Raw genomic sequence first — 54,817 nt, forward strand, 5'->3', positions numbered from 1 at the left:
CGTTGATCGAGTACGAGGCCGCGATGAAGTCCACGTCTCCGCGCTGGAGCAGCGTCTCCCGGTCGGCGCTCTTGGCCTCCTTCCACACGATGTCGCCCGGTTCGTGGCCGAGCTCCTTGGCGATGTACGTCGCCACGTCGACGTCGAAGCCCGTATAGGTGCCGTCCGGCGTCTTGAGACCGATGCCGGGCTGGTCGTACTTGATTCCGACGGTGATCTCGTCCTCACCGTGGTCACGGGACACGTCTGCGGACGCTCCGGACGCGAGTCCCGCCGACGTGAAGGAGAGGACGACGGCCGCTGCGACGGCCACGGTGGTCCTGCCGGTCCTGTGGACGTTCATGTGAATCACCCCTGGGGGCTGCTGGTCGGGCGACGGCCGCGGCTCAGTGGTGGAGGATCTTGGACAGGAAGTCCTTGGCCCGGTCGCTGCGCGGATTGTTGAAGAACTCGTCCGGGGTCGTCTCCTCGACGATCTTTCCGTCGGACATGAACACGACCCGGTTGGCGGCGGAGCGGGCGAAGCCCATCTCGTGGGTGACGACCACCATCGTCATGCCGTCCCGGGCGAGTTGCTGCATGACCTCCAGGACCTCGTTGATCATCTCGGGGTCGAGCGCGGAGGTCGGCTCGTCGAAGAGCATCACCTTCGGATCCATGGCGAGGGCGCGGGCGATGGCCACGCGCTGCTGCTGTCCGCCGGAGAGCTGCGCCGGGTACTTGTCCGCCTGGGAGGCGACCCCGACCCGGTCGAGCAGCGCGCGGGCCCGCTGCTCTGCGGCCTTCCGGTTCTTCTTGCGGACCTTGATCTGGCCCAGGGTGACGTTGTCGAGCACCGTCTTGTGGGCGAAGAGGTTGAAGGACTGGAAGACCATGCCGACATCGGCCCGCAGGGCCGCCAGTTCCCGGCCCTCGGCCGGGAGGGGGCGTCCGTCGATGACGATCTCGCCCGAGTCGACGGTCTCCAGCCGGTTGATCGCCCGGCAGAGCGTCGACTTTCCCCCGCCGGACGGACCGATGACGACGACCACCTCGCCTCGGTGGATGGTCAGGTCGATGGACTGGAGGACGTGCAGGGCGCCGAAGTGTTTGTCCACCGCGCGCAGCACGACGAGCTCGTCGCCGCCTTCCGGGCCGGGCATGGCACCCTCCAAAGGGTCACGCCCCCGCTTGCCGCTCCCTCCTCACGTTCATGCTCCGCCCTCCGCCGGGCCCGCGCACGCCGGGGCCCGCGCACGCCGGGGTGGGCGGGCACGGGCCGCAGGCAGGAGGGAGGAGGACGGAGATCAGCCGGCGGTCTCCCGTGCGGCGAGCTCGATGAGGTCGCAGACCTCGGTCGGCCGGGAGGCGAGCGAGGCGTGGCTCGCGTCGAGCTCGATGATCTTGCGCGGGTTCATGCGCTGGGCCATGCGGCGCTCGTTGTCCGGGTGGATCATGCGGTCCTCGGTGGAGACCTGGTAGTACGTCGGCTTGGCCCGCCAGGCCGGGGCGGTGACGTTGTCGCCGAAGGTGGAGCCGAGCGGCGCCTTCTGCGTGACGGCCATGACCAGGGCGTCTTCCCGGCTCACGTCCTGCGCGAAGCTGTCGTGGAACTTGTCCGGCTTGACCCAGAGGTAGCCGTCCGAGTCGGGGGCGATGTTCTCGAAGGCGGCCGGCGGGTTCTCCTGGCTGATCTGTCCGGGGCTCTCCCCGGCGTCCGGGGCGAAGGCGGCGATGTAGACGAGGGCGGTCACGTTCGGCAGGTCGCCCGCCTCGGTGATGACGGCTCCGCCGTACGAGTGGCCCACGAGCACGACGGGACCGTCGACCTGCTTGACCATCTTCCGGGTGCGTTCGGCGTCGTCCGCGAGCGAGGTGAGCGGGTTCTCGACGGCGTGGATCTTGTCGTATCCGCGCTTGTCCAGTTCGAGAATGACGTTCGCCCAGTGGGCTGCGCCGCCCCAGAATCCGTGGACGAGGACGATCGCGGGCTTGTCCGCCATGGGTTTCCGTACCGATCTGTGCGAGGGATGGATCCCGCCCCTGCTCCCACCCCGTCTCCCCGCGGCCACGCTACGTGCGCGGCGGTGGCTCCGCACGTCCGGTCGGGCGCGCCCCGGACCGGCCTGGCGGACACTGGGGGTGGGAGCCGAGTGTCCGAGGAGGGTCCGCCATGACCAGTGCCGCGCCCAAGGTCAGCACGTTGCCGCCCGAGCACCGGGAACGGCTGATGGCCTTCGCCGAGGACGTGTACTTCGATTCCGGTCACCGGCTGTTCGAGGAGCAGCAGCACTGCGACCGGTTCTGGATCGTGAAGACGGGAGCGGTGACGCTCGACGCCAAGGTGCCGGGCCGGGGGTCGCCGGTGATCGAGACCCTGCGCCACGGCGAGCTGGTCGGCCTCTCCTGGATGTTCCCTCCGTATCTGTGCCAGTCGGGGGCCGAGGCGATGACGCCGGTGCGGGCTTACGAGTTCGACGCCCCGGCCGTCCGGTCGATGTGCCGGTCGGACGCGGAGTTCGGCGCCTCGGTCATGTTCTGGGTGGGGGCCATCCTGGCCCATCGCCTGAACGTGACCCGGGTCCGGCTCCTGGACCTGTACGCCCCGCACGGGAGCGGCATCTTCGCGTGAGCCCCGCCGCGTGGGCCCCGCCCTCGCGTGAGCCCCGCCCTTCGCCGGACGGCGTGGGCGGGGCCACGATCGGATCGGGTCAGTTCACGAAGACGGACGGGCTGCCGGCCTGGGTGACGTCCTGGACGGGTCCGTACTTCGCCGTGAAGTAGCCGTTGGCCGGACAGGTGCCGGGGCCGCTGGCCTTGGTGAACAGCTGGTCGGTGAAGGTGAGCGAGTTGTCGGTGTTGGAGGGTGTGGCCGTGAGGCTGCCGGCCCGGTAGACGCAGGTCATCAGGCCGAGAATGCTGTTGATCTTCAGGGTGGTCTGGATCGGGCCCGCGGCGCCCGCCGTGACGGTCAGCGCGCCGCCGGAGACGACGGCCGTGCTGAACGGCAGGTTGTTGACGGTGATGCTCTGGACGCCGGTCGCCCCGACGATGTTGGTGGTGCAGCTGCTGAGCGTGTGGGCCGTGACGGTCTCGGTGGCGGTGCCGGGCGCGGCGGGGTTGCCGGTGACGGTGGCGGTGAACGCGGAGGTGTTGCAGGTGATGCCCGTGCTGCCGCCCAGCGTGGTGGCGATGCGGGCCTTGGTGCCGGCGGGCAGCGAGGCGGACAGGACGTCGCCGACCGCGACGGCGGTGCCCGCGGCGGAGCCGGTGGTGAGGACGTTGCCTGCGGCGGCTCCGAGCGCGCCGGCCTGGGTGGTCGCGGCGAGCGTGGCCGAGACGGCGAGGCCGACGGCGGCGAGGAGGGCGTGCTTGCGCATGGGGATGGTCCTTCCGTACGGAGGTGGAGTGGGGATGGCGGTGCGTACGGAGCGACGTGCGAGCGCTGCCGGAACGGTCCGGCGCCACGGATGACGTCCGGCAGCGGTGTTGTGGGGAGAGCGGTACTGAGAGGGGTGCTGGACCGGTGCGGGGAGCGTGATACTCGGTGCGGTGTGCGGTGAGGACGCGTCCCGTCCCTCGGGGAGCGGCTCCACCGAACACCTGAGAACACCCGATGACACTCGGCGCACCGAGAGGAAAACCCACGAGGGTTGTAATCCCGCCGAGTATGAGACGTCAACAAGCCCGGAAGGATGTGGCCGATGACGAGTGCCCGCGAGGCCGAGGAGGGGCTCGTCCTGCCGGGGGCCCGCTCGGGCCGTGAACCGGGGCGCTCCCTGCGCCCCGGGCCGCGCCGGCTGAGCCCCGAGCAGGTGGCGTCCCGGCAGCGCGAGCGACTGCTCGACGGGGTGGCCCGGACGGTCGCGGAGAACGGCTACGCCGGAGCGCGCATCAGCGACATCTGCCGGGAGGCCGGGGTGACCCGACCGGTCTTCTACGAGCTGTTCTCCGGAAAGGAGGACGCCGTCGTCGCCGCCTACCGGGGCGGTACGCAGCAGGTGGTGCGGGCCATGGGGCGGGCGTACGAGGAGGCGGGCGGCGCGGCGGACTGGCCGGCCTCGGTGCGGGCCGGGCTGCGGGTGCTCCTGACCCTGCTCACCGAGAACCCCGCCTTCGCCACGATGGTGGTCGAGATCGAGTCGGTGGGGCCCGCCGGGCGCGGGGCCCGTGCGGAACTTCTGGCCAGTTTTCGCCGGTTCTTCGCGGACGCTCCGGCGGGGCCGCCGTGGGTGGCGCGGGCCGAGCTGGTGGACATCGTGGTGGGCGCCGTCCACGCGGCCGTACATCGCGCGGTCGACGAGGGGCGGTTCACCGATCTCCCCCCGCTGCTCGACACGCTGGTGCACGTCGTGGTGACCCCGTTCACTCCCGAATGATCGATCGTCGGAAGGTCAACAGGCGCCACATGCACGGTAGTTGACCCCGGGTAACCGCAAGGCTTACTGTCCGGTAGGTTCCCTGCGGCACGTCTGCCTCCGCACCACGCGAGGAAGACCCGGGCAGCTCGGGGAACCGTCCGCGCCAGGACACCGCCGCGCAGGTCAGTTTCCTCACCCACGTCAGGAGCGCCTCATGGCCACGCCCGAAAACCCTCAGGACAACGCCCCCGCCCCGTTACCCGACGACCGGCCCGACAGACGCGGCCGGGTCCGGTTCCGCCGCGCGGCCCTCATGGGCGGACCCGCCCTGGCCGCCGCGGCCACGCTCGTGGTGCTCACCGCGCAGGGAGCCCTCGCCGCCCAGTTCGCCATCTCGGGCATGCCGTTCACGGTGACCGCCGACAGCCTGGAGGGCCGGGGCTTCGGGCAGTTCGGCGGCCTCGACAACATGCCCGAGGGCAGCCCGAACGCCGGCGACACCGGCGGCCAGGTCCTGGTGATCGTCACCGCGATCCGCGAGGCCGAACTCACCAACCTCTGCCAGAGCGTGGAGCTCGGCGGCACCTTCCTGCACATCACGGCCGGCGCCAAGGGCACCCCGGTCAAGGCCTCGGGGCTCACCACCGACTCCACGGAGATCTCCGGCAAGGTCGCCGACTTCGACAACATCGAGATCGGCGGCGACGCGAGCACCTTCGAGAAGCCACCGGTCAAGGGGCCGCTGGGCGTGTTCGGCCAGCAGGCCGACACCGTCAGGATCAAGGACCTCCGGCAGACCAACTACGCCACGACCGCCGTCCGGTTCACCCTGCCCGACCTGAAGATGCGCTTCAGCTCGAAGGGCTGCTGAGCGTGGGGTCCGGCCGCCCCCGCCGGCCCTGGCGGGCCTTCCGGCTCTGGCGGTACCGCCGCCCGTTCGGCGCCGGTCTCACGCTCGCCCTGGGCGGGGTCGAGATCCTGGTGACCCAGCGGGCGAGCATCACCGTGATCCTCACGGCGGGGGCGGACAGCCTGGTGGGTTACGTCCTGCCCGTCATCATGGTGATCTGCGGACTGCTCGTCGTCCTCAACCCGCGCCAGCGGCTCTTCTACTCGGTCGTGGGCGTCCTGGCGTCCCTGGGGAGCTGGGTGACGTCCAACCTGGGCGGATTCGTCATCGGCATGCTGCTGGGGCTCGTCGGCAGCTCGCTCGCCTTCGGCTGGCTGCCCGACCGTCCCCGGCGCCGACCCTGGCGCCGGAGCCGGCGCCGGGAGCCGGAAGCGACCGGGAGCGGGACGGCGGCGACCGCCGGAGCGGCGGCCGGACCCGCGCCGGAGCCACGGCCCGGCACCTGACCCGTCCGGTGGAGGAGCGGCTCCGTCGCCCCTCCACCGGCCGACGGTACGGTGGTGGGGCACCCCCGACCCACCCTGAGGGACGGGCCGGCGACGAGCGGAGAGGCACGCATGACCGACCCGATGACGGCCCGCGAGGCGATCGCGCTCGCCACCGACGACTTCACCGAACTCTCCTTCTCCGAAGGACCCTTGGAAGGGGACGGACCGATCGGCTGGCCGGGCTACTCCGCCGCGCACGGCCGCGCCGCGGACCGCTCCGGCGAGACCGAGTCGGTGATCTGCGGTACGGGCACGATCGGCGGCGTGCCGGTGGTGCTGCTGTCCTTCGAGTTCCGCTTCCTCGGCGGATCCATCGGCGAGCGGACCGGCGCGCGGGCCGTCGCCGCGCACCGGCTCGCCCGCGCCCGCCGGCTGCCCGTGGTCGTGCTTCCCGCCACCGGCGGGAGCCGGATGCACGAGGGCATGCGCGCCCTTCTCCAACTCCAGGTGATCGCCCGCGAGTCGGCGATCACCCGGGCCGCCGGCCTGCCGCAGATCGCCGTCCTGCGGGACCCGACGACCGGTGGTGGCTGGGCCACCCTCGGGGCCGGCTCCGATGTCGTCCTCGCCCTGCCTGGCGCGCAGGTCGGCTTCGCGGGCTCGCGGGTGCGCCCGGCGGACGCAGACCCCGGCGCGTACACGGCGGAGGCCCAGCTCGCCCACGGTCACATCGACGCCGTCGTCCCGCCCGGGGAGCTGCGCCCCGTGCTCGGCCGCTGGCTGACGCTCCTCACGCGCCCCGCCGAGGGCCCGGTCCCGCCCCCGTACGCCCTGGGAACCCGCTCCGGCTCCACCTCCCCCGCCGAGTCCGGCCGGGAGGCCGTGGCCCGCGCCCGGCACCCCGACCGGCCCCGAGCGCCCGCCTACCTCGACGCCCACTTCACGTACCGCGCCGAGATCTCCGGCGACCGCTGCGGAGGCACGGACCCCGGCATGCTCTGCGGCTTCGGGCAGGGTCCCGACGGCCGTACCGTCGCCTACGCCGCCCAGTGCGGCACCGCCACCCGGCCCGCCGGCTTCCGTACCGCGACCCGGCTCGTCCGCCTCGCCGACCGCCTCGGGATCCCGGTCCTCACCCTCGTCGACACGCCCGGCGCCGCCAACGACCCCCAGGCCGAGCGGGACGGGGCGGGCCCCGCCATCGCCGCCCTCTTCGAGGCCGTCGCCACGGCCCGGGTCCCGCTCACCTCCCTGCTCGTCGGGGAAGGCGGATCGGGCGGCGCGCTCGCCCTCGCCGCTCCCGACAACACCTGGGCGACCCCGGACAGCTACTTCTCCGTCATCGCACCGGAACTCGCGGCGGCCATCCTCAAGCGGACTCCCGAGGAGGCGGACACCACCGCCGACCTGCTCCGGCTGCGCCCGCGGGACCTCCTCGCCCTGGGCGCCGTCCGGGGCATCGTCGACGGACCCGCTCGGGCCTGAGTCGCTGTGCTTTAATCGGATCGTGGCGCGTGGCGTCGGCCAAAGAGCAGTGGGCCGGCCGGCAGTCGGGCGACCACCCGACCCAGTGCGCTCGCGCGCGGCATTCCCGCGCGAGGCACTCGTCCGTTCCGCCACCGTGACCGGCCGCCTCCGACGCGCGCTCTCACGGCACACCCAGGGCTCTCACGCCCTTCACGGAGATCGCCTCATCATGCCCACATCCTTCAACCAGTCCGTCATCGACGAGTTCCGCGCGAACAGCGGCAAGGTCGGCGGCTACTTCGAGGGCGGCGACCTGCTGCTCCTCACCACCACCGGCGCGCATTCCGGCGTTCAGCGCACCGTGCCCCTCGGGTACGTCCGCCACGGCGATCTGCTGATGGTCGTCGGATCGAATCTCGGGTCCGACCGGCACCCCGACTGGTTCCACAACCTGATGGCCCACCCGCAGGTCCGGGTGGAGCTCGGCGCCGAGGAGTTCGAGGCGCTCGCCGTCCCGGCCGAAGGCGCGCGCCGGGACCGGCTGTTCGCACACGTGGTGAGCAAGGAGCCCGGCTACGGCGAGTACCAGCGCAGCACCGCGCGCGTGCTGCCGGTCGTGGTCCTGGAGCCCGATACGACCTCGGCGGACGAGGGCCCCTCCGAGGTCGCGAACCTCGCCGACAAGCTGATGGAGGTCCACGTCTGGCTCCGCGGCCAGTTGGGACGCGTACGGGAGGAGGTCGAGACGCACTTCGCCGCGCGGGCGGCGCACCGGGGCCCGGGCGAGCCGCCGGCGCCGGGGCTCGGGCTCCAGATCCGGCAGCGGTGCCTCGCGTTCTGCCAGTCGCTGGAGTTCCACCACACGAGCGAGGACGCCCATCTGTTCCCCGGCATCGAGGCCCATCACCCGCACCTCGCCGACGTCTTCGAGCGGCTCCGCGCCGAACACCGCACCGTCGCCCGCCTCCAGCGGGAGCTGAGCGGGCATCTCACCGACATCGCCGGCGCGGACCCCGAAGCGTTCCGCGGCGAACTGGAGCGGATGTCGACGGAGCTCACGGCTCACCTCGCCTTCGAGGAGGAGACGCTGCTGCCACTCCTCAAGGAGATCCCCTTCCCGCCCGCCGGCCCCGCCACCTGATCCGACCCGCACGTCGGCGGATCGGTCTTTCCCGAGTCTTGTCCGGACTCTTGCCGTCCGCTGTACGGGTGTTGGACCGCCCGCCGCGAGAGTGACACCACCCGAACCGGTCCGCGTTCGGGTGACGTCCTCTCGCAGCAGGAGCCCCGATGACACGCAAGTCCCGTATCCGCGCCGCCCTCGCCGCCTCGCTCGCCGTGGCGACGCTCGGCACCTTCGCCGCCGGGGTCGGCGTGGCCGGGGAGAACGACGACAAGCAGCGCGGCCGGGGCGGTGAGCGGGAGATCGCCGGCTCTTCGACCAGTGGAACGCGGCGCTCCTGACCGGTGACCCGAAGAAGGTCGCCGCCCGGTACGCCGAGGACGCCGTGCTGCTGCCGACCGCCTCCCCCCGGATCCGTACCAACCACGAGGAGATCACCGACTACTTCGCGCACTTCCTCCAGAAGAAGCCGCGGGGCGAGAAGCTGCGCTCCGTGATACACGTCCTCGACCGGAACTCGGCGCTCGACGCCGGGCTCTACCGCTTCCACCTCACCGACCCGCGAACGGGCGTCACCAAGGCGGTCGACGCCCGCTACACCTACCAGTACGAGAAGCGCGACGGCCGGTGGCTGATCGTCAACCACCACTCCTCGGTGGTCCCGGCCGAGAGCTGATCCGCCGCGGCCCCTCGGCCGCCGTCCGCAGCCCGATCCGTACGCACAGGCCGCCGCCGGGCGCGTCCCGAAGCGCGACCCGGCCGCCGTCGTCCGTCACGAGTTGCTTGACGATGGCCAGGCCCAGGCCTGAGCCCGTGCGGCCGGTCAGGCCCTGGCCGCGCCAGAACCGGTCGAAGGCGCGGGCCTGTTCGGCGGCGGACATACCGGGGCCCTGGTCGAGGACCTCGAGGACCTCGAGGACCGCCTCCTCCGGACCGCAGGCCTCCACCCGGACGGTGATCGTCCCCCGGTCGGGGGAGACCTCCAGGGCGTTGGAGAGGATGTTGTCGAGGACCTGGTCCAGGTTGCCGGGCCCGGCGAGCACCCGGGGCCCCTCCTCGGCCGTCCCGGTGAAGGCGATCGTCACCCCACGCTCGTCGGCGGCCGGCCGCCACACGTTCAGCCGGTCCTCGACGAGTTCGCGCAGGGCGAGCGGCTCGGGAGCGGCCACCTTGGCCTCGGCCCTGGCAAGCACCAGCAGACCACTGACGAGCCGGCTCATCCGGACGACCTCGGCGGTCGCCTGGTCGACGTCCTCCCGGACGAAGTCGTCGTCGACGCCGTCGGCGATGTTGTCGAGCGCGAGCCGCAGCGCGGTCAGCGGGGTACGCAGCTGGTGCGAGGCGTCCGCGACGAAGATGCGCTGCGAGGCGACCAGGGTGTCGAGGCGTTCGGCGCCCTGGTTGAGCGTCCGCGTCTCCCTCGGTCCCGTGACGGGTGAGCGGGCCGTCAGATCACTGTCCCCGAACCGGCTGGCCATGTCGTTGAGTTGGCGCAGCGGTTTGGTCAGCAGCCGGGCCACGACGGCGCCGAGGCCGGCCGCGACCGCGAGCACGCCGATCGCGAGGATCGCCCGGAAGCCCCAGATCCGCCAGAGCCGGTCCGTCAGGTCGGCGGTCGCGTAACGGATGCGCACGGCGCCCACGATCCGCTCCTCCTCCCCCGCAGGACCCCGCGCCGCGTGCCGGCCCTCGTACACGGGCACGGTGAGCACCAGCTCCGGCCCCCAGACGAGCCGGGAGCCCCAGTCGACGGTGGTCACCCCGCGCCGCAGGGCGTCGCCGATCGCCCGGTCGCCGGCCGGGCTCGCGGGCAGCGGCAGCGGAGGCACCGCGCTCCTGCCGTCGGCGGCCACCACCTCCACCGTCCCCGGTGTCTCGTCCGCGTACGCCCCCGCCATCCGGGCGAGGGCCTGCCGGGCGGGCTCGTCCCCGTCGCCGAGCAGCAGCGCCATCGTGGTCGCCTCGCGCCGTACGGACTCCTCGGTTTCGCCCCGGAGTTGGGCGGTGAGCGTGAAGGCGACCGGCACGGTGAAGGCGGCGAGCGCGACGGCGACGAGCGCGACATAGCTGACGATCAGCCGTTTGATCACGCGCCGTCCTCCGGGGCGCCGCGGGGCCGTCACCCGTCCCGTCCGGCGCGACGACCAGCCGGAATCCCACCCCGCGCACCGCCTCGATGGCGACGGCCCCGGCCAATTTCCGGCGCAGTCCCGCCACATGGACGTCCAGCGTCTTGGTCGGCCCGAACCAGTTGGCGTCCCAGACGGCCTCCATGATCTGCTCGCGGGACATCAGCGCGCCCGGTTCCTCCGCGAGGAAGGCCAGCAGGTCGTACTCCTTCGGCGTCAGCGCCACCTCGGCGCCGTCCAGCCGCACCCGGCCGGCCTTGCGGTCGAGGCTCAGCCGCGCGCCGTAACTCTGCGGCCCGGACGGCCGGTTCTCGGGCCGCGCCCGTCGCAGCACGGCCCGGATCCGGGCGATCACCTCGCGCACCCCGAAGGGCTTGGACACGTAGTCGTCGGCCCCGATCTCCAGGCCGCCGACCCGGTCCGTCTCGTCGCTGCGCGCGCTGATCACGATGATCGGCACGTCGCCCCGCAGCCGCAGGGCCCGGCAGACGTCGAGACCGTCGGTGTCGGGCAGGCCGAGATCGAGGAGGACGAGGTCGTACGGGGTGGTGACGGCGAGCCCGGCGGCTCCCGTGGTCACCCACTCCACCTCGAACCCGTAGCGCAGCAACCCGCGCCGCAGGGACTCCGCGATCGGCTCGTCGTCTTCCACCAGCAGTACACGCACAGGAGAAACCCTAGTGCTCCAGCAGTAAATCGTGATCTTCACGTTCGAGCGGCTTGCCGGAGGTAGTGGCTGGTCTGGGATCGGGCCTGGTGGCGGCGTCGCCAGTCGGACCAGCCAAGCCGGTGGACCGGGCCACAGGCCCTCTTGGGCACCTTCCTGGCCAGCGTGTCCGCACAGAACTTCCCGGCGCCTGTGGTGACTTCGTGCGTGCAGCCCACCGCGAGGACGTAGCCGGTCCACTCCGCGATGGTCCAGCAGTTCTTGCGCGGCAGGTCCGACAGCAGCCTGAGCACCAACCGCCCGACCCGACGCCGGGGTTCGACCCGTGCGAACCGGCCCGCGATCCGGCCATCAGGCCCTCGAACGCCTCCTGCCAGCGGGCAGGGTCTACGCTGTGACCTGCGGTCACCGCATGATCTTCAGTCTTCACACGCCGATGATCAACAGTGGTCGCACCCGTCTCCACAGCGCGTCAGGGTCGCGCAGCGTCGGCCTGCCGTCATGTGTCTGGAGGACTTGTGCAACGTGGCGAAGTCTGGTGGGTCCAGTTCGACGAGCGGAGGCTGGTCGTTCTGCTGTCGGGAGACGACACGTCCGGGATCCGGGTGATGCAGGTCGTCGCTCCGGCGGGCGTCGACATCAGCGGTCTGGGCATCGAAGTGACGGTCGGCGCCGGCGAAGGACTGCCGTTCGAAGGCGTGCTGCGGCTCGCATTCCCGCGTCCAGGCCTCACCCCGTGCACGTGGCTGACCACTGTGTCCCGGGACGACCTGATAGAGCGGGCGGCCGTCCTGTCCTCCGTGAAGCTCAGCGAGATCGACGACGCCCTCCGACTCGCTGAACAAGCGCAGGAGCGGACCCCGGCCACGACCGCGAAGCTCAGCGAGATAAGGGATGCCCTCCGTCTCGGTGAACTCGGGTAGACGAAGAAGGAGCCGACGCCCGCGACGGCGTGGGCGATCTCGGGCGAGATGATCGACGCTGGCCACCTGCCCCCTCGGCGCCCCTCACCACCGAGATCACGATCTACGGCTGGAGTACTAGTTCGAGTTCCGCATGTCGGTTCACCACCGGAGGACCGCGAAGGAAGCGGCCCGCGCTCAGTAGTAGCGGCTCATGATCTCGTCGGCCCACGCGGGCTGGGTGGTCGGCCCTTGGGGGCCGAACTCGGCCATGTACGGCTTGATGTCGAGTACGGGCGTGCCGTCGACGGCGTCCAGGCCCCGCACATGGAGGTCCAGGCCGTCGGTGCGGATCAGCCGGCAGCGCGAGACGCCGAGGCGGTTGGGGCGGTTCTTGCCGCGCTGGGCGAAGATCCCGACCAGCGGCCACTCCGTGTTGCCGCGCGGGTGGCGGGCCCCGGTCTGGACCGCGTCGGGCCGCACCCGGTCGAAGTGGTAGACGACCTCCAGGTGCGAGAAGGCGTCGAGACCGGCCAGCGCCTCGGGGCCGAAGGCCTCCGCGTCCAGTCGGACCACCGACTCGACGTCGCCCCACTCGTCGTCGCGCACCTCGTCCCGCCCGCCGACGACGTGCCCCACCGGGTGGACGACGACCGTCGCCGACGTGCTCTGCTCCTGTGCCATGCGCTTCCTCGCTCCTCGCCGGGGGACGGCCCTCGTCCGTACGTGATCACGACCGTACTCCCCTCGGCGACGGGCTGTTGCGGGACCTTCAGATCCCCCGCTCGTACCCCGGACCGGGGCCCTGCTGCGGATGCCAGACCGCGTCGAGACCCCAGAGTCCGAGCGCGACGACCGCCACGCAGACGAGCGCCGCCGCCCAGGGGCGCAGGTACCGGGTGGCCGCCGCCCAGGTCAGGGGCGGGAGGGCGAAGCCGCCGAGGAGGATCAGCGGCAGTTCGACGAGGATCACGGTCCAGTCGGTGTCCTGCCCCTCGAAACCGCCGTCGTAGCTGTACTCGGCCCGGGGCACCGCGTAGGCGGCAGCCGCCAGGACCCCGGCGAGGGCGAGCACGCAGCCGGCGCTGCTCAGCAGCAGCTCGTCGTCCTCGTCGCTCTCGTCGCTCTCGTCGTGCTCGGCGTGTTCGCCCCGCTCGTCGCTCTCGTCGGACGCTTCGCCCTCGGCCTTCTCCGGCCGGTCCCCACCGCTCATGTCGGGTACGGACGCCGGCCGCCACCGCGCGGTTCCCCCCGACCGTCACCTCCCCGGCCTCGGCGCGCGGCGGCGCAGGTCCTCCGCCGCGCGCGCCGTGTCCCGGGCGGCTTCACGGTGGCCCCGCTTCCGCAGGTACCAGGCGAGCCAGGCCAGGGATTCGGCGAGAGCGGCGACGTCGTTGCTCGGGTGGACCCGGTCCAGGCACCTGAGCAGCCGGACGGCCTCTGCCGTGGGGCGCACGACCTCGTCGGACCGATCGACGCGGGCCAGCCGCAGCGCGAGGTTGGACAGGGCGTGGACGAGGCCGGCGAAGTGCGTCTCCGGGTCGCGCCGGTGCAGGCGCCGCTGGAGGTCGACCGCCTGTTCCGTGACGGCGAGCGCCTCCTCGTGCCGGTCGCTGTCGGTGAGCCGGATGCCGAGGTTGTTCATCGCCCGGGCCAGCTCGCCCTCGTACGCCTCCGGGTCCGTGTGGGCGAGCTGCCGGTAGAGCGCCACGGCCTCCGTGGCGGGCGCGACGGCGTCGCGGTGGCGGCCGAGGACCGCGAGCCGGCTCCCCAGGCTGTCCGCGGCCTCGGCGAGGAGGGGACGGACGGCGTCCGGTGCGGCGAAGAGGTGGCGCCGGCAGAGGTGGACGGCCTCGTCCGCGGCCTCCAGCGCCTCCGCGCGGCGGCCGGCCCAGGCCCGTACGAGACCGAGGTTGTGCAGCGTCCGGGCCAGGGCGACGACGCTTCCGATGCCGCCGTCGGCGGCTGCCGCGCGGCCGAGGGCGACGGCCTCGGCGAGGCTGTCCGCCGCGAGGTCCACGCGGCCGGAATCCGCCAGGGCCAGACCGCGCGCGTTCAGCCGGTCGATCTCGCCGAGCGGATCGACTCCCTCGGCTCCTTCCCGCCGGATCCCGCCCTCCCGGGTGACCCGGTAGCCATGGCCCGCGAGAAGGTGGTCGAGGAACTCGACGGCCCTGGGCTCGCGTGCGGTGAGCTCGGCGCGGAGCGCCGCCACTTCCTCGAAGTAGGGCTGGGCCTCCCGGGTGCGCCCGAGGCCGGTGAGCGTGCGGGCGGCCGCGAAGGCGACCGCCGCGTGCTCCGCGAGCTCCCCCGTGGCCCGCGCCCCATCCACGCTTCCCAGGCCCACGGCCCCGCTCTCGCGGTACGTGCCGACCGCCGCCCGCAGCGCGTCGAGGGCCTCGGTCTGACGGCCCATCTCCCCCAGTTTGATGCCGAGGTCCCCGAGGGCGGAGGCGAGCTCCTTGCGGCCCGCTCCGCTCGCCGGGTCGACGAGTGAGCGCCGTATCTCCACGGCTTCGGTGATCCGGTCGAGGGCCTCGTGGTGGCGTCCCGTCTCGGCGAGCTGGTTGCCGAGGTTCACCAGGGCGGCGGCCAGTTCGGCACGCGCCCCTTCGATGCGCCGCTCCACGATCCGGCGCCAGAGCCCGACGGCTTCGAGCGCGACCGCGCGCGCCTCCTCGCGCCGTCCCACGACGCCGAGGCTGAGGCCCTGCCGGTGCGAGGCGACGGCGAGGCCGACGAGAGCAGCATCCGTCCCGTCGCCGGCCAGCCCGCGGTAGACCCTGGCCGCCTCGCCCAGGACGCCGATCGACTCCTCGTGGCGGTCCGGGTCACCGGCGAGCAGGGACCCCAACGCCAGGAGGGCGTAGGCGAGTTCGGGAAGCCGGCCAGCGGGATCGGTGGCCGCCGCACGCCGTAGCGCGGCGACGGTCCGCTCCGCCTCGGCCGTCGCGTCCGTCCCCGCACCGGTCTCCGGTGCCTCCCCGTCCCCGTACGGCATGACGCTCCCCCTTGTCCGGAAGGATGGGAGAGCAACGATCCCCGACGCCCGTGAATTCCTGATGAACCGAGCGGCGGCCAGGGCGGGTTACCCGCCCGACCGGGCCGGCGGATCAACAGTCGGCCGGTCAGCTAGCCAGCCCGTCAGCCCGTCAGCCCGTCAGCCCGTCAGGACGATCGCCGTGATCACCAGTCCGCCCCGGGCGATCCAGCGCCCGGTGAAGTGCTCGCGCGGAGCTCCCCCGACCACCGGCCCGGGTACGAGCAGCCGGGCGTCGAAGGTACCCGTGTCGCCTTCCCCGTCCTCCGGGGTGAACTCGAGCACCGCCTCGTCGAAGTCCAACTCCCGCCCGGTCAGCGGGTACCAGGTCTTGAAGACGCTCTCCTTGGCACTGAAGAGGAGCTTGCCCCAGGAGACCCCCGGCTTCCGGGCCTCCAGGGCGGCCAGGTGACGGCGTTCCTCGGGCAGTGACACCACCCCGAGGACGCCGTCCGGCAGGGGCCCGGCCGGCTCGGCGTCTATGCCGAGCGACACGACGTCCGCCGCCCTGGCCACCGCGGCGGCCCGGTAGCCCTCGCAGTGGGTCATGCTTCCCGTGATGCCCGCCGGCCACCGCGGCTCCCCGCGCGGGCCCGGCGTCAGGGGGCCCTCGGGCACCCCGAACCGGGCCAGCGCACGCCGCGCGCAGAGCCGGACGGTGGCGAACTCCTGCTGCCGCCGCTCGACCGAGTTGGCGACGAGCGCCGTCTCCTCGGGGAAGAGCGTGACCGGTTCGGAGTCGTCGAGACGCCACGCCGTGGCGACCGATCCGGGCACGAGCTCGCCGATCATGGTGTTCCCTCCGCGTACGGGGTGATCACGGGGTGGTGCCGGGACCGGACCGTCAGGCCGGGTTCTTCACGTCCGCGACGTAGGTCGCGCCGCCGAGGCAGTCGCGGATGTCGTACCGGGGCGCGGCCGACCCGGTCCACCGGAGGAAGCCGGTGGCGCCGGTCGCGGACGTCATGTCGATGAATCGGCATCCGTCGTAGAGGAGCTTACCGGCGGTGGTGGCGGCGGAGCCGGTGGCGACCTGGTGCGAGCCCATGAGCGCGCAGTCGGTGTAGCGGACCGTCGGGCCGCGGTCGCCGTTGGCGTTGAACGCGTACGTGTGCGTCACGGCGTCCGGCGCCCAGGACTTGAAGCTCAGCGCGGTGTCGTCGCAGGACACGAAGCTGATGCTGCCCTTGTACCAGCGGGAGTCGATGACCTTGTGGCCGAGGCCGCGCAGCTCGAACCGGATGCCCTGGGCGTACAGGCGCATCGTGGAGTCGGCCCGGGTCGGCGCGTCCGAACCGAGCTGGAAGAACGTGCCGTTGGAAGCGGCGTCCGTGAGGATGTACGAGCCGCCGATGAAGTTCATCGAGCCGCCGCGGTTGTTCTTCACGAACACGCCGGACTGGTACTCGACCTTGCAGTCGCGGAACCAGTAGTTGAGGAACTGGTCCTGCTGGGTCGCGGCCGGGGTCATCCCCATGACGAGGAACGCGTCGGAGTAGGAGCCGCCGACCTGGCAACGGTCCCAGCCCATCTCGCTGTTCAGGTTGGAGGTGGTGGCCGGGCCGTCGAGGCCGATGCCGCGCTTCCAGGCGCCGCGCCACTCCACGTCGGTGTACCAGGTGTCCTGGACGCCGTAGGCGGCCGAGGAGTAGGCGTAGCAGAAGCTCGACGTGGCGTTCTCGCTGGTGAAGGTCAGCCCGGAGATCCGGATGTTCTTGTAGCGCTGGTAGTTGGTCCACAGCGTGGTGTCGTTCGCGGTCGGCGCGTACACGATGCGGGACAGCCGCTTGCCGTAGCCGGTGATCGAGATGCCGTCGACGATGCCTCCGCCGCCCTCGCCGTTCACGTTGGGCAGGAGCGAGTCGGGCTGGGTCAGCAGGTAGGTGCCCGGCGGGATGACCAGCACCTTCTTCGGGACGGCTCCCGAGATCGGGTCGGGCTGGAAGGAGGCGAGCACCTCGGCGGCGGCGGCGCGGAAGGCGGCGTCGCTCGCGGTGGCGCCCGTCGGGTCGGCGCCCTTGCTGATGACGTCGACGCTGTACGGGTCGTCGCCCCCGCCGGCGGCGTACGCCGGGCTGCCGCCCAGCGCCATGACGCCCGCCGCGCCCGCGCCGGCCGTGGCCATCCCGCGTATCAGCGACCGTCGGTCCATGTTCCCGGTCATTCGTTGCCCCCCATATTCATGATCATGAAACAGACGGGACATACGATCACGACTCCGGCGCGGAATCAAGAGCGTTCCGATGCGCAGGACCCGTCGGGGCGGGGCGTGTTGGGCGCCCCGCCGCCGAAACCCGGGCGCCGCGCCGGATGTCAGGCGCCGCGCCGGATCCGGGCGGCCTGGCGGGCCTCGGCCTGCTTGCGGGCCTCGGCGGAGCGGCGGGACTCGTTCTTGGCGCGGCCGGACTTCCCGGGGACGGTGCCGATGCCCCGGAAGGCCGCGCCGCGCGGGGAGCGCTCCGGGGTGACGGGCGCGTTGCCTCCGATGGCGACGCCGGAGGGGGTCTTGGCGCCGGTGATCCGGCTCAGTTCGGCCTCGCCCGAGCGGACCTGGGTGATCTTCGGCCGGATGCCCGCGTCGGCCATGAGGCGTGCGACGTCCTTGCGCTGGTCCTGCGTGACCAGGGTGACGACGCTGCCGGACTCGCCGGCCCGCGCGGTGCGTCCGCCGCGGTGCAGGTAGTCCTTGTGGTCGGCGGGCGGGTCGACGTTGACGACGAGGTCGAGGTCCTCGATGTGGATGCCGCGGGCCGCGACGTTCGTCGCCACGAGGACGGTGATGACGCCGGTCCTGAACCGCTCCAGGGTGTGGATCCGCTGCGGCTGCGACTTGCCGCCGTGGAGCGCCGCCGCGCGGACGCCGCTGCCGAGGAGGTGGCGGGTGAACCGGTCGACGGCGGCCTTGGTGTCGAGGAACATCAGCACGCGCCCGTCGCGGGCGGCGATCTCGGTGGCGGTGGCGTACTTGTCGGGTCCGTGGACCTGGAGGACGTGGTGTTCCATCTCCGTGACGGCGCCGGCCGAGGGGTCGACGGAGTGGACCACCGGGTCGCTGAGGTAGGTGCGGACCAGCAGGTCGACGTTGTGGTCGAGCGTGGCCGAGAAGAGCAGGTGCTGTCCGCCGGGGCGCATCTGGTCGAGCAGCTCGGTGACCTGGGGCATGAAGCCCAGGTCGGCCATCTGGTCGGCCTCGTCGAGGACGGTGATCCTTACCTGGTCGAGGTGGCAGTCGCGGCGCTCGACGAGGTCCATGAGGCGGCCCGGGGTCGCGACGAGGAGCTCGACGCCCTCCCGGAGCGCGACGACCTGCCGGTTGATCGACACACCGCCGAAGACGGTGGCGGTCCGCAGCTTCAGGGCCTTCGCGTACGGCTCGAGCGCGTCGCCGACCTGCTGGGCGAGCTCGCGGGTGGGGACGAGGACCAGGGCCAGGGGCCTCTTGGCGTCGGCGCGCCGGCCGGCGAGACGGCTGAGGAGCGCGAGGCCGAAGGCGAGCGTCTTGCCGGATCCGGTGCGCGCGCGGCCGAGGACGTCGCGGCCCGCGAGGGCGTTCGGCAGGGTCGCGGACTGGATCGGGAACGGCGTGGTGACGCCGAGGTCGGTCAGCGTCCGCAGCACCTCGGCGGGGAGCTCCATGGCGCCGAAGGTGTCCGCGGGGGGCAGGGCCGGGGTGACGGTGGCCGGCAGCGCGAACTCCCCCTTGGAGGGGGCGGGGCGGCGGGTGTCGTTCGTGCGGTCCTGGCGGTTCATGAGTGCCTTCCTCGATGCGTCGATGCGGTGATGCGGCGCGTATCAAGGAATCCACGGCGTGAATGTGCCGGAGGAATTGCAGGAACGGGCCGAGAACAGTACCTGTACGGATCCGGGCACATCCGTGCGATGCGGTACCACGTCACGGCATCCGGTGTGGGAATGCCGGGGACCCGGCGGGCGGCGGCCTGCGGCCCGCGGGCTTCAGGCCCGGTAAAACGCGACAACCGGTGCCCCCCACCCTGGGGGTGGGGGGCACCGGCTACGTCAAGCGCGTCAAGCTTAGGCGGGGGTGATGTTCTCCGCCTGCGGGCCCTTCTGGCCCTGCGTGACGTCGAAGTTCACCTTCTGGCCCTCCTGCAGCTCACGGAAGCCGGAGGACGCGATGTTCGAGTAGTGGGCGAAGACGTCGGGGCCGCCACCCTCCTGCTCGATGAAGCCGAAGCCCTTTTCCGAGTTGAACCACTTAACGGTGCCGGTAGCCATGCGATATCTCCTTCGAGGCATTACCCGGAATTCACACTGCGTGAATCCCGGCGTCGCCGCGATGATTGCCCCGTCCGGAAAAAGCACCGAAAACACAAAAAGTGCTCTGGCGGGGGTGAACCCACCTAAGCACTTGAAGTCTATGGGAACCACAACTGCAACTGATAACTACTGTATCACGGAATGGGCCGGAGAGCTCTTTGACACCGAACTTCTTCGGTTTTCGCGTCGGCCCGGCCCTCCGGAAGCCCGTCACAGAGCCTCTGTGGCCCCCTCCCGCGCCGTCTCGCGCGCCTCGCGCAGCGCCGTGTGGACCGACCAGACCACCGACACCAGCGGCACGGCGACCACCGCGCCCACGATGCCGGCCGCGATCGAGCCCGCGATGACCGAGATGGCCACCACCAAGGGGTGGAGCCGTACGGCCCAGCTCATGACGAGCGGGTGCAGCACGTGCCCCTCGATCTGGCCCATCACCACGATCAGGGCGACCACGATCGCCGCCACCACGGGGCCCTGCGAGGCGAGCGCCACCACGGCGGCGACGGCGAGGGCGACGGGCGAGCCGATCAGGGGGACGAAGGCGGCGACGAACTCCAGGAGGGCGAGCGGGACGGCCAGCGGGACGCCGAGGAGCCAGAGCGCGAGGCCGACCAGGACCGCGTTCGTGGCGGCCACCAGCACGATCCCGTGCGTGTAGCCGGTGAAGGTCCGCCAGGCCGCGCGCCCCGCGATCCCCACCCGGCCCTGCACCGAGCTCGGCAGCTGCCCCTGGAACCAGGCCCACTGCCGGTCGCCCGCGTGGATGAAGAACACCGCGGAGAACACGGCCAGGGCCAGTGTCGTGAAGACGGCCACCACATGGCCGGCGCCGCTGACCGCCTCGCTCACCAGGGCGGACCGGTGGCTGGACAGGAACTGCCCGATCCTCGCCTGGAGGTCGGTGAGGGCCTCCGGGTGCAGCCTGAACGGCGGCCGCACCAGCCAGTCCTCGATCCGGTCGACACCGTCCCTGAACTCGCGCACGAGCGTCGTCCGCTCCCCCGCGACGGCCTCGCCGACCAGCGTGAGCACCCCGAGGACGAGCGCGATGCCGCCGAGCAGGGTGAGGGCGACGGCCAGGGGCCGGGGCAGGCCCTTGGCGACGACGTCGGCGACCGGGCGCAGCAGCGCGGTGATCACCAGGCCGAGGAAGACGGCGACGCCGATCTCGTGGAAACGGCCGAGGACGGCGAACAGGCTGTAGACGAGCAGGCCGACGATCAGCAGCCGCCACGCGTACGCGGCGGCCGTGCGGAGGAAAGGGGTCACCGGCGGTGCTGTGCCTGGCTGCATGGCGACGAGGTACCACCGGGGGCGCTCCGGGCCACGCCGCCGGCCCGACATTCGCCCGGTCAGCCGGGGCGGGCACACCTCACCGTCCGCCGCGGCGGCCGACACGCCGGTCTTCCTCGCGGGCGTCCTGAAGAACCGCCCGCTCCCGCGCGCGAACGCGCCCCCGTCCGGGGCGGCGGGGCATGCTCCCGGGTCTCGTGTTCGAGTGATCGTCCGCTGCTAGTGTCCGGTACGGGGCGGGTGTCCCGCGCCGCGTGAGGAGGAGCCCATGAACGCCGCGGACGACGGACGGCAGCAGCTGGACGCGGCGAGCGTCCTCAACGCGAAGACGACGCTCCTCCAGCTCCTGGCCAGGGCCGGGGTCTGGTCCGGGGACGCCGAGGAGCTGATCGGGCTCGTGGAGGCCGGTGCCCTCGCCCTCGCCCACACCGAGATCGGCGAGAGCGGCCGGGCCGCGCCGGAAGGGAACGGCGAGCGCTACGAGGCCGGCTGGCGCGACGCCGCCCGTGCTGCCGCCGACGAGCTCGCGGACATCGCCGAACGCACCCTGCGCCACGCCCTCGCCCCCGATCCGACGGTGTCCTCGCCGGACGACCGTTCTCCCGTCGGCCGGGCGGAGATGGAGCGGGCGAAGGTCGCGATCACGCCGCTCTACCTCTCGTACACCGCCGTCTCCGACCTCGACCCCGACGCGACCGAGCAGGTGCTCACCGCCGTCCTCGGCACGATGAGCCCCCGGCAGCGCGCCGGGTACCCGGGACGGCTGACGGAGTTCGCCACGACCCATCACGCGCGTCTGGAGCGGCTGTACACGGAGTACGGTCCCGGCAGCGCCATCGCGATCCACGGGCGTTACTCGCTCGTGCACTCCCCCACCAGCGTCGCCGTGCTGGAACGGCTCGCCGCCGCGCCGGCGGCACTCCACGAGGAGTGGGACGCCGCCGAGCTGCCGCCGGCGTGGCTGGACGGCCTGATCACCGCGTGGGGCCCGACGGCCCCCTGATCCGCGGGCCGGGGCCTCGGTCCGACGGCGAAGACCGTGACCGGGGCGGCGCAGGCCACCGCCGCCACGGCCGAGCGGTGCGGGTCCGTCCATGCGAGGAGCCGGAGATCGTCGTCGCCGGCCTTCAGCAAGGCTTCCGCGCGGACCCACAGGCGGAGCAGGGCCGTGCCCGGGTCCGGGGCCTCGGCGGCCTCGCGGACGGCGGCCTCGGGAAGGACCCGTCCCATGACGGACACGGGGCCCGGTCTGCGGGTGGCGGGTTCCACGTCGACGCCCACGGCACCGGGTCCGACGGCCGCCGCGGCGAGGCCGTCGGCGTGGCTCAGACTGACGCCCACGCCGGGGTGGTCGGGGAGGTACGGGCGGCCGTGGCCGGGGCGGCCGCACTCGGCGCAGTACTGGGCGGGGGCCGACTCCTCCGGTGACCTTCCGGTGAACCGGGCGACGCAGAGCCGCAGCAGCAGCCGTGCGGCCAGGACGTCGTCCCGGCGGCTCGGCACGCGTATCGCCGCGAGCCGACGCAGCTCCCAGGGTGCGAGCAGCCCCTCGTGCAGCCGGGGGTGGGCCAGGACTTCGCCGGTGGTCGCGACGGCCGCCAGTGCCGTACGGCCGTCGCCGGTCATGGTCGAGCCGGTCAGCCGGTGGTGGCGGGACCGGGGGCCGCGGCCGCTCCGGAGGGGGTCAGGAAGCGTCGTTCCACGCGGCTGAGCGTGCGGAAGTCGTCGATGGTGACTTCCTGGAGGTCGATGGTGTCGCCGGAGATCTCCTCCAGGAGGTCGATGAACTCCAGGAAGTCCATCGAGTCGATGAGCCGGGCCTCGATGAGGTCCTCGTCGACGTCGATGGGGCCGTCGAGGCCGGGGTTCTTCTCGTGGAGCCACTCGGCGATGCGTTCCATGGTGCGGGTCACTCCTTGTTGCTGTGCGGGTTCGGTGGGGTGTCAGGACCGGGCGGCGCGGAGGCGGACGAGGGCCTGCTCGGGGGTGCCGTGGGCGAGGATCATCGCGTGCACCCAGCGTTCGACGCCGAAGGCGACGCAGGCGCTGTACGCCGGTCCCTCGGCGCCGGCCCGGATGTCCAGCCGCTCGCCGAAGAAGTTGCGGTGCCGGTTCACGGAGGCGATGGCCGTGCCGTCGGGAGCGCTGAACTCGTGCTTGACGGGGTCGAGCGCCATGAGACGGGCCCGGGAGCCGCCCCGGTCGTAGAAGGGGTCGTCGGCCGTGGCCCGGGTCAGTTCGAGACCCAGGAGTCCGGCCAGTTCCCGGACGAACTCGGCCCCCTTCTCCAGGTGTTCGACCGCTCCTTGCTTGGTGCCGAGGTACAGGACCTCGCGCATGTGGAAGCCCCACAGGCGCCGCAGGCCGTCGTAGTGGGTCTCGTTGCGGAAGCAGCGGCCGGTCGCGGAGAGCCGCAGCCCGTCCTCGCCGACGTCCCGGCCCTCCAGGGAGAGCAGCAGGCCGTAGCAGGTGGCCGAGGGGAGCAGGTGCCCGGTGGGCCGCAGCGGCAGCTCCCCCGGATCCTCGCCGGCCGCCAGGCCGTCGAGCGCCTCGGGGGTGAACCGCCCGGCCGAGACGCCGAGATGGGGGAAGTTGCGGAAGTAGTCCAGCCGGGCGAGGCCCTCGACGGACAGCAGGGGCGGTCCGACCACTTCGGGGGCGGAGAGGCGGGCGGCCAGGCCGGTCAGCAGGGCGTCGAGGCCGTGCAGCAGGGCGGTGTGGACCGGGTCGAGCGTGAGCAGACCCGGACCGGGGTTCTTCAGGCCGCCGTCCGGCAGGGCCGTGCTGCTGGTTGTACTCATGGAATCCGCTCCCTCTCAGCGTGTGCGAACAGTCGGGGGCGTAGGCGGGTGGGCAGGGCGACGATCCACGGCGTGAGTGCGGTGCTGGCCGGATCGGTTCGGTCGGTCCGGTCCGAACGTCCGGGAACGCGGTCGCCGTCGACCGGGCGCGGCGGTGCGCCCGGCCGTGCCCCACCGGGGACCACGGCCTGCGAAGGGGCCCCTGTGATCGGAGCCGCGCCATGGACCCTAGGACAGCTCTCCGCACATTGTCTAGACCACAGCTGGCGGGTCGGCGCGGGTCGCCGAGTGTTCGTTTCGATCTTCCGGACAAGTCAACTGTGCATATCCGGCCGACGCTTGACAGGAGCTATGGTCTAAACCAATGCTGCTGCGTAATCGGCAGCGACCGTCCTCGGCCCTGACCCGTCCTGGAGGGACCACATGACGACCCCCGCTCCCCACGGCCGCTCACGCCGCCCCCGTCTGCACAGAGCGGCGTCGGACCTTCCGTACTTCAGCGCGGACGGCGAGTCCTATCTCGCCCAGACCACCTTGCGGGAGCTGAAGAAGTCCCGCCCCCTGCGGGTGCTGTCCGAGGAGGACTTCGCCCATTGGCAGACGTACGGGTACGTCATCGTCCGGGAGGCCGTCCCGGCGGAGGACGCCCGGCGACTCCTCGACTTCACCTGGGAGTTCCAGGGCCTCGACCCGGACCGGCCGGAGAGCTGGTACGAGGACCGGCCGTTCCGCTCCGAGCTGGACCAGCAGCTGCACGTGTACGGATTCGTCGAGGCGTACCACCACCAACTGCTGTGGAACAGCCGCCAGTCGCAGCGCGTCTACGACGCCTTCGTCGACGTGTGGGACTGCGAGGAGCTGTGGGTCACGCTGGACCGGCTCAACCTCAATCCGCCCAACGTCGGGAACCGTGACCGCGCTCTGATCGAGCCCACGGACCGGGGCTTCGACATCGAGCTGCACTGGGACATCGACACCACGCTCGGCGTCCCGCCGCAGCGGGTGCAGGGGATCATCGCGCTCAACGACACCCGGCCCGAGACGGGCGGATTCCAGTGCGACCCGGAGCTGTTCCGGCGGTTCGAGGAGTGGAGGGTCGCCCAGCCTGCCGGCCGGGACCCGCTGCGTCCCGCCGTGGACCGGACCGAGTTCCCCGTCGAACGGCCCGATCTCCACCCCGGTGACCTGCTGATCTGGAACGGCCTCCTCGCCCATGGCGTGGCACGCAACGCCTCCGAGAACGGCGTGCGGGCGGTCCAGTACCTGTCGATGATGCCGGCGCTCGAGGAGCACGAGAGGCTGCGACGCTCCCGCGTCGAGTCCTGGCGGCACCTGCGCACCCCCCGCTGGAACCGCACCCTCGTCGGCGATCCGGTGCTGCACGAGTCCAAGCGCTACCCCACGGCCGAACTGACCGAGCTCGGCAGCCGGCTCCTCGGGCTCACCTCGTGGCACGAGACCGTCGACGCCGGCGCGGCCGCGGCCGGCGGTCGGAGCGGGGACGGAGAACCGGCGTGCGCCGTGCCTGCCTGACCCTGCCCACCAACCGGGCCTGCTCCGAGACCATCAGGGCGGTCGCCGAGGAGGCCGCCTACGGCGCCCGCCGGTTCGGCGTCGAGGTGCATCTCCTGGTCCTTGACTCCTCGGAGGCCCCGGTGCTCGCCGGGCACCGGGAGGCCGTGGCCGGCCTGCCGCCGGTTCCGGGCGTGGTCGTCCACCACCTCGACGAGACCGAGCAGCGGACCTTCCTCCGGGAGGTGATCGCCCGGTCGGGCGTCGCCGCGCCCGAGCGGGTGCTCGATCTGCTGCTGCCGTCCCGCGTGTCCTACGGCGCCTGCACCGACCGTGCCTTCCTGATCGCGGAGGCCCTGGGCTGCGCTTCGGTGCACCGCCGGGACTCCGACAGCCGCTACCAGTACCGTTCCGGACAGCCGGACGACGGCGAACCGGTCTTCCCGATCCACCACGAGCTGACGTCCCTGGGCCGGCTGCCCGCCGACGTCGCCGGGCTCGTGTCGCGGAGCAGGCTCGACCCGGCGTGCGCGGACCGGCCGGTGGCCATGGTCGGCGGCTCCTTCGTCGGTGAGATGTCCGTGGACGTCGAGGAGATCCGCCGGCTCGATCCCGCCGTCTACGAGGACGTCATCGGCCTTTCGGTCCCCGACGGCTATCCGGAGATCTGGCGCAGGAACCTCATCGCCGAGTCGTTCCGCGGCGCCGGGACCACCCCCTTCACCCGCGACCTCTCGACGCTCACCAACGTCAGCCCCACGCGCGTGGACATGTGCAACATCGCCTTCGGCCGCGAGGTCTACGGCCGGGTGCCGCTGCCTCCCGCCACCGACACCATCGGCAGCGACTACTTCCTCATCCACCTGGTCCACGACGCCCGGCTGCCCGGCGTCCTCCACAACCGCCACATCGTCAACTTCCATACGAACGAGCGTCGTTCCGACGCGGGCTTCCTCGCCTACCACCGGCGGCTCGCCAAGTTCTTCCTGTCCACGCCGTACCTCGACGCCGTGTACGACCGGATGGCCGCCGCCGGAGCGGAGCTCCTCGACTCCGAAGGCCGTGTCCGCGCGGCCTCCGTCGCCGGGTTCGTCAGGGACAGCACGCGCCTGGACCCCGTGGAGAACGCCGAGCGCCTCGACGTCGTCGACCGCTCGTACCGCAAGCTCGGCGGCCGATACGCCGAGGCCGCCGACGTCCTCGCCGCCGAGCGCGAGCGGCTCCTCGACGAGGCCCGGGCCGACATGGAGGACTTCGCCCTCCTGATCGACGCCTGGGGCCCCCTGACCCGCTCCACGAAGTCCGTGAAAGGCAGCACATGGTGAGTGAGCGAGACTCCTCGCGGCTCCGGGACACCCCCGCACACCCCCGTACGGCCACCCTCACCGTCGCGTACGAGGGCGGCGAGGAGCGCCGGGGTCCCGTCACGATGGGGCAGGCCAACATGATCCGCTGCGTCCTGCGGGACGAGCCCGAGCACATCAACATCCACGACGTGTGGCCGGTGCCCGCCGGGACCCGGACGGGGGAGGCCGTCGACGCACTGCGCACCCTCGCGGTACGGCACGAGGCCCTGCGCACCACCTTCCCCCATCCCCCGGGCTCCGCTCCCCGCGAGCAAGTCGTCGCCGCCGCCGGGACGTTCACTGTCTCCGTCCTGGACCACGACGAGCTTCCCGGCGAACCCGCCGCCTACGCCGAGTCGTTGGCGCGCGAGGCCCGTGACGAGCGCTTCCACCTGGACCGGGACTTCCCCCTGCGGGTGACCCTGGTCGCCCTCGGCGGCGCGCCGGTCTTCGCCGCCATGGCGGCCAGCCATGCCGTCACCGACATCAGCGCCCTCGCCGTCCTCAAGGAGGACTGGCTCACGCTGCTGTCCGGTGGGACGCTGCCTCCGCAGACGGCCCTCACGCCCCTGGACCTCGCCGCCGAGGAGGCGGCCCCGAAGGGACTCCGCAAGTCCGCGGCCTCGCTGGGGTACTGGGAGCGGATCATCCGCACCGGGCCGCAGGCGATGTTCGCGGAACCGGGCGCCGAGGGCACCGAGGTCGGCGCGCCGCGGCTCACCCTCCGGTCACGGCGGGGCGCCCGCGCCCTGGCGCTCGTGGCGGAGCGGACCGGCGGCCTCCCGGCGACGGTGCTGCTCACGGCCTGGTGCGCGCTCCTCGCGCACCGTACGGGCCAGCCCGAATGCGTGACCGCCGTCCCGACCTCCAACCGGTACGAGCCCCGGCTGACCCGCTCGGTCAACACCCTCTCCCAGGACGCCCTGCTCTGCCTCGACGTCCGGGTCCCGTCCTTCGACGTGCTCCTCAGCAAGGCCTGGGGGGCGGCGCTCAACGCCTACCGGCACAGCCGGTTCGACGCGGTGAGTCTGTGGGAGATGATCGACCGGGCGACCTTCGAGCGCGGCAGCCGGTTCACCCGCGACGTCGCCTTCAACGACGTGAGCACCCTGCCCACCGCACTGCCCTCCACGCTTCCTACCGCGCTCCCTTCCGCGCACGATCCGGCCGCGCCCTCCCCCGGCGACGAGACCGCCATCGGCCCTGAGCTGGAGCTCAGTTGGGGCGAGGAGCAGGTGCTGCCCACGCGCGTCCTGACCTTCGTCCACGAGACGGACCCGCTGCTGCGCCTCGGCGTGTGGGCGGACCCCGCCCTGTTCACCCGGGAGCAGGCCGAGGGCTTCGTCGTCGGCCTGGTGCGCCTCCTGGAGGCGGCCGCCACCGGGGACGTGCCGCTGGACGCGCTCACCGAGGTGACCGGGGTCCGGCCGGTCGAGCGCGGCCCGGGCTGGGAGCGCGTGGACGGCTCCTGGGTCTCGCCGCTCGCCGTGGCGGAGGCCCTGAGCCGGGCCCTCGACGGCGTACCCGTACACGTCACGACGGATCCCCCGCACGGCGACGGGTCGCCGGAAGGGGAGGCCGCGCGGGCCCTCACGGCGTACATCGCCGCCGGGGGCGCCCCGCTGACGCCGGCCGCGGCGCACGCCGCGTTCATGGACGTCCTCCCTGGCCGTCCCGAACTCCTGGCCCCCCGCCGGTACGTGATCGTCCAGAACCCGCCGGCGGAGGCCGACCTGAGCGGCGCCTGGCTCCGGCAGCAGATTCTCTCGGAAGGGACCGGCCGGGACCGGCGGATGTGACATGACGATGGATACCGATGGAGTGACCGTCCGGCAGAAGCCGGAACTCCTTCCCAGCCCGTGGCGGTCGCACCGCTTCCGGCTGTTCTTCACCGCGCGCAGCGCGTCGCTGCTCGCCGACGGCATGCTGATGGTCTCGCTCACGACAGCCGTCCTCGGCGCGGGATACGGGGCCAGTGGCGTCGGATACGCGCTGGCCGCGTGGATGGCACCGATCGTCCTGCTGGTCCTGGTCGGCGGCGTCCTCGCCGACCGGTTCACCCCGCAGGTGATGATGGTCGGCGCCGACGTGGTGCGCCTGGTGGCCATGCTCGCGCTCGCGGCCCTGCTGGCCGCGGGCGGGGTACGGCTCTGGCACATCATGGCGCTGCTCGCGCTCAGCGGCGCCGCGACGGCCATGTTCCAGCCGGGCCTGGCGAGCATGGTCCCCCAGGTCGCCGAGGACATCCAGCGGGCCAACGCGCTGCTGCGGATATCCGAGGCGATCTGCACCCTGCTCGGCCCGGGTCTCGCCGGGCTCCTCGTCGCCTACTGGGACGTGGCGGGCTCCTTCCTGGTCATCGCGGCGGCGTACGCGCTCAGCGCGCTGGGCCTCGCGCCGCTGCGGAAGCTGAACACCGCGAAGGACGACAGTGCCGACCCGCTGTGGCAGCGGTTGGCGACGGGGTGGCATGAGTTCCGGTCCCGGTCCTGGCTGTGGGGCGTCATCGCCGTCTGGGCGGTCTACGGTCTGTTCGTCTTCGGCCCGGCGCTGCCGCTGGGCGCGGCGCTGCTCACCGAGCAGCACGGGGCGAGCGGCTACGGCTGGATCGCCTCCGCCGACGGGGCCGGCACGATCGTGGGCGGGCTGCTCGGCATGCGCGTCAAGCCTCGCCGCCCGCTCGTCGCGGGCGTCCTCGCCATGCTGTTCTTCTCGCTCAACCCCCTGGCCCCGGCCCTCGGCTGGTCGTTCACGCTCACGGCGGTCACGGGCGTCGTGGCCGGCTGCGGTTTCGCCTTCTGGGGGGTGATGTGGGCGACCAGCGTGCAGTCCCACATCCCCCTGGCCGTCCTCAGCCGTGTCTCGGCCTACGACATCGCCGGCTCCATCATGGTGATCCCGCTGGGCCGGGCCCTGGCCGGTCCGGCGGCGGAGTCCTTCGGCGCCGACCGGGTCCTGCTCTTCTCGGCCGTGACGGGTGTCGTGCTCCTCGGGGTCATGCTCTGCGTCCCGGCGGTTCGGGGGCTCGGCCGGGCGCCGGTGGTCGACGGCGCGACGGACGAGGGCCGCACGGGTTAGGGGCTGTCCGGCGGATCAGGGTGGCGGTGGAGGCCGCCGGCGTCCGGGCTCAGGCCTGGTCGGTCGGCGACGGCACGGCGCACGGGCGGAGGACCATGAGCGAGTCCTCCAGGGTCGCCACCATGGCGAACGGGAAGCGGTCGAGCTCGAGGCAGAGTGCGACGTCGTCGGGGTGGGCTCCTTGACGCACGCCCTCCCTCAACTCGGCGGCGGCGCGTGACGTGTCGGCGCGGCGGAGGAACTCCGTCGCGTCGACGTCCGTCTCGGTGGCCCTGCGGGCGATGTACTGGGCGCATGCCAGGTCCTCGTCGGCGCGCCCGTCCTCGCCGGTGACCACGAACGTCACACCGTCGCTCCCTCGTGCCCGCAGGACCCCCGCCGTCGCCTCGGCCACCACGAAGCCGGCGCACAGCACCAGCGAGGCGTCCTTGACCGCGAGGGCGCCGACGGTCCCCGCCGTGGTCTTCTGGACGACGGTCCGTCCGCCGAGGTCGAGGGAGCGCAGCAGTCCCGGGGAGTTGACGGCGTCGAACCCGGGCGCGGGCGCACCGTCCTTGAGCCCGACCCAGTCCGGGTGGCGGGCCTTGAGCGCCAGGACTTCGTCCAGCGACCCCGCGAGGACGATCTTCTCCGCTCCTCGGGCGAAGGCCCAGGCGGCCACCGTGTAGGCGCGCATGACGTCGACGACGACGGCCACGGAGGGGACTTCGACCACGTCGGCGATGGAGAGGAATCGAGCGTCCATCCCTTCATGATCGCGTATGCCCGGGCCGGAACACCCGGGCAGTGACGCGCATCACGTCGACGGCGCCCGGTCCGTCATGAGCCCGCGAGGAGGGCCGTCACCGCGAGTGCCGTCTCGGGGTGGCGTCCCGTCAGGGACGGTTGGCGGGCGGCCGTGTCCGTCCCGGCCGCCGCCCAGCCTTCCTCGCAGCCGAGCAGTCCCGCGAGCGCGTCGCAGGTTCCCGGATGCGCGGGCAGCAGGGCGACACCCCGGCTGTGCCGGGGCGGTACGTCCGCAGGCGCCCAGCCGTCCGAGCAGCCCAGGAGCTCCGCGAGCGCGTCGCAGGTCTCCGGGTGGGCCGGGAGCAGCGCCGCGCCCCGTGGAGCCGCGGAGTGCGGACGCGTGCGGGCCGGCGCGAGCGCGGCCGGCTGCTGCCGCCACGGCGGGACCCAGGCGTCCAGGGCGGCGAGCCGGGCCGGGAAGATGCGTCCCGCCTCTCGGATGAGCAGCGGGGCCAGCTCCGCCGCGTTCGACCTGAGCGTGGTGATGAGGACCGGCAGCCACGGCAGCAGGACGGCGTCCGGCAGTCGCCCGAAGGCGTTCGACACGGCCTCCACCACGACGTCGGCGAGTCCCGGCACCGGTTCGAGCGCGTGGACGAAGCCGCTGAGGTAGCGCGGGTAGGAGGGCACCACCAGGGGGTTGCCGAGGAGCTCGTCGCAGCGTGCCCGCAGCTCCGCTCGGGAGAGCGTGCCGAGCTGCACCTGCGCCGCCCACAGCAGCGCCGTCTTCGCCGGGTCCTGCGGGTGCGACTGCGCGACCGACAGTTCGAGCTGCGTCCGGTCGCAGCCCAGGGAGAGCGCCAGGCTCTCCATGCTGAACAGGAAGCCCAGCATGGCCGCCACCTGTCCGGCCGTCGCGTCCTCGTCCCGGAAGGCGGTCGGCAGCAGGGTGCAGTAGTGCGCGTAACCGGTCCTGACGAACGACTCGATCCACGACGGCAGCACCGCCTCGCTCGTCCGGTAGTACGCGAGGAGCCCGCGGACCCTGCGCAGCACCTCCGGCGCCCCGTCCACCGTGCGCTCGGCGGCCAGGACCTCCAGGGCCCGGGTGCCCAGCTCTTCGGCGAGGCGCCGGCCGCCGAGGTACAGCGTCGCGTCCTCGACGGCTTCCAGGACCTGCGCGGCCGTCGCCTGCGGCCCGTACGCGGTGCGGCGCAGCCGCTGCTCCAGGACCTGTTCGAGGCTGACGCCCTCGTACCCGAGCTCGATGAGGGCGCGCTGGTGGGTGCCGAGGGACAGGTCCCAGGACTCCTGGATCGAGCGCTCGCCGAGCCGCCGCTCTCCCATGATGGGGCGCGCGGCGCCGGGCGGCATCAGCCGGCGCAGCATCCACAGGACGTCGGAGCAGGCCCGGAGGTCGGGCTCCGAGGCCATGTCGAGGAGGGCGCGCCGCACGCCGCGCTGCTGGAGGTTCAGCTCCAGGGGTGCCAGCCGGTCGTGCACGTCGCGCGCCAGCGGCGGCAGCGCGTCGTAGCCCACCTGACCGATCCGGTCGCCGCCCATCATGATCTCGACGAGGCGGCGCACGTCCCGGCGCCCCGGCACCGAGTCCTTCTCGATGCAGGTGACGGCCGCGTCCTGGAAGTCGTACGGCGTGGGCTTGGCCCGGTCCCGCATGCCGGCCAGCAGGATCGACGTCTCGAAGACGGCGATCGCGTCGGCGGTCGAGGCGAGGTAGCCGCTGCGGCGGGCCGCGCGGACGATGTCCACGGACCAGCCAAGCAGCTCGGCCTCGTCGAGGGTGTCGACGACCGGCGGCCTGCGCAGGAAGCCGGAGAGCCGGTCCTCCGCGGCCACGGGCACGACGGGAGCGGCGGCCTTCGCGGCCGTCTTCGTCGGGGCCGGCTTCTTCGTGCCGGCCTGGCCCGCGAGGCGGTAGGGCTTCACCCGGGTGCGCTTGAGGTTCTTCGCCCACTGCGTCGCGGCGATCGACACCGATCCGGAGGCGAGGCCGAACTGCGCCTCGATCGCGGTGTGGCTCGACGGGATCAGCCCGTACTGCCAGGTGGTGGCGGTCCGCGGGGAGATCGAGAAGCCGGTGGTGCCGTCTGCGCCCGTGGTGCCGTCCACGCCGAACTCGTCGACGCGGCTCGCGGCGTGGAAGGCGCCGCACACGTACAGACAGTCCGCCGGGTCGGTGCCGGTCGCGGCCAGGTGCTCGCGCATCCGGGTCCACATGTACCGCTCGCGGTCCTCGTCCACGCGGACCCGGTCGCCGTCGCCCGGGGCGAGCCGCCGGAACAGGCTGCCGATGAGGAACATGACCTGGCGGTAGGTGTCGTGGTCGCTGTCGCCGAGCGGCACCTCGACGTACTGGTGCCACCACTCCGACCAGTGGCGGACCTTGCCGTGCCGGAGCAGGTGCTCCTCCAGTTCGGCGAAGCGCGGGCGCAGGTCGCCGATCTCGACGCCGACGGCCTCGCCGTGGAGCGCCGCCTCGGCCTCGGTCCCGGCCGCCTTCGCCGCCGGAGCCGCCGTGTCGTCGTCCGGACGGTCCGGGTCCCCGGTCCGGTCGTGCCGGGTGTCCCACTGGAAGACGTGGTCGGAGGAGCGGTCGACGAGGACGAGCTCGACGCCGGGGGTGTCGAGGGCGTAGGCGACGGCCTGGTACTCGGCGGAGGCCTCGGTGATCGGCGCGACGACGGACAGCGGGGCCCAGTCGGCCGGGAAGCCGTCGATGTCGCTGGCGAACGCCTGCACGGCGACCGGAAGCCGGCAGTTGCGCAGCTCGGTCAGGAGCGGCGCCATGTCCTCGCACAGCTCCAGGTACACGACCTTCGGCTGCTTCTCGCGCAGCCGGCGGGCCATGGCGAGCGCCGAAGCGGGCGAGTGGTGACAGACGGGGAAGATCTCCAGGGGTTCACCGGCCGCCCGGTCTACGTCGTCGACCATGCCAAGGAGGATGCCTTCCAGGGCGTCTCCTCCCCCGGCGAACTCGGCTGCGGCACCGTGGAGTTGGCCCCGCAGTGCGGCGAACGGGGTCTCGGGGGCCGCGCTCATGCCAGCTTGGCGATCGCTTCGCGGCCGCCCTCCAGGAACTCGGGCCAGGAGCCGCCTTCCTCCTTGCCGCGCGGCTCGACGACGCCGTGCAGGTACTTGTTGAGGATGGCCAGGTCCTCGGGCTCGCGGCGGGCGAGGGAGCCGACGAGCGAGGCGGCCAGAGTACGGGCGGTCAGGGCGCGCTCGCCGAAGAAGTTGCTGTGGAGGACGGCGTCCTCCAGTACGCCGATCTGTTCGGCGGTGGACAGCGCCGACTCGAGCTTCTCGTCGTCGCTGCCGGCCGCGGCGGAGGAGGCGCGGAGGTCGGCGAAGCTCTGGAGGAGGACGTCGAGGAGGGTCGGCGGCACGTCCAGGTCGATCTGGTGGCGGCGGAGCAGTTCCTCGGTGCGGAAGCGGACGATCTCGGCCTCGCTCTTCTTGTTCGTCACGACCGGGATGCGGACGAAGTTGAAGCGGCGCTTCAGTGCGGACGACAGGTCGTTGACGCCTCGGTCGCGGCTGTTGGCGGTGGCGATGACCGAGAAGCCGGGCTTGGCGAAGACGATGTTGTCGCCGCCGCCGTCGCTCTCCAGCTCGGGGACGGAGACGTACTTCTCGGAGAGGATCGAGATGAGCGCGTCCTGGACGTCGCTGGTGGAGCGGGTCAGCTCCTCGAATCGGCCGATGGTGCCGGTCTCCATCGCGGTCATGATCGGCGAGGGGATCATCGACTCCCGCGACTGGCCCTTGGCGATGACCATGGACACGTTCCACGAGTACTTGATGTGGTCCTCGGTGGTCCCCGCGGTGCCCTGCACGACGAGCGTGGAGTTGCGGCTGATCGCGGCCGCGAGGAGCTCGGCGAGCCAGCTCTTCCCGGTGCCGGGGTCACCGATGAGGAGCAGGCCGCGGTCGGATGCGAGGGTGACGATGGCGCGCTCGACGATGCTTCGGTCGCCGAACCACTTCTGTGCCACCTCCCGGTCGAGGCCGTCGGCGCGCTCGGAGCCGAAGACGAAGAGGCGCACCATCTTCGGGGACAGCCGCCAGGAGAACGGCTTGGGGTTGTCGTCGATCGATTCCAGCCAGTCGAGCTCCTCGGCGTACTTGATCTCGGCGGGGGCACGGAGCAGTTCGGACATGCGAAGGGCCTCTCAGGTGAGGAAGGTCTTGAGTTCGTGGACGAGCTTGTCGATGTGGCCGGAGACCACCGGGGTGCCGAGCGCCTTGAACCGCTCGCGGAACCAGGGGTTGACCTCCTGGCGTCCGGAGCTGGTCACCGAGCCGACGGGGATGAACCGCACGCCGGACCGGTGGACCGCCTCGATGCCCTCGAAGAGCGGCTGGGAGCGGTCGAACTCGTAGAAGTCGGAGATCCACACCATGACGGTGTTCTTGGGCTCGGCGATCTTCGGCCGGGCCATCGCCATGGCGACCGGTCCGTCGTTGCCGCCGCCGAGATTGGTGCGGAGCAGCACGTCGAACGGGTCGTGCACCCAGGGGGTGAGGTCGATCGCGCGGGTGTCGTACGCGATGAGGTGGACGTCGACCTTCGGCAGACCGGCGAAGATCGAGGCCAGGATGGTGCAGTTCACCATCGAGTCGACCATCGAACCGGACTGGTCCACGACGACGACGAGCCGCTGGGGCGTGGTCCTGCGGACGGTGTTCCGGTAGTAGAGGCGGTCGACGTAGAGCCGCTCCTCCTCCGGGCTCCAGTTGGTGAGGTTCTTCCAGATGGTGCGGTCGATGTCGAGGTTGCGGAAGACCCGCTTGGGCGGGACCGAGCGGTCCAGCTCGCCGACGGTCGCCTTCTCCACCTGGGTGCGCAGCACCTCGGCGACCTCGTCGACGTAACGCCGGATGAGGGACTTGGCGTTGGCCAGGGCGATGCCGGAGAGGTTGCCCTTGTCGCGCAGGAGCTGCTCGATGAGGGACATGCTGGGGGTGAGCTTGGCGGCGAGCGCGGGGTCGGCCAGCACCTCGCGCAGGTGCATGCGCTGGACCAGGTCGGCCTCTACGGCGCCGAGTTCGGCTCCGAGGCCGCCGCCGGTGAGGCCTGCTCCGGCCGCCCGGCCGCCGCGCAGGCCGCCGGGCGGGCAGCCGAGCGCGCGCTCCAGCCAGCCGGCGTCCGACTGCCAGCGGGCCAACTGGCCGGCGGAGACCGTGCCGGAGCCGGTGGAGAAGACGTTCAGCAGGACCTTCGACGCGAGTGCGGCGCGCCGTACCTCGGCGGCCCGGTCGCGGGCGTCGTCCGGTGCGGGCTCCGGGGTCATCAGGCCGTCGAACTCGTCGGCCAGTTCCGGATGGCGCTGGACGACGGAGTCGACGGACGCGCCCGGGTCGAGCAGCGCCGACGGGAGGCCGATGTCCTCGACGACGGCGAGGCTGGCGGACTCCAGGGAGGCCTGCTCCTCGTGGTCGAAGAGGCGGGCGAGGAGACGCCAGTAGAGGACCTGACGGCGGTTGTCGTCGGAGCCGGCGGAGTCGATGTCGGTGGGGATGGTGGTGTCGCCGGGGGCGGTGCTGTCGGTCATTTCCGCAGCAGCCTTCCGGCTCGCTCGCGCAGGACGGCGACGGAGTCCGTGGCCGCCTTCTCCGCCCGGACGCCCGTCTTGTCGGTGGTGCCTCCGGCCCAGGCTCCCGCGTGGACGGCGGCGGTCTTCTTCCGCACGGTCGTCTCGACGGCGAGCGGCTGGAGGACGAAAGCGCCGGCGTCCCAGCGGAGCAGTCCGACGCACGCGCCGGACGCGGCGACCGTCTCCGGGGTGAGCGGACCGGCCGCCGGGACGCGGTCGGTGTCGACGGCCAGCCGGTGCCCGGCGACCGCGAACACCGTCGGCCCGTCGTCCTCGCGCTCCACCGCGTACCCCTCGACGAGTACGGGAACGGCGATCCGGACCGGGTGGCGGTCCAGCGGGGCGGTCACGGGGTCGGCGGCGGTGGAGAGGATCACCCGGGCGGTGGCGAACGGGTCGGCGGGCTCCCCCGCGCGGGCGCGCTCGTCGTCCCAGACGAGGTCGCCCTCGTCGGTGACGGGCATGGCGTCGAGCTCCATGGAGCGGCCCTCGCTCACGGCCGCCAGGAGCGACATCCGCGGGCGGAGCAGCTGCCAGAGTCCGGCGCCGACGACGGTGTCCGGCTTGGGCGCGGAGACCGCGGCCCGGACCAGGCGCGGGGCCGTGCCGTCGGCGGGCTCGAACACCGCGTGGACCTGCGCCTGTACGGCGGTCGCGTGCTCCTGCACGTCGACGCCGAGCGGCAGCAGGCGGCCGGTCGCGGTGGACGTCACGGCTCCGGTGGCGGCGCCGGTCGCGCCGGGCAGGGTCAGCAGCAGCGCGCGGGACCAGAGGTCGGCCCAGCGGCGCACCGGGATGCGCTCCAGGGTGGCGCCCGGGCAGGAGGCGGCCAGTTCGGCCGCGAAGCCGTCGAGCAGCGCGGCCTGACGCCTCAGCAGCGGGTCCGGCAGCATCGCGGAGACCACGGGCGCGGCACCGGCGACCAGTTCGTGGTCGATGCCCTGCCAGCCGGCGCGGGCGATGTCGCACAGCCAGGCGCGGGCGGCCGCCAGCACGTTGGCGGCGGGGCCGTCCCCGCCCGCGGCCGGTGCGGTGGCCTCCGCGTGCGGTCGGCCCGTGACGTCGCCGATCCGGCTCACGAGGGCGTCGTGGACGGAGCCCATGAGGGCGGTGCGGGCGGCGGCGAGGGCGATGAAGTGCTCCTCGCCCGCCGCGCCGGCCGCGGTCTTCTCGGCGGCCTCGGCGACGCGCGCGGCCAGCGGCGTCCCGGCGACGGCGTCCGTGATCGCGGTGAGGCCGTCGGCCTGCGCGGGCTGGGGACGGAGGAGTCCGGCGACGAGCACCCGGTCGAAGGCGTCGACGGCCGCGAGGGCCTCGTCGAGCCCGTCCACGGGGTCGGAGAGCAGGTCCGTACGCATCAGGCCACCGCCCTCGTCGGCGGGAACCACTGCATCTCGGGCAACGGCGTGGTCACCGGCTCCCTTTCGAGATAGGCCAGGTGCCGCAGGAAGCGGCTGAACACCGGGGCGGCCGCCGAGGTGTCGCCCTGGGCGGGGCGCGTGGCGGTCATCACCGACACGAGCGCGGAGGCGTCGGGCTCCTGGCCCGGCGTCTCGGCCTTCAGGTAGCGGGCGACGCGCTCGGCCCCGTACTGCAGGACGGCCTCGGCGACGAGCGTCCGGATGTGGTTGCAGAACATGCCGCGCGCGCCGCCGCAGGGGCGGTTGTTGTTGGTGCTGCACGCGAACGCGTACGTCCCGGTGGCGATCGAGGACACGTACACGCGCCCTATGTCGGACCCACTGGACACGACACCCTGCAACCGCCCGTCGGCCAGCTCGACGAACGGCACCTTGGCGAGCTTCCGCGGTCGCGCGGGCGGTACGACCCGCGCCACGCTCGACGTCTCCCAGACCGTCAAGACACCTCTCCCATGCACGTCAAAGGGGATGTACACGCCGGAGCGGCGCGACAGGAACGAACCTATCCCCGCCCACTGACAACGGCCTGGGAGCAGCCTCAGCGGGGCGTCTGACGGGGGGTGAACTCACCACCAGTAGGCGGGATACCTCGGTGCGCCCCTGCGGATGCGGGACGCGGTGAACGCGGTCGCGACGAGCAGGACCGTGGCGCCGAAGAGCAGCGGCACGAACCGGCCCGGCGCGGGCGACTGGAGCACGATGACGACGGCTGTCGCGCAGGCCGGGGAGTGCGGGGTCCTGGCCAGGGTCGTCAGCGCGAGGGCGACACCGGCGGCGACCGCGGCGGCCCAGGTGCTGCCGCCCGCCGTCGCCGCGACCGCGTATCCGGCGGCGGCCCCGAGCAGGTGCCCGACGACCACGCTGCGGGGCTGGGCCAGGGGAAGCGTGGGAGCGCAGTGCACCAGGGCGGCGCTCGCGGCCAGCGGAGGTATCAGGACCGGCTCGTGGATGGCGGCGCCGATCGCGACGAGCCCCAGCAGGGCGGCCGTGGCCGCGGTGACGCTGTGGAAGGCGGCCGCGGGCGCGGGCCTGGCCGGAGCCCGGCCGACGATCCTCGGCCGGCGGGGGCCGGAGGAGGGGGCGGAGGCGGCGGCAGGCGCGGAGGCCGTGGCGTCGGTGTCCGCGTCGGCTGCGGTACGGCGTGCGGTGTCGGTGCTCATGTGATGCGGCGTTTCCGGGCGGGCGGCCGGGGGCCGCGCAGGGCAGGGCAGGAGTCGGGGGTGACGGTCGTACGGGACTCTGTGGTCGACAGTCGGCCAGGTCATGCGCGTGATCCTGGTGCGGCGGCGCAACCGATCACCACTCTAACCAGCGGTTTCGCGTCGGAGGGGGCGGGGTCGGCGGGGTGTCCGCTGCCCATGCGGCGTAAGATGGGGCAAATGAACACACTCCGGTACGAGCTGGTGTTCTCCGACGGCGCGGGCTCGGCCCGGGACGTCGTGACCGTGGAGCGCACCCTCTCCAAAGGGCCCGGGGGTCATCCCGTGTACTCCGACCCGACGGGCATCATCCGGGCGGAGATCAGCGACCGGGGCGAGGTACGCGTACTCGCCTCGGGCGGACATCAGGAGATCGCCCAGGGCGTCATGGCCCGGCCGCTCCCCGATGCCGATGCCGACGCCGATGCGGCGGATGCCGATCCGGAGGGCGCTCCGGGCTCTCGCCCGTGACACGGAGCGCGAGGAGAGCACGGAGAGCCCCCCGTCCACGGGGACAGGGGGCTCTCCTGTTTCCGGCCCCGCGGGGGATTCGGGGCCGGAGCTGACGGGTGGGGGAAGGTGGATCCGGCGGACGGCTACTTGGTCGGGAGCTCGTCCGCGAGCGGGCGGTCGATCGCCATGATCCAGCGGTTGTCGCCGGTGCGCCGCATGACGTCGGTGCAGGTGCCCGTGATGATCTGGCGCCCGCCCTGCTCGTCCGCGACGTCGAGGCGGAACTCGACGATCACCAGCGAGACGTCACCGGCGACGTAGTTCTGCACGACCTTCGAGTCGAGCTTGGGGCCGGTGTTCAGCAGGTCGATGATGCCCTGCCGGCGCTCCGCGCCCGTCAGCGGGCTGCCCGAGAGGTTCGAGATCGCGTCGTCGCGGTAGAGCGTGTCGAAGATGGCGCCGTCGCCCGAGTTGAAGGCGTCGATGAACGCCTGGTTCTGCTGCTCCACGTCGTCGGTGAGGACCAGATTGGCGAGATCGGTGGTGGTCATGGTGATGACTGCTCCCTGTTCGTTGGTGCTTTCTCTGTCGTTCCGGTCGTTTCCGGTGCGCTCCGGGCCCTGCCCGGTCGCTCCGGGTCGTGCCGGTTGGGACGGGGGGTGCGACGGCACGCCGACCGTATGCGGCGGCGCCCCACCCCCCATCCACCGTGGGGTAATCGCCTGTCCGGCGCGGATCACCCCTCGGTCATCGGTGCCGCCGGGAAGTAGCCGACCTCGGTGAAGAAGTCGACGTACCTGCCGAACAGTTGCTTGGTCACGGGCGGGCAGTGCACGCCGCTTCCCGCGAGCACCTCCAGCGTGTCGGTGATGTCCATCGGCGGGTAGAAACCGGAGCTGTCCGCGGTCAGCATCTCGAAGGCGTCGAGCAGCGGCACGAGCGCGTTGCCCCGGTCGGAGCGCACGAGCTCCAGCCAGGCGTCCCGGTCCAGTTCACCCAGCGGGTAGCCGAACGACCGCAGGTGCTCGGCGGCTTCGGCGAACGTCAGCTCGCTCGGGTTGTAGAGGTGGAACGTCCGTCCCACCGCGCCCTCCCGGCCCGACATCGTGAGGATCGCCGCGCTGACGTAGTCCACGGGCATCAGGTGGACGGGCCCCACCATCCCCTCCGGGACCGCGCCGGCCTGCAGGATGCCCTTGAGGCTCAGCCAGACGAAGTCCCGTGTCTGGCAGGCTCCGTTGCGCTGGTCGCCGGAGATCACGTCGACGCGGTAGACCGAGACCGGCAGGCCTCGCTCCCGGGCCGTCCCGATGAGCTGCTCGCACACCCATTTGCTCTGGACGTATCCGGTGGGAAGTGACTCCGCCGGGCCTGTCGGCGCGTCCGGCGCGAGGGCGGCGCCACCGCTGTCGGTGCCCGAGAAGACTCCGGTCGTCGACACGTAGTGGACGGGCACCGAGCGGTGCCGGGCCGCGAGCCGCAGGACCTCGATCGTGCCGGAGACGTTGGCCGCCTTCAGGTCCTCGTACGGGTGCAGCCAGTTGACGGAGGCGCCGACGTGGTAGACCACGTCGGTCTCCCGGCTCAGCCGGTCGAACTCCCCCTCGTCGAGGCCGAGGAGAGGCCGTGCGAGGTCGCCGACGACGACGTCGATCCGGCTCTCGTCGATCTCCTCCGCGATGCGGTACCAGTCCAGGTTGGCGCGCAGCCGCTCCTGGGCATCGGCCTGGTCCGCGCCGCGGACGAGCACCCGCACGCGAGCGGTCGTCGTCACCAGCAGATCACGCAGGACGAAGGCGCCGAGGAAGCCGGTGGCCCCGGTCAGGAACACCATGGTGGGCTCCGTGGCGACGCGGGTGACGACGCCCTCGGGCCGTACGTCCTCGGGGAGTACGGTCTCGGCCGCGAAGTCCACGGCGTGCGCCGCACCTCCCTCGCCCTTGGCCCCGGCCCGGCCGGCGCCGCTCCCCGTCGTACCCTCCAGCAGGACCGTGCGGAGGTACTCCGCGAGCGCCACGGGGGTCGGGTGATCGAACACCAGCGTCGCGGGGAGCCTGCCGCCCACGACGTCGTCGAGCCGGTTGCGGAGTTCCACGGCGGTCAGCGAGTCGAAGCCGAGCGACGGGAACGGCTGGTCGCCGGCGATGCCCGCCGGGTCGGGGTGGCCGAGCACGGCACCGGCCTCGGCCCGGACGACCCCGAGGAGGTACGCGAGCTGCTCGGCCCCGGTCATCCCGCCCAGATCCCGGCCGGAGGCGGCGCCGGTGTCGGCGGCGTTCCGGGCGGTGCCACGGGTGGGGGCGCCCGCGAGCGCGGACAGCAGCAGCGGCGCCCGGCCGGGGTTCTCCCGCAGGGCGGCCACGTCCAGCGGGGTGCCGACGAGCGCCGGCAGCCCCTGCGCGAGGGCGGCGTCGAGGATCGCCGGTCCGCGCTCGGCGGTGACGGGCCGGAAGCCGGCCCGGGCGATGCGCCGGAGGTCGGCCTCGTCCAGGTCCCCGGTCATGCCGCCGGACTGCTCCCACAGGCCCCAGGCGACGGAGGTCGCCGGCAGGCCGCGGGCCGCGCGGTGCTCGGCGAGGCCGTCGAGGAAGGCGTTCGCCGCGGCGTACGGAGCCTGGCCGGCGCCGCCGATCACGCCCGCGAGGGAGGAGAACAGGACGAAGGCCGAGAGGTCGAGGCCTCGGGTCAGCTCGTGCAGGTTCCAGGCGGCGTCGGCCTTCGGGCGCAGCACCGCGTCCAGTCGCTCCGGCGTCTGGTCCGCGATCAGACCGTCGTCCAGGACACCGGCCATGTGGACGACGCCGGTCAGCGGGCGGTCCGCCGGGATGTCGGCGAGGACCCGTGCGAGCGCCTCCCGGTCGGCGGCGTCGGCGGCGGCGATCGTCACCCGGGCGCCGAGCCGCTTCAGCTCCTCGCTCAACTCCCTTGCACCGTCCGCCTTTTCACCGCGCCGGCTGGTGAGGAGGAGGTCCCTCACCCCGTGGCGGGTCACCAGGTGCCGCGCGAACAGCGCGCCGAGCGAGCCGGTGCCGCCGGTGATCAGGACCGTACCGTCGGGGTTCCAGGACCCCGAGGGCCGAGCGTCCACCGCGGCCGCCACCCGGCGCATCCTGGGCCGGAGCACCTGACCGTCGCGGAGCGCCAGCTGCGCCTCGCCGACGCCCGCCGCCGACAGCAGCGGAAGGACGGCGTCGGAGGCCGGGGAGCCGTCGGTGTCGACGAGCACGACGCGCCCGGGGTGCTCGGACTGGGCCGAGCGCACCAGCCCCCAGACGGCGGACGCCGCGAGGTCGGTCACGTCCTCGGTACGGGTCGCGACCGCACCCCGGGTGAGGACCACGAGCCGGGTCCCGGCGAGCCGGTCGTCGGCCAGCCACTCCTGGACCAGGGCGAGCGCATGGCGCGCGGCCCGGTGGACCGAGCCGGGCAGGATCCCGCCCTGGGCTCCCCCCGCGGGGGCGAGCACGGCGAGGAGCGGCTGCCCGTCGCCGGTCCGTGCGGCCTCCCCGGCGGCCGGGACGTCGGGCAGGCGCCGGGCGCCCGGCAGGAGGGCGTCGAGCGGGGGCGTACGGGCACCGAGCACGCCCCAGGTCGCGGTCGCGTCCTGGGCGCCGGCGAGGCCGACGGGTGCCCAGGCGACCTCGAAGAGGGCGTCGTGCTCGCGCGCCCCGGCGGCGACGCGGGTCCCGGCGGAGCCGAAGCCGAGCGAGGCGATCGAGGCGACGGGCCGGCCCGTCGCGTCGGCGAGGTACGCGGCGAGGGTGCCGTCACCGGCGGGCGTCAGGCGTACGCGGACGAGGGAGGCACCGGTGGCGTGCAGCCGCACACCCCGCCACGCGACGACGAGCCGCCCGGACCGGGATCCGGAGACCTCGGCGGAAACCTCGGCGGAGACCTCGGGGGAGACCTCGGGGGCGGTCTTGGCGACGCGCTCGGCCGCGATCTCGGAGGCGGTCGTGGCGACTCCCCCGGCAGAGCTCTCGGCGGTTGTCTCGGCTGCGGTCTCGGCGCCAGTCTCGCCGGCCGTCCCGGCGGCAGGGCCCTCACCGGCGCCCTCGTGCGGGGCGGTCGGCGCCGCCGCCGTCGGCTCGGCCGCCGGCCGCGCCGTGGCCGTGAGCGGTGCCGCGTGCAGGGCCGCGTCCAGCAGGGCGGGGTGCAGGCCGAAGTCCCCGGGCAGGGCACGGTTCCGGCCCGCTTCCGGCAGACACACCTCGGCGTACAGGTCCTCCCCGAGCCGCCATGCGGCGCTCACGCCCCGGAAGCCGGGGCCGTAGGCCTGCCCGTCGCCGGCGAGCCGTTCGTAGGCACCGTCCAGATCGAGCGCGGTCGCGCCCTCCGGCGGCCAGCTCGCCAGCTCGAAGTCCGGCTCGGAGGCCTCCACGCCGACCCGGCCGCGCCCGGCGAGCGACCACGTGACGTCACCGGCCTCGGGCCGGGTGTGGACCGTGACCGTACGCCGTCCCCGCTCGTCCGCCGCGCCCACGCCGACCTGCACCCGCAGCCCGGCGCCGACGTCCAGCCTCGGCAGCGCCTCGACGGAGAACTCGTCGAGGACCGTGGCGCCGAACTCGTCGCCGGCCCGCACCACCAGTTCCACGAGGGCGGCGGGCGGCAGGACGGCCGCCCCGTCCACGACGTGGTCGGCGAGCCAGGGGTGGGAGTGCCGGGTGATCCGGCTGCTGAAGAGCGCCTCGTCGCCGTGCGAACCGTGCGCTCCCTGCGATCCGTACGGTCCGTGCGGTCCGTTCCCGCCGTTGGGCGCCGCGACGGTGACGGCGGCGCCGAGGAGGGGGTGGCCGACGGCGTCCAGGCCCAGGCCCACGGCGTCCGTGGCGGCCGAGACCGGCTCGTACCAGTAGCGCTCCTGCTGGAAGGCGTACGTCGGCAGGTCGACCCGGCGCGCCCCGGAGCCCTCGAAGACGGCGTCCCAGTCGGGGGCCGCGCCCCGCACGTACGCCTCGCCCGCCGAGGTCCAGAACCGCTCCTGGCCGCCCTCGTCGCGCCGCAGGGTGCCGACCACGGTGGCGGCGCGCCCGGCGTCCTCGGCGATGTCCTGGACCCCGGTCACGAGGACCGGATGGGCGCTCGCCTCCACGAACGTGCCGTAACCCTGGCCGAGGAGGGCCCGGACGGCCCGCTCCAGCTCGACGGTCTGCCGAAGGTTGCGGTACCAGTAGCCGGCGTCCAGCTCGGGCCCCTCGACCCAGCCCCCGGTCACGGTGGACAGCATCGGGATCTCGGCCTGACGTGGAGTCACATCAGCGAGGAGAGTGGTCAGTTCGTCCTGGAGCAGTTCCACGTACGCCGAGTGCGAGGCGTAGTCGACGGGGACGCGACGCGCCCGTATCCCGTCGGTCCGGGCCTCCGCGAGGAACTCGTCCAGCGCGTCGTTCTCGCCGGAGACGACCACCGAGCGCGGTCCGTTGACGGCGGCGAGCTGGATCCCGCCCTCCCACGGCACTATCCGCTCGCGGACCTCCGCCGCGGGCAGGGCCACGGACACCATGCCCCCGAGACCGGCGAGGACCCGGCCGATCGCCTGGCTGCGCAGCGCCACGACACGCGCGCCGTCCTGGAGGGTCAGCACCCCGGCCACGGTGGCCGCCGCTATCTCGCCCTGGGAGTGTCCGGCCACGGCCTCGGGGCGCACGCCCCGGGAACGCCACAGCTCGGCGAGGGACACCATCACGGCCCACAGGACGGGCTGGACGACGTCGACGCGGTCCAGGCCGGGGGCGCCGTCGGCGCCGCGCAGCACGTCCTGGAGCGACCAGTCGGTGAACTCGGCCAGGGCCTCGGCGCAGGCGTCGATCCGCTCCGCGAACGCCGGGGAGGTGTCCATGAGGTCGACGGCCATGCCGGCCCACTGCGAGCCCTGGCCGGGGAACAGGAACACGGTCTTGCCGGAGCGGCCCGCGCTCCCCGTCACCAGGCCCGCGGCGGGTTCGCCGTCGGCGAGGGCGTCGAGTCGCGCCAGCCGGGCTTCCCGGTCGACGCCGACGATCGACGCCCGCTCGGGAAGTGCGGCCCGGGTCGTCGCGAGGGAGAACGCCACGTCCTGGTCGGTGAGTTCGGGCCGCTCGGCGAGGTGCGCCGCGAGGCGCCGCGCCTGCTCGCGCAGTGCGGGACGGGACTTGGCGGACAGCACCCAGGGCACGGCCTGTCCGCCCTCCGCCTGCTCGGGGGCGGTGGTCTCCTCGGGCACCTCTTCGAGGATGACGTGGGCGTTGGTGCCGCTGACTCCGAAGGACGAGACCGCCGCGCGGCGCGGTCGGTCGAGCTCGGGCCAGGCCTGCTCCTCGGTGAGGAGTTCGACGGCGCCGGCACGCCAGTCGACCACGGGGGTGGGCTCGTCGACGTGGAGCGTCCTCGGCATGGTGCCGTGGCGCATGGCCTGGATCATCTTGATGACGCCGCCGACGCCGGCCGCGGCGACCGTGTGCCCGATGTTCGACTTGAGCGAGCCGAGCCGCAGCGGACGGTCGGCGGGACGGCCCTGTCCGTACGTGGCGAGGAGCGCCTGTGCCTCGATCGGGTCGCCGAGCTTGGTCGCGGTGCCGTGCGCCTCGACGATGTCCACGTCCGCGGTCGTCAGTCCGGCGTCGGCGAGCGCGCCCTTGATGACCCGTTCCTGGGAGGGGCCGTTGGGGGCGGTCAGGCCGTTGGAGGCGCCGTCCTGGTTGACGGCGGATCCCCGGATCACCGCGAGGACGCGGTGCCCGTTCCGGCGCGCGTCGGACAGCTTCTCCACCAGGACCAGGCCGACGCCCTCGGACCAGCCGGTGCCGGCGGCCGAGGCCGCGAAGGAGCGGCAACGGCCGTCGGCGGACAGCCCGTTCTGACGGGAGAAGTCGACGAAGCCGCCGGGGTGGCCGTTGACCGTCACACCGCCGGCGACCGCGAGCGCCGACTCGCCGGAGCGCACGGACTGCACGGCGAGGTGCAGCGCGACCAGCGAGGACGAGCAGGCGGTGTCGAGCGAGACGGCCGGGCCCTCGAAGCCGAACGAGTAGGCGATGCGGCCGGAGGCCACACTGCCCAGCTTGCTCGTCATCAGGTACCCCTCGAACTCCTCGGGGCCGTCGAGGTCGAGGTAGCTCTGCTCGACGATGCCGGCGAAGACACCGGTGCTGCTGCCCCGGAGGGACGTCGGGTCGATGCCGGCGTCCTCGAAGAGCTCCCAGGCCGTCTCCAGGAGCACCCGGTGCTGGGGGTCCATGGCGAGCGCCTCGCGCGGCGAGATCCCGAAGAAGCCCGCGTCGAAGCGGGTCGCGCCCTCCAGGAAGCCGCCTTCCTTGGTGTACGTACGGCCGGGCAGCCCGGGCTCGGGGTCGTACAGGGTCTCGACGTCCCAGCCGCGGTCGGCGGGCCACTCGGTGATGGCGTCACGCCCCTCGGCCACGAGCTTCCACAGGTCGTCCGGGGAGGCGACGCCGCCCGGGTAGCGGCAGGCCATCCCGACGATGGCGACGGGCTCGGACGCCGCCGACTCCAGCTCGGCGAGCCGCCGGCGGGTCTTCTGCAGGTCCACGGTGACGCGTTTGAGGTAGTCGACGAGCTTTTCTTCGTTGTTCATGGTCTTGCGGTCTCCCAGATCAGTGGGGTCGTCGGAGAGGCGGGCGAAGGGGCGCGATGGCGGCGCGACGACGGGCGGCGCGGCCACCGCGCCGGAGGTCGGCGGTCTGCGGTCTGCGGTCTGCCGGTTCAGTCGGCCGACGGGTCCAACTCGCCGTCGATGAGGGCGAAGAGGTCGTCGGTGGTCGCGTCCGCGAGCCGGGCGGCCAGGTCGTCGTCGTCCTCCGGGATGCCGGCCAGTGAAGTCAGGTCGGGCGTGCCGCCCGGCCACCCCTCGCCGGTGAGCTGGACCAGGAGTCCCTGGAGCCGCGCCGCGACGGTCGCGCGGAGCGCCCCGTCGCCGGCCATGTCCGGCAGCGCCGATTCCAGGTGGTCGAGGCCGGCCAGGGTCGAGCGGACGCTCGCCTCCTCCCGTACGGCCGCGAGGTGGACGAGCAGGTGGTCGGTGAGTGCGTCGGGCGTCGGGTGGTCGAAGACCAGCGTCGCGGGAAGTTCGACACCGATGGCCCTGCCGAGCCGGTTGCGCAGGTCGACAGCGATCAGCGAGTCGAAGCCGAGGTCCTGGAAGGCCCGCTCGGGCTCGATGGCGAACGGGTCGAAGTGACCGAGGACAGCGGCCACTTCACCCCTGACGAGATCGAGCAGCGCCACACGCCGTGCTTCCCGGGGCATGGCCGCGAGGAGCTCGGCGAACGGCTCGGTGGCTCCCGAAGCGGCAGCCCCGGCAGTCGCGCTCCCGGTGACAGCGCCCTCGGTGGCGGCGGTCTCGATGACGCGCCGGACCGGTCCGGCCGGGGTTCCGTCCCCCGCCCCGACGGCCTGCCCGTCCCCTGCCGACGGGTCCACCGAAGCGAACTCCTCCAGCGGCACCTCCCGGTAGCCGAGGGACTCCACCGTGAGCACCGGGCGGCCCGCCGAGTCCGTGAGCCGGACGGCGGCGGTCAGCTTCCCGGTCTCCGCGAGGAGGACATGGGCAGCGGCCGCGCCGGTGGCATGGAGTCGGACACCCCGCCACTCGGCCGGCACGAGCACGGCCCCGGCGCGGGTCGGGAAGGGGTGCCCGAGGACGGCGGCGTCGAGGAGGGCCGGATGCAGCCCGAACCGCGTTACGTCCGAAAGGAGTTCCTCGGGGACCCGCACCTCGGGTGCGTTCCGTACGGCCTCCTCGGCGCCGGAATCCGGCGACGCGAAGGCGCCCTCCTCGCCCCTGTCGCCCCCTGCCGCGGCGAGAAGCCCCTCGGCGTGGAGGGTCCAGGCAGCGCCCGGACGGTCGAGGCGCGCGTGAACGGCCAGGGAACGCCGACCGGACGCGTCCGGGGCCCCCACCCGCACCTGGGTCTCGACCGCGCCCTCGCGGGGTATCGCGAGCGGGGCCCGCAGGGACAGTTCGTCCAGCACGGTCGCGCCGGTCGCGTCACCCGCTCGTACGGCCATGTCGACGAGCGCGGAGGCGGACAGGACGACGGTGTCCCGCACCGCGTGTCCGGCCAGCCAGGGGTGGGTGGCGAGGGAGACACGACCGCTGAGCACACTCTCCCCGGAGCCCGCGAGTGCGACGGGCGCGCCGAGGAACGGGTGGCCTCCCGGGTCCGCCTCGGAGCCGCCGGCCCCGGAACCCGTCGCCCCGGAGCCCGCCGCCCCGGACCTCGCGGGCCCGGACTCCAGCCAGTGGCGCCGGTGCCGGAAGGAGTACGTGGGCAGGTCGATGTGCGGGTGGTCGCCACCGTCTCCGTAGTACGCCGACCAGTCGACCGGCACGCCACGGGTGTGGAGCAGACCCAGGGCGGCGAGCAGGGTCTCGGCCTCGGGCCGCCCCCGGCGCAGCGCCGGCACCGCCGTCATCGCCGCCGCGGCGCCCTTCGGCCGTACGCCGTCGGTCATCGCGGTCAGGGCGCCGTCGGGCCCCAGTTCCAGCAGCGTGGTGACGCCCAGTTCGGCGAGTGTCGCGACGGCGTCGCCGTACCGGACCGCGCCCCGGACCTGGTTCGTCCAGTACGCGGCGGTGCGCAGGTCGTCTCCGTCGGCGAGCCGGCCGGTCAGCGTCGACACCACGGGTATGCGCGGTTCGTGGTACGTGAGTCCCTCCGCGACCTGCTGGAAGGCGTCGAGCATGCCGTCCATGTGCGGCGAGTGGAAAGCGTGACTGACCGTCAGGAAGCGCGGCCGGTGGCCGAGTTCCTCCAGACGTCCGGCGATCTCGGCCACCGCGTCGGCGTCACCCGAGATCACGACGGACGCGGGACCGTTGACGGCCGCGATCCCCACCTGGTGCTCGCGCCCCGCGAGCAGCCCGGCGACCTCGTCCTCGTCGGCGCGTACCGCGAGCATCGCTCCGCCTCCAGGCAGGGCCTGCATGAGGCGGGCCCTGGACGCCACGAGGAGGCAGGCGTCCTTGAGGGAGAGCACGCCGGCGACGTGGGCCGCGGCGAGTTCGCCGATGGAGTGCCCGGCGACGAAGTCCGGCGTGACACCCCAGGACTCCAACAACCGGAAGAGCGCCACCTCGACCGCGAACAGGGCGGGCTGCGTGTAGCCGGTCAGGTCCAGCTCGTCACCAGCCGCGATCACCTCCCGCACCGGACGGGCCAGATGACCGTCCAGCTCCTCCGCCACCGCGTCGAAGGCCCGCGCAAAGGCGGGGAAGGACTCGTAGAGCCCCTGCCCCATCCCGACCCGCTGCGCACCCTGCCCCGTGAAGACGAACCCGGTGCGGGCGGACTCCCTGGCGGTGCCTCGTACGACACCGGGTCCCTCGGCGCCCGCCGCGAGGGCACGCAGACCGGCAACGATCGCCTCGCGGTCGCCGCCGACGACCACGGCCCGGTGCTCGAAGGCCGAACGGCTCGTCGCCAGCGACCGGCCCACGTGCTCCACGGCTGCCGCATCGGACTCGGCGAAAGCGGCGAGGCGAGCCGCCTGCGCCTCCAGCGCCTCACCGGTCTTCCCCGAGAGCAGCCACGGCACGGCCGGGAGCGCGGCGACCGGTGCCACAGCGGCCTCGTCGTCACCCTCGGAGGCGGGTACGGGCTGCGGAGCCTCCTCGATGATGACGTGCGCATTGGTGCCGCTGATCCCGAAGGACGAGACCGCAGCTCGGCGCGGACGCCCGACCTCCGGCCACTGCCGCTCCTCCGTGAGAAGCGAGACCGCACCCGCCTCCCAATCCACATGCGGCGAGGGCTCGTCCACGTGAAGGGTCTTCGGCAGCACACCGTGACGCATGGACTCGATCATCTTGATGACGCCACCGACACCGGCGGCAGCCTGCGCGTGACCGATGTTCGACTTCAACGAGCCCAGATACAGCGGACGTTCATCCGCGCGGTCCTGGCCGTACGTCGCCAGCAGCGCCTGTGCCTCGATCGGGTCACCCAACCGCGTACCCGTACCGTGCGCCTCCACAGCATCCACATCCGACGCCGACAGACCCGCATTCGCCAACGCCTGACGAATCACCCGCTCCTGCGCCGGACCGTTCGGCGCCGTCAGACCATTCGACGCACCATCCTGATTCACCGCCGAACCACGCAGCACCGCAAGCACCCGATGCCCATTGCGCTCAGCGTCCGACAACCGCTCCACCAGGAGCAGACCCACGCCTTCCCCCCAGCCCGTACCGTCCGCGGCAGCCGCGAACGGCTTGCACCGGCCGTCGGTCGAGAGACCGCGCTGCCGCGAGAACTCGACGAACGTGAGGGGCGAGGACATGACGGTGACTCCGCCGGCGAGCGCGAGGTCGCACTCACCCCGCCGCAGCGCGTGCGCCGCCGTGTGGAGCGCCACCAGCGACGACGAGCACGCCGTGTCGACGGTGATCGCGGGCCCTTCGAGGCCGAGCGCGTACGAGACGCGGCCGGAGGCCACGCTGCCCGCGATGCCCGCCGCGAGGTAGCCCTCCAGGTCGTCCGGGATGTTCTGCGCACCGACGCCGTAGTCGTGGTACATGACGCCCGCGAACACGCCGGTCCGGCTGCCACGCAGGGTGGCGGGCACGATGCCGGCGTTCTCCACGGCCTCCCACGCGGTCTCCAGGAGGAGTCGCTGCTGCGGGTCGGTGGCGAGCGCCTCGCGCGGGGACATCCCGAAGAAGTCCGCGTCGAACCCGTCGGCCTCGTGGAGGAAGCCGCCGTGGCGGACGTACGACGTGCCGATCCGCTCGGGGTCGGGGTTGTAGAGGTTGTCGAGGTCCCAGCCGCGGTTGACCGGGAACTCGCTGATCGCGTCCGTCCCCTCGGCCACCAGCCGCCACAGGTCCTCCGGCGACGACACACCACCCGGATACCGGCACGCCATGCCCACGATCGCGATCGGATCGTCGGCGGTGGCGATGGCACCGGCTGAAGTGCCCCGCTCGGCCACGGCCTTCACCCGGTCGTCCACGTCGGAGAACTCTCCGAGGAGGTGGGTGGCGAGGGCGGCGGGAGAGGGGTGGTCGAAGACGAGAGTGGTGGGCAGGCGAAGCCCGGTGGCCGCGTTGAGACGGTTGCGCAGCTCCACAGCCGTCAGCGAATCGAAGCCCAGCTCCTGGAACGCCCGCTCCGCCTCCACCGCACCCTGATCCGTATGACCGAGTACGCCGGCGACCACGCCCCGCACCAGGTCCAGCAGCACACGCTCCCGCTCGGGTCGGTCCAGCCCGGCCAGGCGATCGGCCAGAGCCGAAGAACCACCCGCGGAGGCGGTGCCGGCTGCCGCCCGGCGCGGCGCCGCAGGCACCAGGCCCCGCAGCATCGCGGACAGCGACTCACTGCCCTGCGCCCGGAGAGCGGCGGTGTCCATCCGCGTCACCGCGAAGACAGCATCCGATACCCCCTCGGACGTGGCCGAGTCGAACAGCTCCATCGCGTCCTTCGACTCCAGCGGGAGCAGACCCGAGCGCGCCAGACGCCGGAGATCCGCCTCGCCCAGATGCCCCGACAGGGCACTGGACTCCGCCCACAGGCCCCACGCCAACGACACACCCGCAAGACCGGAAGCCCGCCGGTGCTCCATCAACGCATCCAGGAACGTGTTACCGGCCGCGTAATTCGCCTGACCGGCGGTTCCGAGAAGGCCCGCGAGCGAGGAGTACACGACGAACGCGTCGAGCTCCAGATCCTTCGTCAGCTCATGCAGGTTCCACACCGCATCCACCTTCGGACGCAACACCGCATCCAACCGATCCCGCGTCAGCGCCTCCACGGTCACGTCGTCCGACACACCCGCGGTGTGCACCACAGCCGACAGAGGACTCTCGGCGGGTATCGACGCCAGAACCTCCGCCAACGCGGCACGATCCGCCACGTCCACAGCCGCGAACACCACCTCGGCACCCTCAGCCGCCAACTCCTCGGCCAACTCCACAGCCCCCGGAGCCTCCGCACCACGCCGACTCACCAGAACCAGCCGACGCGCACCTCGCTCCTGCACGAGGTGGCGGGCCGCCACCGCACCCAGGGCACCTGTCGCACCGGTGACGAGGACCGTGCCCCGGCCCCAGTCCACGGACGGCTTGGCAGGTGCGACATCGGCGCGGACGAGACGGGGCACGAGCACCCGGCCACCCCGCACAGCGGCCTGGTCCTCACCCGACACCAAGGCGACAGCAACGTCCGCCTCCTCCTCCACATCGACCAGAACCACCCGCCCCGGGTGCTCCGCCTGGACCGAACGCACCAGACCCCACACACCCGCGTGCACAAGATCCGAGACCACACCCTCGACGCCCACAGCGCCCTGGGTCACGACCACCAGCCGGGACTCGGCCGACGACTCGTCCGCCAGGAACTCCTGGACCCGGGCCAGTACGTCCGCCACAGCGCCCCGAGCCGCCTCGGCGAGACCGCCCTCTGCACCGGAATCAGCGCCGGCACCGGCGCCGGGCGCGAGCCGTACGGTCACGACGTCGCCCGCAGGCCGCTCCCCGGCGCCCGCCGGAACCGGCCGCCACTCCACCCGGAACAACCCGTCGCGCGACGTCCCCGCCGCACGCAACGCCTCCCGCGACAACGGCCGCAGCACCAGCGAATCCACCGAGCCCACCGGCCCGCCCAGCCCATCGGCAAGGGTCAGGGAGACGGTGTCGGCTCCGGTCGTCGCGAGGCGGACCCGCAGGACGGAGGCTCCGGTGGCGTCGACGTTCACGCCGGACCAGGAGAACGGGAACCCTTCCTGTCCGACCTCGTCGGCGACGCCCGGAAGGAGCGAGTGGAGCGCCGCGTCGAGAAGCGCGGGATGCACAGCGAACAGACCCGCGTCCGCCCGCAGCCCCTCCTCCAGGGCGACCTCGGCGAAGAGCTCCCCTTGCCCCTTCCACAGGCGCCTCAGCCCCTGGAACGCGGCCCCGTACCCGTACCCACGCTCCACCAACCGGTCGTACACATCGCCCAGTTCCACCTCGGTCGCACCGGCCGGCGGCCACACCGCCAGGCCGCCACTCGCGCCCGACCCGGCCACCCGGGGCACCACCGAACCGCTCGCGTGCAGGACCCAGGCGCCCTCGCCCTCAAGACGCCCGTACACCTCCACGGCGCGACGGCCGGAGGACTCCTGTTCGCCCCCGACCACGACCTGCAGCTGCACACCGCCGCGCTCGGGAAGTACCAGCGGAGCAGCCAGCGTCAGCTCCTCGACCTGTCCCGCGCCGACCTGTTCTCCCGCCGCCAGGACGAGTTCCACGAAGGCGGTGCCGGGGAAGGGAAGGCTGTCGAGTACGGCGTGGTCGGCGAGCCACGGCTGCGTACGCAGCGAGACGCGGCTGGTGAAGAGGGTCTCCTCGGCCCCCGCCACGGTCACGGCGGCGCCGAGCAGCGGGTGCCCGACCGACCCGAGGCCGAGGGCCTCCGCGCCGGTCGCCGCGGTGCCGGGCTCCAGCCAGTAACGGTCGGTCCGGAAGGGGTACGTGGGCAGGTCGACCCGCCGGGCTCCGGTCCCCTCGTAGAACGCACTCCAGTCCACCGAGACGCCCCGGACGTGGAGCCGGCCGAGAGCGGTGATCAGGGTCCGGTCCTCGGGCCGGTCACGGCGCAGGACGGGGACGGCGGCCACGGCCTCGGCCGCGCCGCTCCCCTCGTCCGCGCCGCCCGGGCCGTCCGCGACGCCGTCGGAGCCGCCCAGGCCGTCGATCAAGCCCCCGGCCAGGGCCGTGAGCACACCGTCCGGGCCCAGCTCGACGAAGGTGGTGACACCCTCGTCGACGAGGGTGGCGACCGCGTCGGCGAAGCGCACGGTGCCCCGGACCTGGTCCGTCCAGTACGCGGCGGTGCGCAGGTCGTCGCCGGCGGCGAGCCGCCCGGTCAGGGTGGAGACGACGGTGATCCGCGGCGCGTCGAAGGTGAGCCGCGAAGCGGCCTCGCCGAACGCGTCGAGCATGCCGTCCATGTGCGGCGAGTGGAAGGCGTGGCTGACGGTGAGCTGCTTGGTCTTACGTCCCTGCTGCTCCAGTTCCGCGGCGATCTCGGCCACCGCGTCGCCGTCGCCCGAGACCACGACCGACGTGGGGCCGTTGAGGGCGGCGATGGCGGCCCGCTTCTCCCGGCCCGCGAGCAGCGCGACGACCTCCTCCTCGCTCGCCTGCACGGCGGTCATCGCACCGCCGCCGGGCAGGGCCTGCATCAGGCGCCCTCGCTCGGCGACCAGCGCGCAGGCGTCCTTGAGGGAGAGCACGCCGGCGACGTGGGCGGCGGCGAGTTCGCCGATGGAGTGCCCGGCGACGAAGTCCGGAGTGACACCCCAGGACTCCAACAGCCGGAAGAGCGCCACCTCGACCGCGAACAGGGCGGGCTGCGTGTAGCCGGTCAGGTCGAGCTCGTCACCAGCCGCGATCACCTCCCGTACCGGACGGGCCAGATGACCGTCCAGCTCCTCCGCCACCGCGTCGAAGGCCCGCGCGAAGGCGGGGAAGGACTCGTAGAGCCCCTGACCCATCCCGACCCGCTGCGCACCCTGCCCCGTGAAGAGGAACGCGGTCCTGCCGCTGCTCCGGACGCCCCGCACGGCGTCCGGAGCCGTCTCGCCTGCTGCCAACAGTCGTATCCCCGACAGCAGTTGCTCTCGGTCCTCCCCGGCCACCATCGCTCGGTGTTCGAGCGCGGAGCGGCTCACGGCGAGGGAGTAGCCCACGTCGACCGCGCCCGTCTCGCTCGGTTCGGCCGCGTCCAGCAAAGCCGTGAGACGCGCTGCCTGCTCCCGCAGCGCGTCGGCGCTCTTTCCGGAGAGCAGCCACGGCACGGCCGGGAGCGCGGCCGGGAGCGCGGCGACCGGCGCGACGACGGCCTCGTCGTCACCCTCGGAGGCGGGTACGGGCTGCGGCGCCTGCTCGATGATGACGTGCGCGTTCGTGCCGCCGAATCCGAAGGACGAGACCGCGGCCCGGCGCGGACGCCCGACCTCCGGCCACTCCCGCTCCTCCCTGAGGAGGGATACGGCACCCGCCTCCCAGTCCACGTGCGGCGAGGGCTCGTCCACGTGGAGGGTCTTCGGCAGCACACCGTGACGCATGGACTCGATCATCTTGATCACACCGCCGACACC

General features: G+C 72.9%; 40 protein-coding genes and 2 pseudogenes (1 of these 42 running past the window's edge). 15 read left to right on the forward strand and 27 right to left on the reverse strand.

What is annotated here, in order from left to right:
* The 3 genes from SGA01_RS18820 to SGA01_RS18830 all read right to left on the reverse strand — a co-directional run.
* On the reverse strand, positions 1–343 hold the 5' end (the start) of the coding sequence (locus SGA01_RS18820) for a glutamate ABC transporter substrate-binding protein (protein ID WP_141297633.1). The gene continues 506 nt to the left of window position 1, outside the view; only the first 343 of its 849 coding nucleotides appear in the window; the start codon lies at positions 341–343; the stop codon falls past the left edge of the window.
* Between the two features lie 43 nt (positions 344–386).
* Entirely contained in the window at positions 387–1,142 is a 756-nt protein-coding gene (locus SGA01_RS18825; RefSeq protein WP_141297634.1) for an amino acid ABC transporter ATP-binding protein, read from the reverse strand.
* Between the two features lie 144 nt (positions 1,143–1,286).
* Complete coding sequence (locus SGA01_RS18830; RefSeq protein WP_141297635.1) at positions 1,287–1,982, reverse strand: alpha/beta hydrolase; 696 nt, start codon at positions 1,980–1,982, stop codon at positions 1,287–1,289.
* Positions 1,983–2,152: 170 nt separating this feature from the next.
* Here SGA01_RS18830 and SGA01_RS18835 point away from each other — a divergent pair, with 170 nt between their 5' ends.
* A complete protein-coding gene (locus SGA01_RS18835) occupies positions 2,153–2,611 on the forward strand; it encodes a Crp/Fnr family transcriptional regulator (protein WP_141297636.1) in 459 nt (152 codons plus the stop codon).
* A gap of 79 nt (positions 2,612–2,690) precedes the next feature.
* On the opposite strand, the gene SGA01_RS18840 is transcribed toward SGA01_RS18835, so the two are convergent.
* Complete coding sequence (locus SGA01_RS18840) at positions 2,691–3,359, reverse strand: Tat pathway signal sequence domain protein (protein WP_141297637.1); 669 nt, start codon at positions 3,357–3,359, stop codon at positions 2,691–2,693.
* A 324-nt stretch (positions 3,360–3,683) separates the two neighbouring features.
* Here SGA01_RS18840 and SGA01_RS18845 point away from each other — a divergent pair, with 324 nt between their 5' ends.
* The 7 genes from SGA01_RS18845 (at position 3,684) to SGA01_RS18870 (ending at position 8,944) form a co-directional block, all read left to right on the forward strand.
* Positions 3,684–4,358: a TetR/AcrR family transcriptional regulator gene (locus tag SGA01_RS18845; RefSeq protein WP_055639879.1), complete on the forward strand. Its 675-nt coding sequence runs from the start codon at positions 3,684–3,686 to the stop codon at positions 4,356–4,358.
* A gap of 196 nt (positions 4,359–4,554) precedes the next feature.
* Complete coding sequence (locus SGA01_RS18850; RefSeq protein WP_141297638.1) at positions 4,555–5,211, forward strand: DUF6230 family protein; 657 nt, start codon at positions 4,555–4,557, stop codon at positions 5,209–5,211.
* A gap of 2 nt (positions 5,212–5,213) precedes the next feature.
* Entirely contained in the window at positions 5,214–5,696 is a 483-nt protein-coding gene (locus tag SGA01_RS18855; RefSeq protein WP_229918446.1) for a DUF6114 domain-containing protein, read from the forward strand.
* 111 nt (positions 5,697–5,807) lie between these two features.
* Positions 5,808–7,163: a carboxyl transferase domain-containing protein gene (locus tag SGA01_RS18860; protein ID WP_141297639.1), complete on the forward strand. Its 1,356-nt coding sequence runs from the start codon at positions 5,808–5,810 to the stop codon at positions 7,161–7,163.
* Positions 7,164–7,374: 211 nt separating this feature from the next.
* Positions 7,375–8,286: a nitroreductase/quinone reductase family protein gene (locus tag SGA01_RS18865; RefSeq protein WP_141297640.1), complete on the forward strand. Its 912-nt coding sequence runs from the start codon at positions 7,375–7,377 to the stop codon at positions 8,284–8,286.
* A gap of 149 nt (positions 8,287–8,435) precedes the next feature.
* A complete protein-coding gene (locus SGA01_RS42920; RefSeq protein ID WP_371866059.1) occupies positions 8,436–8,609 on the forward strand; it encodes a hypothetical protein in 174 nt (57 codons plus the stop codon).
* Positions 8,606–8,944: an SgcJ/EcaC family oxidoreductase gene (locus SGA01_RS18870; RefSeq protein WP_371866064.1), complete on the forward strand. Its 339-nt coding sequence runs from the start codon at positions 8,606–8,608 to the stop codon at positions 8,942–8,944. The genes SGA01_RS42920 and SGA01_RS18870 overlap by 4 nt, the downstream gene beginning before the upstream one ends.
* On the opposite strand, the gene SGA01_RS18875 is transcribed toward SGA01_RS18870, so the two are convergent.
* The 3 genes and pseudogenes from SGA01_RS18875 to SGA01_RS43085 all read right to left on the reverse strand — a co-directional run.
* The gene (locus SGA01_RS18875; protein ID WP_141297641.1) at positions 8,907–10,358 is read right to left on the reverse strand and encodes a sensor histidine kinase; all 1,452 of its coding nucleotides are present in this window, start codon (positions 10,356–10,358) and stop codon (positions 8,907–8,909) included. The genes SGA01_RS18870 and SGA01_RS18875 overlap by 38 nt on opposite strands.
* Before the next feature lie 28 nt (positions 10,359–10,386).
* Positions 10,387–11,064: pseudogene (locus SGA01_RS18880) on the reverse strand (response regulator transcription factor); the annotation flags it as partial.
* Between the two features lie 230 nt (positions 11,065–11,294).
* A pseudogene (locus SGA01_RS43085) lies at positions 11,295–11,473 on the reverse strand (IS701 family transposase); the annotation flags it as partial.
* A gap of 109 nt (positions 11,474–11,582) precedes the next feature.
* On the opposite strand from SGA01_RS43085, the gene SGA01_RS18890 reads away from it, so the two are divergent.
* Positions 11,583–11,987 (forward strand): putative type II toxin-antitoxin system PemK/MazF family toxin, encoded by a 405-nt coding sequence (locus SGA01_RS18890; RefSeq protein WP_141297642.1) that lies wholly within the window; start codon positions 11,583–11,585, stop codon positions 11,985–11,987.
* Positions 11,988–12,164: 177 nt separating this feature from the next.
* On the opposite strand, the gene SGA01_RS18895 is transcribed toward SGA01_RS18890, so the two are convergent.
* The 8 genes from SGA01_RS18895 to SGA01_RS18930 all read right to left on the reverse strand — a co-directional run bounded on the left by SGA01_RS18895 (position 12,165) and on the right by SGA01_RS18930 (position 20,577).
* A complete protein-coding gene (locus SGA01_RS18895) occupies positions 12,165–12,650 on the reverse strand; it encodes an SAM-dependent methyltransferase (protein WP_141297643.1) in 486 nt (161 codons plus the stop codon).
* Positions 12,651–12,738: 88 nt separating this feature from the next.
* On the reverse strand, positions 12,739–13,179 hold the full coding sequence (locus SGA01_RS18900; protein ID WP_141297644.1) for a hypothetical protein: 441 nt from the start codon (positions 13,177–13,179) through the stop codon (positions 12,739–12,741).
* A 45-nt stretch (positions 13,180–13,224) separates the two neighbouring features.
* Positions 13,225–14,967, reverse strand: coding sequence for a tetratricopeptide repeat protein (locus SGA01_RS18905; RefSeq protein ID WP_141297645.1), 1,743 nt, complete (start codon positions 14,965–14,967; stop codon positions 13,225–13,227).
* A 159-nt stretch (positions 14,968–15,126) separates the two neighbouring features.
* Entirely contained in the window at positions 15,127–15,798 is a 672-nt protein-coding gene (locus tag SGA01_RS18910; protein WP_141297646.1) for a 4'-phosphopantetheinyl transferase family protein, read from the reverse strand.
* 52 nt (positions 15,799–15,850) lie between these two features.
* On the reverse strand, positions 15,851–17,158 hold the full coding sequence (locus SGA01_RS18915) for a hypothetical protein (protein ID WP_229918445.1): 1,308 nt from the start codon (positions 17,156–17,158) through the stop codon (positions 15,851–15,853).
* Positions 17,159–17,319: 161 nt separating this feature from the next.
* Positions 17,320–18,756 (reverse strand): DEAD/DEAH box helicase, encoded by a 1,437-nt coding sequence (locus SGA01_RS18920; RefSeq protein ID WP_141297648.1) that lies wholly within the window; start codon positions 18,754–18,756, stop codon positions 17,320–17,322.
* A 282-nt stretch (positions 18,757–19,038) separates the two neighbouring features.
* Positions 19,039–19,242 (reverse strand): cold-shock protein, encoded by a 204-nt coding sequence (locus tag SGA01_RS18925; protein ID WP_024760785.1) that lies wholly within the window; start codon positions 19,240–19,242, stop codon positions 19,039–19,041.
* Positions 19,243–19,494: 252 nt separating this feature from the next.
* Complete coding sequence (locus SGA01_RS18930) at positions 19,495–20,577, reverse strand: AI-2E family transporter (RefSeq protein WP_141297649.1); 1,083 nt, start codon at positions 20,575–20,577, stop codon at positions 19,495–19,497.
* Positions 20,578–20,845: 268 nt separating this feature from the next.
* Here SGA01_RS18930 and SGA01_RS42925 point away from each other — a divergent pair, with 268 nt between their 5' ends.
* Positions 20,846–21,580, forward strand: coding sequence for a hypothetical protein (locus SGA01_RS42925; protein WP_141297650.1), 735 nt, complete (start codon positions 20,846–20,848; stop codon positions 21,578–21,580).
* Between the two features lie 634 nt (positions 21,581–22,214).
* Here the strand turns inward: SGA01_RS42925 and SGA01_RS18945 are convergent.
* Positions 22,215–22,478, reverse strand: coding sequence for a hypothetical protein (locus SGA01_RS18945; protein WP_055639894.1), 264 nt, complete (start codon positions 22,476–22,478; stop codon positions 22,215–22,217).
* 42 nt (positions 22,479–22,520) lie between these two features.
* Positions 22,521–23,378: a class-II aminoacyl-tRNA synthetase family protein gene (locus SGA01_RS18950; RefSeq protein WP_141297651.1), complete on the reverse strand. Its 858-nt coding sequence runs from the start codon at positions 23,376–23,378 to the stop codon at positions 22,521–22,523.
* A 423-nt stretch (positions 23,379–23,801) separates the two neighbouring features.
* Here SGA01_RS18950 and SGA01_RS18955 point away from each other — a divergent pair, with 423 nt between their 5' ends.
* The 4 genes from SGA01_RS18955 to SGA01_RS18970 are packed head-to-tail and all read left to right on the forward strand — an operon-like array spanning position 23,802 to position 29,314.
* Positions 23,802–24,911, forward strand: coding sequence for a phytanoyl-CoA dioxygenase family protein (locus tag SGA01_RS18955; protein ID WP_141297652.1), 1,110 nt, complete (start codon positions 23,802–23,804; stop codon positions 24,909–24,911).
* The gene (locus tag SGA01_RS18960; protein WP_141297653.1) at positions 24,893–26,215 is read left to right on the forward strand and encodes a DUF6271 family protein; all 1,323 of its coding nucleotides are present in this window, start codon (positions 24,893–24,895) and stop codon (positions 26,213–26,215) included. Before SGA01_RS18955 ends, SGA01_RS18960 begins: the two co-directional genes overlap by 19 nt.
* Complete coding sequence (locus tag SGA01_RS18965) at positions 26,209–28,035, forward strand: condensation domain-containing protein (protein ID WP_141297654.1); 1,827 nt, start codon at positions 26,209–26,211, stop codon at positions 28,033–28,035. The genes SGA01_RS18960 and SGA01_RS18965 overlap by 7 nt, the downstream gene beginning before the upstream one ends.
* A gap of 7 nt (positions 28,036–28,042) precedes the next feature.
* The gene (locus SGA01_RS18970) at positions 28,043–29,314 is read left to right on the forward strand and encodes an MFS transporter (RefSeq protein WP_141297676.1); all 1,272 of its coding nucleotides are present in this window, start codon (positions 28,043–28,045) and stop codon (positions 29,312–29,314) included.
* A gap of 49 nt (positions 29,315–29,363) precedes the next feature.
* Here SGA01_RS18970 and SGA01_RS18975 read toward each other — a convergent pair whose 3' ends face one another.
* The 7 genes from SGA01_RS18975 to SGA01_RS19005 form a co-directional block, all read right to left on the reverse strand.
* Entirely contained in the window at positions 29,364–30,059 is a 696-nt protein-coding gene (locus tag SGA01_RS18975) for a 2-phosphosulfolactate phosphatase (RefSeq protein ID WP_141297655.1), read from the reverse strand.
* A 74-nt stretch (positions 30,060–30,133) separates the two neighbouring features.
* Complete coding sequence (locus SGA01_RS18980) at positions 30,134–33,100, reverse strand: DUF5682 family protein (RefSeq protein WP_141297656.1); 2,967 nt, start codon at positions 33,098–33,100, stop codon at positions 30,134–30,136.
* Positions 33,097–34,221 (reverse strand): ATP-binding protein, encoded by a 1,125-nt coding sequence (locus SGA01_RS18985; RefSeq protein WP_141297657.1) that lies wholly within the window; start codon positions 34,219–34,221, stop codon positions 33,097–33,099. Before SGA01_RS18985 ends, SGA01_RS18980 begins: the two co-directional genes overlap by 4 nt.
* A 12-nt stretch (positions 34,222–34,233) precedes the next feature.
* Entirely contained in the window at positions 34,234–35,616 is a 1,383-nt protein-coding gene (locus tag SGA01_RS18990; protein WP_141297658.1) for a VWA domain-containing protein, read from the reverse strand.
* Positions 35,613–37,046: a hypothetical protein gene (locus SGA01_RS18995; protein ID WP_141297659.1), complete on the reverse strand. Its 1,434-nt coding sequence runs from the start codon at positions 37,044–37,046 to the stop codon at positions 35,613–35,615. Before SGA01_RS18995 ends, SGA01_RS18990 begins: the two co-directional genes overlap by 4 nt.
* Positions 37,016–37,519 (reverse strand): hypothetical protein, encoded by a 504-nt coding sequence (locus tag SGA01_RS19000; RefSeq protein ID WP_141297660.1) that lies wholly within the window; start codon positions 37,517–37,519, stop codon positions 37,016–37,018. The genes SGA01_RS18995 and SGA01_RS19000 overlap by 31 nt, the downstream gene beginning before the upstream one ends.
* Before the next feature lie 126 nt (positions 37,520–37,645).
* The gene (locus SGA01_RS19005) at positions 37,646–38,239 is read right to left on the reverse strand and encodes an HPP family protein (protein WP_141297661.1); all 594 of its coding nucleotides are present in this window, start codon (positions 38,237–38,239) and stop codon (positions 37,646–37,648) included.
* A 219-nt stretch (positions 38,240–38,458) separates the two neighbouring features.
* Between SGA01_RS19005 and SGA01_RS19010 the strand changes: the two genes are divergently transcribed.
* Positions 38,459–38,749 carry a DUF6296 family protein gene (locus tag SGA01_RS19010; RefSeq protein ID WP_141297662.1) on the forward strand — a complete coding sequence of 97 codons (291 nt, stop codon included), beginning with the start codon at positions 38,459–38,461 and terminating at the stop codon, positions 38,747–38,749.
* Between the two features lie 125 nt (positions 38,750–38,874).
* Here SGA01_RS19010 and SGA01_RS19015 read toward each other — a convergent pair whose 3' ends face one another.
* From SGA01_RS19015 to SGA01_RS19025, 3 genes are all read right to left on the reverse strand, one after another.
* Complete coding sequence (locus SGA01_RS19015) at positions 38,875–39,282, reverse strand: YybH family protein (protein ID WP_055639905.1); 408 nt, start codon at positions 39,280–39,282, stop codon at positions 38,875–38,877.
* Positions 39,283–39,467: 185 nt separating this feature from the next.
* Positions 39,468–46,262: a thioester reductase domain-containing protein gene (locus tag SGA01_RS19020; protein ID WP_443098377.1), complete on the reverse strand. Its 6,795-nt coding sequence runs from the start codon at positions 46,260–46,262 to the stop codon at positions 39,468–39,470.
* Between the two features lie 173 nt (positions 46,263–46,435).
* On the reverse strand, positions 46,436–54,817 hold an 8,382-nt coding region (locus SGA01_RS19025; protein ID WP_167534134.1), incomplete at its 5' end, for a type I polyketide synthase.

Source organism: Streptomyces gardneri (assembly GCF_006539185.1).
Taxonomy (GTDB): domain Bacteria; phylum Actinomycetota; class Actinomycetes; order Streptomycetales; family Streptomycetaceae; genus Streptomyces; species Streptomyces gardneri.

What these genes read in the sequence shown, in the direction of transcription:
- SGA01_RS18825 (WP_141297634.1), bottom strand. Translation starts at nt 1,142, where the DNA reads ATGCCCGGCCCGGAAGGCGGCGACGAGCTCGTCGTGCTGCGCGCGGTG.
- SGA01_RS18830 (WP_141297635.1), bottom strand. Translation starts at nt 1,982, where the DNA reads ATGGCGGACAAGCCCGCGATCGTCCTCGTCCACGGATTCTGGGGCGGC.
- SGA01_RS18835 (WP_141297636.1), top strand. Translation starts at nt 2,153, where the DNA reads ATGACCAGTGCCGCGCCCAAGGTCAGCACGTTGCCGCCCGAGCACCGG.
- SGA01_RS18840 (WP_141297637.1), bottom strand. Translation starts at nt 3,359, where the DNA reads ATGCGCAAGCACGCCCTCCTCGCCGCCGTCGGCCTCGCCGTCTCGGCC.
- SGA01_RS18845 (WP_055639879.1), top strand. Translation starts at nt 3,684, where the DNA reads ATGACGAGTGCCCGCGAGGCCGAGGAGGGGCTCGTCCTGCCGGGGGCC.
- SGA01_RS18850 (WP_141297638.1), top strand. Translation starts at nt 4,555, where the DNA reads ATGGCCACGCCCGAAAACCCTCAGGACAACGCCCCCGCCCCGTTACCC.
- SGA01_RS18860 (WP_141297639.1), top strand. Translation starts at nt 5,808, where the DNA reads ATGACCGACCCGATGACGGCCCGCGAGGCGATCGCGCTCGCCACCGAC.
- SGA01_RS18865 (WP_141297640.1), top strand. Translation starts at nt 7,375, where the DNA reads ATGCCCACATCCTTCAACCAGTCCGTCATCGACGAGTTCCGCGCGAAC.
- SGA01_RS42920 (WP_371866059.1), top strand. Translation starts at nt 8,436, where the DNA reads ATGACACGCAAGTCCCGTATCCGCGCCGCCCTCGCCGCCTCGCTCGCC.
- SGA01_RS18895 (WP_141297643.1), bottom strand. Translation starts at nt 12,650, where the DNA reads ATGGCACAGGAGCAGAGCACGTCGGCGACGGTCGTCGTCCACCCGGTG.
- SGA01_RS18900 (WP_141297644.1), bottom strand. Translation starts at nt 13,179, where the DNA reads ATGAGCGGTGGGGACCGGCCGGAGAAGGCCGAGGGCGAAGCGTCCGAC.
- SGA01_RS18905 (WP_141297645.1), bottom strand. Translation starts at nt 14,967, where the DNA reads ATGCCGTACGGGGACGGGGAGGCACCGGAGACCGGTGCGGGGACGGAC.
- SGA01_RS18910 (WP_141297646.1), bottom strand. Translation starts at nt 15,798, where the DNA reads ATGATCGGCGAGCTCGTGCCCGGATCGGTCGCCACGGCGTGGCGTCTC.
- SGA01_RS18915 (WP_229918445.1), bottom strand. Translation starts at nt 17,158, where the DNA reads ATGGACCGACGGTCGCTGATACGCGGGATGGCCACGGCCGGCGCGGGC.
- SGA01_RS18920 (WP_141297648.1), bottom strand. Translation starts at nt 18,756, where the DNA reads ATGAACCGCCAGGACCGCACGAACGACACCCGCCGCCCCGCCCCCTCC.
- SGA01_RS18925 (WP_024760785.1), bottom strand. Translation starts at nt 19,242, where the DNA reads ATGGCTACCGGCACCGTTAAGTGGTTCAACTCGGAAAAGGGCTTCGGC.
- SGA01_RS18930 (WP_141297649.1), bottom strand. Translation starts at nt 20,577, where the DNA reads ATGCAGCCAGGCACAGCACCGCCGGTGACCCCTTTCCTCCGCACGGCC.
- SGA01_RS42925 (WP_141297650.1), top strand. Translation starts at nt 20,846, where the DNA reads ATGAACGCCGCGGACGACGGACGGCAGCAGCTGGACGCGGCGAGCGTC.
- SGA01_RS18945 (WP_055639894.1), bottom strand. Translation starts at nt 22,478, where the DNA reads ATGGAACGCATCGCCGAGTGGCTCCACGAGAAGAACCCCGGCCTCGAC.
- SGA01_RS18950 (WP_141297651.1), bottom strand. Translation starts at nt 23,378, where the DNA reads ATGAGTACAACCAGCAGCACGGCCCTGCCGGACGGCGGCCTGAAGAAC.
- SGA01_RS18955 (WP_141297652.1), top strand. Translation starts at nt 23,802, where the DNA reads ATGACGACCCCCGCTCCCCACGGCCGCTCACGCCGCCCCCGTCTGCAC.
- SGA01_RS18965 (WP_141297654.1), top strand. Translation starts at nt 26,209, where the DNA reads ATGGTGAGTGAGCGAGACTCCTCGCGGCTCCGGGACACCCCCGCACAC.
- SGA01_RS18970 (WP_141297676.1), top strand. Translation starts at nt 28,043, where the DNA reads ATGGATACCGATGGAGTGACCGTCCGGCAGAAGCCGGAACTCCTTCCC.
- SGA01_RS18975 (WP_141297655.1), bottom strand. Translation starts at nt 30,059, where the DNA reads ATGGACGCTCGATTCCTCTCCATCGCCGACGTGGTCGAAGTCCCCTCC.
- SGA01_RS18980 (WP_141297656.1), bottom strand. Translation starts at nt 33,100, where the DNA reads ATGAGCGCGGCCCCCGAGACCCCGTTCGCCGCACTGCGGGGCCAACTC.
- SGA01_RS18985 (WP_141297657.1), bottom strand. Translation starts at nt 34,221, where the DNA reads ATGTCCGAACTGCTCCGTGCCCCCGCCGAGATCAAGTACGCCGAGGAG.
- SGA01_RS18990 (WP_141297658.1), bottom strand. Translation starts at nt 35,616, where the DNA reads ATGACCGACAGCACCGCCCCCGGCGACACCACCATCCCCACCGACATC.
- SGA01_RS19005 (WP_141297661.1), bottom strand. Translation starts at nt 38,239, where the DNA reads ATGAGCACCGACACCGCACGCCGTACCGCAGCCGACGCGGACACCGAC.
- SGA01_RS19010 (WP_141297662.1), top strand. Translation starts at nt 38,459, where the DNA reads ATGAACACACTCCGGTACGAGCTGGTGTTCTCCGACGGCGCGGGCTCG.
- SGA01_RS19015 (WP_055639905.1), bottom strand. Translation starts at nt 39,282, where the DNA reads ATGACCACCACCGATCTCGCCAATCTGGTCCTCACCGACGACGTGGAG.